This is a genomic window from Viridibacillus arvi, from assembly GCF_001274945.1.
Lineage (GTDB): Bacteria > Bacillota > Bacilli > Bacillales_A > Planococcaceae > Viridibacillus > Viridibacillus arvi.
In genome coordinates this window covers 533,654-583,951 of sequence record NZ_LILB01000005.1, presented here as the reverse complement: position 1 = coordinate 583,951, position 50,298 = coordinate 533,654, and the positions used below count along the sequence as shown (strand labels likewise).

At 33.4% G+C, this 50,298-nt stretch carries 52 protein-coding genes and 2 pseudogenes; 39 read left to right on the top strand and 15 right to left on the bottom strand.

The annotated features are described in order from the left end of the window. Nucleotides 1-164 precede the first annotated feature (164 nt). Nucleotides 165-581, bottom strand: a pseudogene (locus AMD00_RS12085) (tyrosine-type recombinase/integrase); the annotation flags it as partial. A gap of 394 nt (nt 582-975) precedes the next feature. Here AMD00_RS12085 and AMD00_RS12080 point away from each other — a divergent pair. The 3 genes from AMD00_RS12080 (at nt 976) to AMD00_RS12070 (ending at nt 2,769) form a co-directional block, all read left to right on the top strand. Beyond that, entirely contained in the window at nt 976-1,377 is a 402-nt protein-coding gene (locus AMD00_RS12080; RefSeq protein WP_053417314.1) for a DUF4309 domain-containing protein, read from the top strand. Between the two features lie 143 nt (nt 1,378-1,520). Continuing rightward, a complete protein-coding gene (locus AMD00_RS12075) occupies nt 1,521-2,051 on the top strand; it encodes an SH3 domain-containing protein (protein ID WP_053417313.1) in 531 nt (176 codons plus the stop codon). A 319-nt stretch (nt 2,052-2,370) separates the two neighbouring features. Beyond that, nucleotides 2,371-2,769 (top strand): DUF3139 domain-containing protein, encoded by a 399-nt coding sequence (locus tag AMD00_RS12070; protein WP_053417312.1) that lies wholly within the window; start codon nt 2,371-2,373, stop codon nt 2,767-2,769. Nucleotides 2,770-3,225: 456 nt separating this feature from the next. Here AMD00_RS12070 and AMD00_RS12065 read toward each other — a convergent pair whose 3' ends face one another. After that, on the bottom strand, nt 3,226-4,008 hold the full coding sequence (locus AMD00_RS12065) for a MerR family transcriptional regulator (protein ID WP_053417311.1): 783 nt from the start codon (nt 4,006-4,008) through the stop codon (nt 3,226-3,228). 142 nt (nt 4,009-4,150) lie between these two features. On the opposite strand from AMD00_RS12065, the gene AMD00_RS23570 reads away from it, so the two are divergent. The 3 genes from AMD00_RS23570 (at nt 4,151) to AMD00_RS12055 (ending at nt 5,922) form a co-directional block, all read left to right on the top strand. Further along, nucleotides 4,151-4,393, top strand: coding sequence for a P-loop NTPase family protein (locus AMD00_RS23570; protein WP_169786356.1), 243 nt, complete (start codon nt 4,151-4,153; stop codon nt 4,391-4,393). A gap of 189 nt (nt 4,394-4,582) precedes the next feature. Continuing rightward, nucleotides 4,583-5,236, top strand: a complete 654-nt coding sequence (locus AMD00_RS12060; protein WP_053417310.1) for a hypothetical protein — start codon at nt 4,583-4,585, stop codon at nt 5,234-5,236. Nucleotides 5,237-5,253: 17 nt separating this feature from the next. After that, nucleotides 5,254-5,922: a DUF4097 family beta strand repeat-containing protein gene (locus AMD00_RS12055; protein WP_053417309.1), complete on the top strand. Its 669-nt coding sequence runs from the start codon at nt 5,254-5,256 to the stop codon at nt 5,920-5,922. Nucleotides 5,923-6,519: 597 nt separating this feature from the next. Here the strand turns inward: AMD00_RS12055 and AMD00_RS12050 are convergent. From AMD00_RS12050 to AMD00_RS12035, 4 genes are all read right to left on the bottom strand, one after another. After that, a complete protein-coding gene (locus AMD00_RS12050) occupies nt 6,520-7,281 on the bottom strand; it encodes a YibE/F family protein (protein ID WP_053417308.1) in 762 nt (253 codons plus the stop codon). Continuing rightward, the gene (locus AMD00_RS12045) at nt 7,281-8,405 is read right to left on the bottom strand and encodes a YibE/F family protein (RefSeq protein ID WP_053417307.1); all 1,125 of its coding nucleotides are present in this window, start codon (nt 8,403-8,405) and stop codon (nt 7,281-7,283) included. The genes AMD00_RS12050 and AMD00_RS12045 overlap by 1 nt, the downstream gene beginning before the upstream one ends. A 536-nt stretch (nt 8,406-8,941) precedes the next feature. Then, the gene (locus AMD00_RS12040; RefSeq protein WP_053417306.1) at nt 8,942-9,970 is read right to left on the bottom strand and encodes a serine hydrolase domain-containing protein; all 1,029 of its coding nucleotides are present in this window, start codon (nt 9,968-9,970) and stop codon (nt 8,942-8,944) included. Between the two features lie 86 nt (nt 9,971-10,056). Further along, nucleotides 10,057-10,623 carry a MarR family winged helix-turn-helix transcriptional regulator gene (locus AMD00_RS12035; RefSeq protein ID WP_053417305.1) on the bottom strand — a complete coding sequence of 189 codons (567 nt, stop codon included), beginning with the start codon at nt 10,621-10,623 and terminating at the stop codon, nt 10,057-10,059. Between the two features lie 555 nt (nt 10,624-11,178). On the opposite strand from AMD00_RS12035, the gene AMD00_RS12030 reads away from it, so the two are divergent. Together AMD00_RS12030 and AMD00_RS12025 are read left to right on the top strand one after the other, a co-directional pair. Then, on the top strand, nt 11,179-11,496 hold the full coding sequence (locus AMD00_RS12030) for a hypothetical protein (protein ID WP_157059243.1): 318 nt from the start codon (nt 11,179-11,181) through the stop codon (nt 11,494-11,496). A gap of 152 nt (nt 11,497-11,648) precedes the next feature. Next, nucleotides 11,649-12,635 (top strand): DMT family transporter, encoded by a 987-nt coding sequence (locus AMD00_RS12025; RefSeq protein ID WP_053417303.1) that lies wholly within the window; start codon nt 11,649-11,651, stop codon nt 12,633-12,635. 323 nt (nt 12,636-12,958) lie between these two features. Here AMD00_RS12025 and AMD00_RS12020 read toward each other — a convergent pair whose 3' ends face one another. The 3 genes from AMD00_RS12020 to AMD00_RS12010 form a co-directional block, all read right to left on the bottom strand. Beyond that, a complete protein-coding gene (locus AMD00_RS12020; RefSeq protein ID WP_245639510.1) occupies nt 12,959-13,306 on the bottom strand; it encodes a DUF3139 domain-containing protein in 348 nt (115 codons plus the stop codon). Between the two features lie 123 nt (nt 13,307-13,429). Then, nucleotides 13,430-13,744 carry a hypothetical protein gene (locus tag AMD00_RS12015; protein WP_053417302.1) on the bottom strand — a complete coding sequence of 105 codons (315 nt, stop codon included), beginning with the start codon at nt 13,742-13,744 and terminating at the stop codon, nt 13,430-13,432. Nucleotides 13,745-13,995: 251 nt separating this feature from the next. After that, on the bottom strand, nt 13,996-14,700 hold the full coding sequence (locus tag AMD00_RS12010; RefSeq protein WP_053417301.1) for a class I SAM-dependent methyltransferase: 705 nt from the start codon (nt 14,698-14,700) through the stop codon (nt 13,996-13,998). Between the two features lie 501 nt (nt 14,701-15,201). Here AMD00_RS12010 and AMD00_RS12005 point away from each other — a divergent pair. Together AMD00_RS12005 and AMD00_RS12000 are read left to right on the top strand one after the other, a co-directional pair. Then, the gene (locus AMD00_RS12005; RefSeq protein ID WP_053417300.1) at nt 15,202-16,731 is read left to right on the top strand and encodes an AbgT family transporter; all 1,530 of its coding nucleotides are present in this window, start codon (nt 15,202-15,204) and stop codon (nt 16,729-16,731) included. A gap of 10 nt (nt 16,732-16,741) precedes the next feature. Next, nucleotides 16,742-17,926, top strand: coding sequence for an amidohydrolase (locus tag AMD00_RS12000; protein WP_053417299.1), 1,185 nt, complete (start codon nt 16,742-16,744; stop codon nt 17,924-17,926). Nucleotides 17,927-17,977: 51 nt separating this feature from the next. On the opposite strand, the gene AMD00_RS11995 is transcribed toward AMD00_RS12000, so the two are convergent. Continuing rightward, on the bottom strand, nt 17,978-19,702 hold the full coding sequence (locus AMD00_RS11995) for a helix-turn-helix domain-containing protein (protein ID WP_053417298.1): 1,725 nt from the start codon (nt 19,700-19,702) through the stop codon (nt 17,978-17,980). A gap of 520 nt (nt 19,703-20,222) precedes the next feature. Between AMD00_RS11995 and AMD00_RS11990 the strand changes: the two genes are divergently transcribed. The 6 genes from AMD00_RS11990 to AMD00_RS11965 all read left to right on the top strand — a co-directional run bounded on the left by AMD00_RS11990 (nt 20,223) and on the right by AMD00_RS11965 (nt 26,721). After that, nucleotides 20,223-21,248, top strand: coding sequence for an asparaginase (locus AMD00_RS11990; RefSeq protein WP_053417297.1), 1,026 nt, complete (start codon nt 20,223-20,225; stop codon nt 21,246-21,248). A 17-nt stretch (nt 21,249-21,265) separates the two neighbouring features. Next, nucleotides 21,266-22,843, top strand: a complete 1,578-nt coding sequence (locus AMD00_RS11985) for a glutathione ABC transporter substrate-binding protein (protein ID WP_053417296.1) — start codon at nt 21,266-21,268, stop codon at nt 22,841-22,843. Between the two features lie 76 nt (nt 22,844-22,919). Beyond that, nucleotides 22,920-23,840, top strand: coding sequence for a glutathione ABC transporter permease GsiC (gene gsiC, locus AMD00_RS11980; RefSeq protein ID WP_053417295.1), 921 nt, complete (start codon nt 22,920-22,922; stop codon nt 23,838-23,840). A 39-nt stretch (nt 23,841-23,879) separates the two neighbouring features. Continuing rightward, entirely contained in the window at nt 23,880-24,761 is an 882-nt protein-coding gene (locus tag AMD00_RS11975) for an ABC transporter permease subunit (RefSeq protein ID WP_157059289.1), read from the top strand. 15 nt (nt 24,762-24,776) lie between these two features. Continuing rightward, on the top strand, nt 24,777-25,760 hold the full coding sequence (locus AMD00_RS11970; RefSeq protein ID WP_053417293.1) for an ABC transporter ATP-binding protein: 984 nt from the start codon (nt 24,777-24,779) through the stop codon (nt 25,758-25,760). Continuing rightward, nucleotides 25,753-26,721: an ABC transporter ATP-binding protein gene (locus AMD00_RS11965; RefSeq protein WP_053417292.1), complete on the top strand. Its 969-nt coding sequence runs from the start codon at nt 25,753-25,755 to the stop codon at nt 26,719-26,721. The genes AMD00_RS11970 and AMD00_RS11965 overlap by 8 nt, the downstream gene beginning before the upstream one ends. A 213-nt stretch (nt 26,722-26,934) precedes the next feature. Here the strand turns inward: AMD00_RS11965 and AMD00_RS11960 are convergent, their stop codons facing one another. Together AMD00_RS11960 and AMD00_RS11955 are read right to left on the bottom strand one after the other, a co-directional pair. After that, on the bottom strand, nt 26,935-27,153 hold the full coding sequence (locus AMD00_RS11960) for a DUF3006 domain-containing protein (RefSeq protein WP_053417291.1): 219 nt from the start codon (nt 27,151-27,153) through the stop codon (nt 26,935-26,937). A gap of 52 nt (nt 27,154-27,205) precedes the next feature. Beyond that, a pseudogene (locus AMD00_RS11955) lies at nt 27,206-27,978 on the bottom strand (GNAT family N-acetyltransferase). Between the two features lie 238 nt (nt 27,979-28,216). Here AMD00_RS11955 and AMD00_RS23255 point away from each other — a divergent pair. From AMD00_RS23255 to AMD00_RS11910, 10 genes are all read left to right on the top strand, one after another. Continuing rightward, on the top strand, nt 28,217-28,378 hold the full coding sequence (locus AMD00_RS23255; RefSeq protein ID WP_157059241.1) for a hypothetical protein: 162 nt from the start codon (nt 28,217-28,219) through the stop codon (nt 28,376-28,378). A 13-nt stretch (nt 28,379-28,391) separates the two neighbouring features. Then, complete coding sequence (locus AMD00_RS11950) at nt 28,392-29,420, top strand: NAD(P)H-dependent flavin oxidoreductase (RefSeq protein WP_053417290.1); 1,029 nt, start codon at nt 28,392-28,394, stop codon at nt 29,418-29,420. Between the two features lie 156 nt (nt 29,421-29,576). Then, nucleotides 29,577-29,966 (top strand): MerR family transcriptional regulator, encoded by a 390-nt coding sequence (locus AMD00_RS11945; RefSeq protein WP_245639509.1) that lies wholly within the window; start codon nt 29,577-29,579, stop codon nt 29,964-29,966. Further along, nucleotides 29,959-31,464 (top strand): class I adenylate-forming enzyme family protein, encoded by a 1,506-nt coding sequence (locus AMD00_RS11940; RefSeq protein WP_053417288.1) that lies wholly within the window; start codon nt 29,959-29,961, stop codon nt 31,462-31,464. The genes AMD00_RS11945 and AMD00_RS11940 overlap by 8 nt, the downstream gene beginning before the upstream one ends. Next, nucleotides 31,461-33,131 carry an acyl-CoA dehydrogenase family protein gene (locus AMD00_RS11935; protein WP_053417287.1) on the top strand — a complete coding sequence of 557 codons (1,671 nt, stop codon included), beginning with the start codon at nt 31,461-31,463 and terminating at the stop codon, nt 33,129-33,131. Before AMD00_RS11940 ends, AMD00_RS11935 begins: the two co-directional genes overlap by 4 nt. Before the next feature lie 510 nt (nt 33,132-33,641). Further along, the gene (locus tag AMD00_RS11930) at nt 33,642-34,091 is read left to right on the top strand and encodes a DinB family protein (RefSeq protein ID WP_053417286.1); all 450 of its coding nucleotides are present in this window, start codon (nt 33,642-33,644) and stop codon (nt 34,089-34,091) included. A gap of 77 nt (nt 34,092-34,168) precedes the next feature. Continuing rightward, entirely contained in the window at nt 34,169-34,861 is a 693-nt protein-coding gene (locus AMD00_RS11925) for an AIM24 family protein (RefSeq protein ID WP_053417285.1), read from the top strand. A 430-nt stretch (nt 34,862-35,291) separates the two neighbouring features. Beyond that, nucleotides 35,292-36,077 carry a class I SAM-dependent methyltransferase gene (locus tag AMD00_RS11920; protein WP_053417284.1) on the top strand — a complete coding sequence of 262 codons (786 nt, stop codon included), beginning with the start codon at nt 35,292-35,294 and terminating at the stop codon, nt 36,075-36,077. Between the two features lie 48 nt (nt 36,078-36,125). Further along, nucleotides 36,126-36,404 (top strand): hypothetical protein, encoded by a 279-nt coding sequence (locus tag AMD00_RS11915; protein ID WP_053417283.1) that lies wholly within the window; start codon nt 36,126-36,128, stop codon nt 36,402-36,404. A 49-nt stretch (nt 36,405-36,453) separates the two neighbouring features. Further along, complete coding sequence (locus AMD00_RS11910) at nt 36,454-36,804, top strand: cupin domain-containing protein (protein ID WP_245639508.1); 351 nt, start codon at nt 36,454-36,456, stop codon at nt 36,802-36,804. A 189-nt stretch (nt 36,805-36,993) separates the two neighbouring features. Here the strand turns inward: AMD00_RS11910 and AMD00_RS11905 are convergent, their stop codons facing one another. Next, complete coding sequence (locus tag AMD00_RS11905) at nt 36,994-37,533, bottom strand: helix-turn-helix domain-containing protein (RefSeq protein ID WP_053417282.1); 540 nt, start codon at nt 37,531-37,533, stop codon at nt 36,994-36,996. Nucleotides 37,534-37,747: 214 nt separating this feature from the next. On the opposite strand from AMD00_RS11905, the gene AMD00_RS11900 reads away from it, so the two are divergent. The 6 genes from AMD00_RS11900 (at nt 37,748) to AMD00_RS11870 (ending at nt 42,294) form a co-directional block, all read left to right on the top strand. Beyond that, complete coding sequence (locus AMD00_RS11900; RefSeq protein WP_053417281.1) at nt 37,748-37,984, top strand: PLD nuclease N-terminal domain-containing protein; 237 nt, start codon at nt 37,748-37,750, stop codon at nt 37,982-37,984. Continuing rightward, nucleotides 37,984-38,892, top strand: coding sequence for an ABC transporter ATP-binding protein (locus AMD00_RS11895; RefSeq protein ID WP_053417280.1), 909 nt, complete (start codon nt 37,984-37,986; stop codon nt 38,890-38,892). The genes AMD00_RS11900 and AMD00_RS11895 overlap by 1 nt, the downstream gene beginning before the upstream one ends. Further along, nucleotides 38,889-39,677 carry an ABC transporter permease gene (locus tag AMD00_RS11890; RefSeq protein WP_053417279.1) on the top strand — a complete coding sequence of 263 codons (789 nt, stop codon included), beginning with the start codon at nt 38,889-38,891 and terminating at the stop codon, nt 39,675-39,677. Before AMD00_RS11895 ends, AMD00_RS11890 begins: the two co-directional genes overlap by 4 nt. A 74-nt stretch (nt 39,678-39,751) precedes the next feature. Continuing rightward, nucleotides 39,752-40,465 carry a Type 1 glutamine amidotransferase-like domain-containing protein gene (locus AMD00_RS11885; RefSeq protein WP_053417278.1) on the top strand — a complete coding sequence of 238 codons (714 nt, stop codon included), beginning with the start codon at nt 39,752-39,754 and terminating at the stop codon, nt 40,463-40,465. A 781-nt stretch (nt 40,466-41,246) separates the two neighbouring features. After that, a complete protein-coding gene (locus AMD00_RS11875) occupies nt 41,247-41,726 on the top strand; it encodes a tetratricopeptide repeat protein (RefSeq protein WP_053417276.1) in 480 nt (159 codons plus the stop codon). A gap of 19 nt (nt 41,727-41,745) precedes the next feature. Continuing rightward, nucleotides 41,746-42,294 carry an AAA family ATPase gene (locus AMD00_RS11870; protein ID WP_053417275.1) on the top strand — a complete coding sequence of 183 codons (549 nt, stop codon included), beginning with the start codon at nt 41,746-41,748 and terminating at the stop codon, nt 42,292-42,294. Nucleotides 42,295-42,578: 284 nt separating this feature from the next. Here AMD00_RS11870 and AMD00_RS11860 read toward each other — a convergent pair whose 3' ends face one another. Beyond that, a complete protein-coding gene (locus AMD00_RS11860; protein WP_053417273.1) occupies nt 42,579-43,361 on the bottom strand; it encodes an enoyl-ACP reductase FabI in 783 nt (260 codons plus the stop codon). Nucleotides 43,362-43,578: 217 nt separating this feature from the next. Here AMD00_RS11860 and AMD00_RS11855 point away from each other — a divergent pair, with 217 nt between their 5' ends. Both AMD00_RS11855 and AMD00_RS11850 read left to right on the top strand, forming a co-directional pair. Continuing rightward, nucleotides 43,579-43,905 (top strand): PadR family transcriptional regulator, encoded by a 327-nt coding sequence (locus AMD00_RS11855; protein ID WP_053418280.1) that lies wholly within the window; start codon nt 43,579-43,581, stop codon nt 43,903-43,905. Nucleotides 43,906-43,978: 73 nt separating this feature from the next. Next, a complete protein-coding gene (locus AMD00_RS11850; protein WP_053417272.1) occupies nt 43,979-44,644 on the top strand; it encodes a DUF1129 family protein in 666 nt (221 codons plus the stop codon). 149 nt (nt 44,645-44,793) lie between these two features. Here the strand turns inward: AMD00_RS11850 and AMD00_RS11845 are convergent, their stop codons facing one another. Continuing rightward, the gene (locus tag AMD00_RS11845) at nt 44,794-45,042 is read right to left on the bottom strand and encodes a ferredoxin (protein WP_038190800.1); all 249 of its coding nucleotides are present in this window, start codon (nt 45,040-45,042) and stop codon (nt 44,794-44,796) included. 105 nt (nt 45,043-45,147) lie between these two features. On the opposite strand from AMD00_RS11845, the gene AMD00_RS11840 reads away from it, so the two are divergent. The 5 genes from AMD00_RS11840 (at nt 45,148) to AMD00_RS11825 (ending at nt 50,206) form a co-directional block, all read left to right on the top strand. Further along, nucleotides 45,148-46,179, top strand: a complete 1,032-nt coding sequence (locus AMD00_RS11840) for a helix-turn-helix domain-containing protein (RefSeq protein WP_169786355.1) — start codon at nt 45,148-45,150, stop codon at nt 46,177-46,179. Between the two features lies 1 nt (nt 46,180). Beyond that, a complete protein-coding gene (locus AMD00_RS11835; RefSeq protein WP_053417270.1) occupies nt 46,181-47,626 on the top strand; it encodes a RecQ family ATP-dependent DNA helicase in 1,446 nt (481 codons plus the stop codon). Nucleotides 47,627-47,700: 74 nt separating this feature from the next. After that, entirely contained in the window at nt 47,701-48,378 is a 678-nt protein-coding gene (locus tag AMD00_RS11830) for a LysM peptidoglycan-binding domain-containing protein (protein ID WP_053417269.1), read from the top strand. A 429-nt stretch (nt 48,379-48,807) separates the two neighbouring features. Continuing rightward, entirely contained in the window at nt 48,808-48,954 is a 147-nt protein-coding gene (locus AMD00_RS23565; RefSeq protein WP_169786354.1) for a hypothetical protein, read from the top strand. Nucleotides 48,955-49,246: 292 nt separating this feature from the next. Further along, on the top strand, nt 49,247-50,206 hold the full coding sequence (locus AMD00_RS11825) for a YpdA family putative bacillithiol disulfide reductase (RefSeq protein ID WP_053417268.1): 960 nt from the start codon (nt 49,247-49,249) through the stop codon (nt 50,204-50,206). Nucleotides 50,207-50,298: the final 92 nt, after the last annotated feature.

Below are 50,298 nucleotides of genomic sequence, written 5' to 3'. Positions count from 1 at the left end.
CAAAGCACCTGGAGCTGACTTAGCCCAAGGTCAAATATTTTTAGCTAAAAGTAAGGAAAAAGGATGGTTTGTTTGGTATCGATACCATTAAACTGCTATTCCTTATTCAACTAACGGGTGCATTAGTAAAAGGGCAGCGTCATATAGAAGTTGTCCTTTATTAATTAAAAGTACTTTTGATAAAACTCTTTTCTAAGTCTCCCGCTAAATTGAGCATAAATCCGAGTGATTTCGCTTTTCTCATGCCCAATTAGACTTTGAATGACTTCAATAGGTGCACCATTGTTTAATAAATGAGTAGCGTAACTATGTCTGAGTTGATGTGGATGTATCTCTTTATTAATTCCTGCACGATTTGAGATTTGCTTGATAATATATCTCATTTGGGCGGCGCTCATTCTATGAGGATGTCTTTCAGTCACGAAGATGGCTGGATCAGTGTCATTTCGATTGTCTATATAGCGTTTACGCCATATTTCGCTCCTTATATTAAAATAAACTTCTCTCTCCTTGTCACCTTTTCCTCTTACTATCGCAGATCGATTGTACCAATTAATGTTGTCGTTCTTTTCCAAAGAAACACAAAAAAGTTAAGTCAGGCTGTAGTTCGACATAATTTTTCTACTTCATCTGGGTTAAGTAGTTGATTGCTCCATGAATTTTTTTGCGATTATACCAACTTTCAATGTAATGGAAATTAGCCAATTCCAGACTTAGTTCCAAAATTACAATTAAAGCTAAAAAAATTTATAAAACAAAAACTTTTTTTCTTTTTAAAACGTTTTATAAATACTAACTATTAAATTTATTATGAAAGTAGTTGATATTTTATAGTGTTATAGATATTTGTTGAATATAGGTAGGTATAGAATTACAATTGTATCCTATTTATAACTTTATTGTTTACAATATGAAACATCCGTAATATAAGTAAGAGGACTCTTTATTAAATTTTAAAATTAAGGTGGAATTTCAATGAATTATTTAAGTAAAACAAAAAATCTGTTAATCGCTACTACAGTTTCTGTAGCACTGTTAAATGGAGTAAGTGATGTAAGTTTTGCAGCAACTGTTGATAATAAAACTATTAATTCTAATCAAAAGACTAAAGTAACTAAACAAGCAAATAGTTTACAGCAAGTAATGAAACTAGCAAAAGAAGGCGAAAACAAAAACGATAAAGCTGTACATGCTATTCGTTTGAATACTGTAAAAGAGACTTTAGGAAAACCTGCAAAAGAAATTGAATATAAGGGATCGCATCTTGTTACATATAAAGCTGGAAACTATGAATTAACGTTTGAATTCCTTAGTATATACAATGATGCAAATGATAAAAATCCCAAAGTAGTTAGTTACAATGTTTATAAGTATTAATTTTTAATAAAGTGGAATTCTGTGTATTATAGTAGGGGTTATCGCATTTATTATGAAGTAGTAATAAACAAGAAATGTAGAGTAAATATTAATAATTTATACTTGAGATAGTATTATGCTATTTTGAAAAAGGAGATACTAACATGCACAAGTTATTAAAAGCGATTATTTTATCATTAGTAGTATTTTTATTTGTAAGTGTTATTCCCGGGAAGATATCTGCAGCAAGTAAGTATCAGACTGCACAAGTAAATGTGGATGGCTTGAATATTAGAACTGGGGCAAGTAATTCTGCTGAAATTGTTGCTCATTTCGCAAAAGGAGACGTTGTGAAATATACAAATTACGATAAATATTGGGCAAAAACAATTTTCAATAAGAAGACGGTATATGTGTCTCGTAAGTATTTGCAGACAATAGAAGTTCCGTCGAAATTGAAAAAGTTAAAGAACGTTACTGTATATAAATATGCAATTGGTCAAGACCCAACAGTTGCGGTAGATCGTAAGGCGAAAGTATATGCATTAGCAAGTAACTCATCTAAGGTGATTGGTACAGTACCACCTGGGGAATTTGTCAATGCACTTGCTTATGATGGTTATTTCTCAATAATTATTTACAAAAATCAAATTGGTTTTGTAAGTCGATGGGATTTACAGCCAGTTGATTTATAAACGTGTGCCATTCAGGCGCACGTTTTTTCTTTTTAAAAAAGTCAAATGGTTAATACGTTTATTTAATAATTTGAAGATTGAACTAAGCAGAGTAGGCATAAAATTGCTTGCTCTTTTTTAGTTGCGTTTTACAAAGTTTTTAGGTTTCCGGGTGTGTTTGTATTATTTAACGATTTAAAATTCGAAATGAATGGTCATAAGTTAATTTTGTTTATTATATTTTGAATATTTGAGTTCCTTATTGAACTAACGGGGCAGGTTAGTTGAAGAAGGAAATAATGAATGAAATGCAGAATGATATAAGACAAGAGGTGTTTTTATGTTTAAAGACGGTGCGATTTTGAATAAAAAAGTAAAAATCATTTTATTCATATTTCTTGTGATTATATGTGCAGTTTTCTTTGCAGCTTATTTAAAGATAGAAATCACTAAAACTGAATATGAAAAGAGAGTGACTAGTTATTTATTGGATGAAAAGGGATATGAAAAGAAAGATATAAAATCTGTTGATGGAATATATGGAGTAAAATTGCCGCCATTTTATGTAATAGTAGTTTTTGAAGATGAACCTTATGTTAAATATATCTATTTTGCACATGACGGGGTTAATCAAATTGAATATATTCTCACAGAAGAGGCGATAAAGAGTAATATTAATAAATCCGACTTGAAAAATTATGACCCTTTAAATGGAATCGATAAATATATAATCGAATAATTCCATATACCATTATTCTACTAACAGGGCATTAAGTTGAATAAGGTATTAATGAAAAATAAGGTGAGGTGTCTTCATTAATTTAAGGGGTGGAAGATAAAAATAGTATTAATTTTATTCACATCAATTATTTTAACAGCTTGTAACTCTAGTAATTCAACATTAAGCATTAGCGAATGAGAAGTTGTACCAGACGATGTACAAGCTGTAATTTTCTTTCAAAGTTACTTGCATTATAGAGATTTTTGTTGAACTACAGGCGTGTTAGTTCTAATAAGAAGAAAACAACTTTATTATCGCTATACATATAAAACAAAAAATCGGATGTATCACTAGTTGTAATCTTCCGATTTTTGTATAACTATTAAGATAAATAGCTACACCAAGCACCCATAAAAGAATACCTTATGATAATTGTTACATTTACTTATTTTGCACTTTGTACATGAATATGCCTCACTGTATGAGCAGTTGTATCTGATAATTCCATTGCAAAACCCCAACTATCACAATGCAGTGAAGAACGACATCTGGACACACACCAAATTCTGTCTTTGCCTTTTGAAGTGATTTCTGCAATACCATATCCTTATTCTCTTCGGTGCAATTGGCACATAAATAATTACCCTCTGGTAGTATTGTTAACCCCTCTATTGAAGGATATTTTAAGCAAATTGTAAACAACCGCGTTTTTTCTGGTGTTGTAAATATTCCTGCCATATCTTCGAACAAAAATTGTGGTTGCAACTCTTCTTCAATTTGCTTATAAAAATGATTGTGATAATTCCATAAATTTTTTATCGTAGGGTATTCCAATTTATCAGAAAGCATGATTACCCTTTCTGATAGATGTTTGACAAAGAATTCCCCATTTTGGTTATCTACGCTGTTTAACTTATTTTCATAATTTGTATAGGCACGTTTAATTTTTGATTTTGCGTATTGCAGGCGAGCGATTTTCTCATCTGCCTTTTTTTCTGCCTGTTTTAAAAGTGCAATAATTCTGGGGAGTTCATTCTGCTGCAAAATGTCTTTTATCTCCATCAAATTTAAATCCATTGTTTTGAGCAGTTCAATTGTTTGCAGTTGTACGAGCTCCTGATCAGAATAGTACCGATATCCAGTTTGTTCATCTTTATGACATGGCTTTACTAAACCTATTCGATCATAATGCCTCAAGGTTTCATTAGTCATGCTTACTTTTTCTGCTGCTTGTTTAATTGTGTATAAAATAGCCATAAACCCCCTCTTGACCTTTTTGTAACACAAAGGTTTATAGTGAAAATATATCATGTACTGAAAAAATCGCAATTTCATGAAAAAGTAAAATAAGAGAGGTAAGCTAGATGCCGGTAAAAAATTTAATACGCTTTCGTTAAGTATGAAAACAATGGTTTCCACCATCATCTGCCTTGCGAGTAACAAATCAGTTGTTCTTTTAGACGAGCCGGTGCTGGGATTTGATGCAATTATGCGTACGGAGTTTTACGATTTGCTAGTAGAGAGTTTTTCAAGGAATCCGCGTATTATTATTATTTCCACCCATATCGTTGATGAAATTGCAAAGGTACCCTGCGTTTTTATGATACCTTACAGGAAATTGAGACAAAGGCATATAGCGTAAGTGGATTAAAACAGGAAGTAGAGAAAGTCACAAAAGATCTGCATACAATTGGAGAGATACAAGCTGGAGGTTTATTAACACGCTTTATTTTTGATTTACCAATCAGTCAAAGAGATATCTCGAAATTGAAAAATTGTCCCTTCAAGATTTCTTCATTCGTATGGTAGAGAAGAAGGGCGGGAATTTAACATGAAACCAGTTCTAACTGTTATAAAACGAAACTTTGCAAGTAATTTAATTGCACTTATTATAACGATTTTAGTCGTTCTTTTGTCTACCACATCTTCGGATGCAAGCATCTCCATAAGCCGAGGAAACTACACTTATCTTTATATGCTCATGATTCCATTTTTCATTGTGTATTTTAACTTTAGTAAGCTAATTCATTTAAACGCAACGAAAAAAGATAACTTTTGGTGTAGTATCCTTACCTATATCATCGCCGCAGCGTCAATATCAATGGTTAATACTTTTATCCATCTAGTAATAGACCCAATGAATCAAACACAAATCGTGATTAATTTGTTGGAGCTAAGCGGTTGGTGGGAGAATGGTGTATTCGTAGCATTTTTTCAGCAGTTTGCTTTTTTATTGATGCTGGCGGTGTTCTTACATGTGCTGCTTTCTATGCAATCGTATTGGTACGGTTGGATGACGGACACTGTTCTAGTGGCGATCATCTGTGTGTTTCTTCCAATCCAGCCTTTGCGACAAATTTTGGTAGGCTTTTTCAAGCTCATTATGTTTAATGGAAACGCTTTGTTGCACATCAGTGTTTGTCTTTCCATCAGTATGGTATTGGCATTTGTAGGGTTAGCTGTATTAAAAAGAAGATCGATTTAACAAAGGAGAGTTTAAAAATGATAAATGCTACAAAAAAACTTGCAATGAGTGTACTAATTATATTGTCAGTAATACTAGCGGGCTGTTCCTCTGAACCTATAACATATGAGGAAAAAAATTATGCCACTTCAGCTGCAGAAGTTGATACTATTACAATTGACGTTAAAGATAGAAAAATAGAATTTTTTCAGTCTGAAGATGAAAAAATTCATATTTCTTATAATGAAAGTGAAAAAGAATTTTATAAAATTGATTTATCTGACGGAAAAGAATTATCCATGGTGTATGCAAGTCATAAAGATTGGGACGATTATATTGGTGGGAAAGCTGCTCAAGAAAACAGGACTATTCAGGTATGGATACCTGATGCGTCTATAGAAAATCTGATTTTAAAAACATCAAACGAAGAGATTGAATTGCCCCCACTTTCATTTGCTGGTGCGGTGAATATTAAGATAAACAACGGTAATATCCAACTGGACAAGTTGAACGCAGGTACTACAGTAACCTTAGAAACAAAAAATGGCGATATTAGTGGCTCAATTGTAGGTTCTTATGATGATTTCGCTATATTAAGCGAGGCAAAAAAAGGAAAGAGTAATTTGCCTCCAAATAAAAGTAGAGGCGATAAGACATTAAACGTCAGCACTAATAATGGTAATATAAACCTCGAATTTGTTGATTAATCTTTTCCGCTTGAATGGTTAATCTCTACTATACTTTTAGTTGATGAAATAATGCCAAGGCTTAAGCCAATAAATGATGGTTCATATCCAAAACATGTACTTGACTTAAAATCCCCCCCATATGTACGCGCATGGAACGGAAAGCATCCACCTAAGATTCAAGAAAAATTGATGCTTGTTTTCTTGAACCAACTAACGAGGCAGCATTCCTGAAATAACTGAAAGGATATCTAGAGTTTGTGAAAAAATGCACTTAAGCTAACGGGGTGCCTTACTTGAACAAGACTATCGAAAAAAGATGACCCAGTTATAACCTGGGTCATCTTTTTTAGTTTAACTTTTATTTACTTTAATCGTAAATTTTAACATCTAGTATTTGAGGTTCATTCTTTGATATTGCATCTGCATCCTTTAAAGATTTTCTGATTTCTTTTTCTATTTCTTTTCCTCGATTAATATTAGTTAAAGTGTTTTTTTGGATAGATGTGTTTATGTCTACAAGTAGTTTTTTATCTTTATCTTTATCTCTTATACGTATATTTTAGTCTTTAAAGATTGTTTGTTGTGACGCTTCATAAACGATTTTCTTAAATTTTCTTATTTTTCACGTGTTTTTACTAAATAATATGCATTCACCGAAGCAGTAATGGGGATAATGAGCGCTATCCCGATACCTGCGCAAAATATAGTAATAATCTCAGTGCTAAATACTTTGGAATTAACTATATCGCCGATCGAGTAAGATAAATCTTTAAACCATATAAGCAATCCTAAATATCCACCAAAGAAAGCGAAAAATAGCGTATTCGTATCTGTACCTAAAATATCCTTTCCAATGTTTAATCCTGATGTGAATAATTTTTTTCTGCTTATGATGGGGTTGTGATGATATATTTCATGCATGGAAGAAGCGATAGAAATGGCTACATCTAATATTGCACCAATTGTACTCATAATAATTACAGAGGCTCCAATTTGGGCGAAATTCACCCCTATATAAAGTGAAAACATGCTAATTTCTTCTGTTGATTCTTCTCCAAATCCCTGTATCTTAGATTTCTCTGTTACTATGACAATAAAAAGAAGTAAAATTACTATGGTAATCATCGTAGAAATGAAAGCGGTGATTGTTTTGCTGTTCTTTTCATTTATATAGAATAAGCTAATCCAGCTTATAAGTGTACAGGCAATGAATGTGATAATAATTGGACTATTTTCTGGGTTTGTCATAAAAAAGATAGCAACAAAGAGGACCCCAATGTTTAAAAATAATGAAAGAAAAGACCTTACCCCTTTTTTACCACCAATTAGTACCATCAATATAAATAAGATGGCTGCGAGCCACACTAATACATTCATCATTTCGCCCTCTTTCTATTAATGAAAAAAATAGAAGTATAAAGACTGATGGGAATTGTTAAGACGACGCCAATACCACCTGAGAGAGCTCGAGCTAATTCTAATGAAAGGTTTATGGAAAGTGTTTGTCCTAAAGCATAAGAATTTTTCAAATATAAAATAAGCATTGGAATTGAACCGCAAATATATACAAAAAACAAAATACTCGTTATAGTCCCCATAATATCTTTTCCAATATCTAGTCCCGAGGTTTTTAGTGCTTTGACAGAAATATTATTATCTTGTTCATATAAAGCAAATATTGAAGAAGACATTGTAATAGTTACATCCATTACAGCCCCTAATGACCCAATTAATAAACCAGCCATAAAAACCAATCGGTAAGGACGAGTTAGAAATTGCATTTCTTCATACCGGAGTCCATTTTCGGATGTTAACCACATCACAAAATAACTAATGAAAAGCGAAATAAAAGTTCCTATCAGTGTCGCAACAATTGCTGCATAAGTTTTTTCATTAAAACCATTAATAAGTAACAAAGAAATAACCGTAAATAAAAAAACACATACACCACATATGAATAATAAATTTATGTTTGAGTGCTTCACATATAAATCCAATGCGAAGGATAATAGAAGAGTATTAACAATCAAACTGATTAATGAAAACAACCCCTGCCTTTTGCCTACAATTACTAATGCAAATATAAAAATCCAGGCTATCATTAATACGAATTGATCGCGTTTCACATCTATAATCGTTCCGGATAAATCTGTATTTTTAACTGGGCTTGTATTAATTGAAATAAATAATTTGTCTCCAACATGGTATTCTTGGTCAATAGCTCCAGAAGATGAATACTCATTCGTTAAATGGATGAGTTGACCTTTTTCTTCGCCATTCTTTAATATGGCTGTAATGCGCTGAGTAAACAAATGATCACTATGATCATACATATCCGTTAAGGCAGTTTTATCTTCCAATACTGTCTTAACGACTTCAGCGATTGGACGATCATAAAATGATTCATTGTTATGAACGAAAAAAACAGAAAGAATGAAACAAAGTGCTATTAAAATATAAATTGAAACTTGTTTATATCTTTTTTTGAAAATGTCATACAATAATAAAAACCTCCAATTAGGGGAATTTGACTATATGTATTGCAAGTGTCCATTGTGCGGGAGACAAGTCGAACAATAACACATTGTCAAGCTGATCATTAGTAGCAGCGTATATAGTAACGCTCTAATAGGATTGAAGTTCCTTATTCAAATCGTCTTTTGTATAACAACTGGGGGAGTTAATGCTTATTATTGGTGAGTTTTTAGTATTGTTTTATGCCACAAAAGGAGCAGCGTTCCTTAAATTAATAAACTGAGTTCTATCAGTAAACTATTTAAGTTTGTGAATGAATGTACTTAAACTAACGGGTGCGTTAGTTAAACAAGACCATCATTTCGATGGTCTATTTTTACTTCCAAAAAATCAATTTGACATCGGAAATCTATTGTGAAAAGTTACACTTAAACTAACGGGGCAGGTTAGTTCAATAAGCATTTCTATGGTTTTGTGTTATTTAAAGTTTATGTTGCTTTAAAATAATGTTTGATCATTTCCTATTTATGTTGCTCCACAATCGCACTTTTTTATGGAATAATTAAGAAGTGACTGATTTCTGTAGACTTTCTAATAAGGAAATCCCTATATTTTCATCATCATTTCTACCTAATTGATAATTGGCCAAAACTACGGATGCAACTTTCTTTTCTTTATCAATCCCTAAAAATGAACTAAAGCAACCTGTTCCACCGCCATGCAAAATAACATTATTGTTTTTCTTTAAAAGAAACCATCCAAGACCCATATCATACTTCTTTGTTCCATTTCCATGTTTTTTATGACAAAGACACAAATATGGTTGATCTTCGTAAATATTTATTTTTGCATATTTAAGTAAATCTTCAGCAGTTGAACTTATTGCACCCGCAGGTGATATAAGATTCGCTTTATTCCATTTCCAGTTGCCGCAATCATTATTTTTTCTATCGTAACCATGTAAATTATTATTTGATGTACCTAAATAAGTATTACTTAGTCCAAGCTCATTATGTAGAAAGTCATTCATAGTGTCCCAATATCCCTTGCCTGATACAATCCCCAACCCATACCCAATAAGTGATATACCGAAATTTGAATATTTCCATGAATAAGCTTTTTCTTTTAATTTATTACTTTCAATTAGCATTTTCATTTTGTTAAAATCCATATTTAGCGGATTATTCTTTTTTAAATCATCACCGCCAATAATCAAACCCAAAATTAGGTTAGAATATTCTCGTTTATTTAATGGCAGTATTGCAGAATATCCAGAAGAATGAGTAGCAAGGCGGAGCAATGTAGGATAATAATCGTCTCCCTTAACGTCTTCTATATATTTTTGGATTGAATCGTGTATTGACAACTTTTTTTCAATTACATATTTTGATAGTAAGGATGCAGTGAAAGTCTTTGTAATAGACCCAATTTCATAATGATATTTTATTGATGAATCAAGTTCACCGCTTTCATTATAAATTTTTATTACAGAATTATTGTCTGTTAAATAGCCAACAGTTAGTTTTAAATTTTTTTTTCCTTTGCTGGCTCTTTTGATTAATCGTAATGTTTCATCACTGATTTCAAACATAATTGAATTCCTTCTCTCTCAATTTAATAAATATCCAAAAAAATCTTTATATTAATCAAAATTAAATCAGTCTATAGAATTTATTTTTACACTTTATTTCCCTTATTAATTGATTGAACTCTTTTTATCTCAAACTCCTTCATTACTCTTGATTGTAGTTCAATGTTAACTTCATCCATTTGTAAGTTACCATCTTCTTCAAATCCATCGTGTCCTTCACCGTCAAAACTATAAAGTTTCTTTAAAAGGTCCCACATTGTTTCTAATTCTTCAGTTGATAGGTTTTTAAAAAGTTCTTCCAAAAAAAAGATTCCTTTTTCTGCAACAACAAGCAATACGTCTTTTCCTTTATTAGTTATTTTTACGTTAATTGCACGTTTATCTTTACTACTAGGAACTACGTTAACATATCCCTTGTTTTCCATAATGGTGATTAACTGTTTTACACTTTGTTTTGTGGTGCCTAATTTTCGAGCAATGTTATTCAAAGTCGTTTCATCTTCAGGTAAATGCGCAATTGCCACCATTGCCATATACTGTCTGGATGTTAAAAGTTCAAGGAACTTGTCACCTTTTACCTGAATTTTATTTGCTAGAGAAAATAAGGTACCGTAAGTTTGCTGCATTAAAAAAAGTTCTCTGTAAATGTCCATATTCAACCTCCAATTTAGTTAATATACTGTCTAATTTGATGGTATCGTATTTCCTTATTTTAGTCAATATACTGTCTATTTTGTTTTTTTATAAAACAGTCCTTTAATTCAATAAGAAAATAACTACCGTTCGCAACCAGTTATTTTAAGTTGAAGATTAATAATTAAATTTTTTCTTATTGTTTTGCTGACAAGTTTGGGATAAAGATAATGTTATGAGTAGCCGAAACATACAATGCAACCTACCAGATACAAGAGCTGAAGGGGAATGTTAATAAGCAGCCTTGTTCAATATGCAGCTGTCGGGGCAGCATTCCTGTAATGAATAAGATCATTTATGTAAAATCAACAAAGTTTGTCAAGGAATATACTTAAACTAATGGGTGCTTTAGTAGAAGATCTATGAGCTGTTCAGACAGCTCTTTTTTCTTATTCAACTAACAGGACAGAAGGTCAGTTTAGTTGGGAAAGGAATTCCATTTTTATGACAAAATAAAGAGTTCAAAATGGTTGTTCTTAGGCGTATACGTCGAATTGAATGTGAGGCGATTTATCATGATAAAAACTGATTATTATCAGAATCTGTTAAAAAGGACATGTATGCGTAATAATATTTCCCCTAGAAGAGTTAGATTTGAGAATATCGAAGATCTAGTAGTTATTCACGTTAAAAACCAATTGAAAGAAGGAGTTGATTTAGAAAGCTTTAAAATTTTAAATTTTATTCTTCAAACAGTCGTACATTTTGATATAAAATTCAATGAGCAATTATATTATTATCCAGGAGGAAATAGATTAGATAGAGTTGCAGTAACCATTGAAAAAGATGATTATGTGCTATTAATTAAAAAAATAGAAGAAGGAGATGTATAGATTAGTCGAACTTCAAAATGATAGAAAAAAATTTGAAGGATACATGTTCAATTTTTTATTGAACTAACAGGGCAGGTTAGTTGAAGAAGCATTGGATATATATGTAAAATTAAAATAATTTATTTAATGCAAACGATGGAGGAGGGATAAAAGTGGGGCTTAAAGCGAATGTTTCTGAAAATCGAATTTATACGAAAGGTGTAATTGCATTATTGTTATCAGCTTTATTAACTGCAACAAGCCAAGTATTTTACGCAAGCCATGTACAAAATTTGCATCCATTTATATTTACAGGTATCAGTTTCTTTTTGACTGCTTGTTATTTTTCCTTTTTTGCTAGAAATCAAAAGGTAGAATATAAATGGAAATCAACTTGGAAATCGTTGCTTAAATTAAATTTATCATCTGTACTAGCATTTATGGGGTTTTACTTCGCATTGAAATTCATTGAACCAGCAATCGTTAGTTCGCTTGAGATGGGCTTAGGACCATTATTTGTGATTTTCCTTGCATTAACACAGAGACAGTTTATCGTTAAAGCACAGTGGGGAATTGCACTGGGTACTTTATTAGCTTGCTTCTTATTAATCATTTCTATCTTTAATGGTAATTCAGCTGTTCAAATGAACCAAAATACAAATACTATTTTAGGTGTAATAGCGAGTGCCTTTTGTGGTTTAGGAGCTGTACTTTGTACGAGCTATTCAAAGCAACTAAGTTCGGTAGGGTGGACAAGCTCGATGATTTTAACACACCGTTTTTATGGTATCGTACTTTTATCATTTATTTTTACTTATGACATTTTATTTGACTATTTTTTTGATAATGTACTGTGGATTTTACTGGTAACAATTGCTGGTGTTTTAATCCCAATGTATTTATTACAGAAAGGTATTCAATATTGTGAGACGTTTTTAGTGATGATGTCGCTCTGCTTCGTACCTGTGTTTACATTTTTCTTTCAACTATTTGACCCAAGATTATCTTGGTCAACAACGACTTTAATCGGCGTTATTTTATTATTTTTATTAGGTGTTTTTAGTATCTATGTAGAAAAAAATAAGTTAACAATTATAGATTCTTTTAAAACTGAATTTTCTCGGGCAAAGAGCGATTTAAAAAGTAAGAAAGATTATTAACCCTTTATTATTGTTCCGGAATCGGTTTGTTGAAAATCAAAGGTTACTTAGTTAACTCTGTTTCTTATTGAACTAACGCAAAGGTTTAAGTAGCAGTTCTATGTAGTGAAAGAAAAATAGTAAAGAAAAAGCGATCCTCTCAACTAAGTCGAGTGGATCGGTTTTTTTATTAAGAAGTTTTTGCTTTTACAGTTTTCTTTTTGAAGTAACTCACGGTTTAATCTTTAATCTATATACGCAAAGGTAAAATCCTATCCAGAAGTATAAAAGTCTGTAAGAAATCACTTTTAAAGTGGCTTTTTTCTTCTGTACAGCAATGGATGTTACTCATAAGGGACATAATACTTTAATTTAGATTCATCAATACCTCTCTTTTTCGCCTCTTCTGTAAGAGTATACTCGAATTGCTTTACTCTGCCTTTGTTGTGAGCAAAATAAGAATATTTAACAAAAGGCTCATCTTCAAAAATTACTATTGTATAGAATGGAGGCATTTTAAAATTATATTTTGTTTTAATAGATTTAATTTCTGTCTTTTCATAGCCCTGTTCATTCAAGAGATAACTACGCACTCTCTCTTCGTAAGTAGTTCTAATATTTTGGATTTTTAAAGCAGAAACAAGGATAAGTACAAGTAGAATTATCGCTATAATTTTTTTTATTTTACGCAAATATGTCACCTCCGAATAAAGTTAGGATTACGATGGTAAGTATTTATATGTTGCTGACTATCGAATCATAGACTTATAAATGATTTTAACGCTGATAAAAAACGGCTAATTGCATAAGGGCTTTTATTTGTTGAATTCACCAAACGAATCTTTATCACGAACCTTACAGTTCATTTCATACATCAAATAATCCTCAACAGCTACTCGTATCTTTTCTTCTGAATCACTCCAATGGACTCGTTTACCTTGATAATTACTTTCTTCCTCTAACCACTTGAAAAAGGGTGTAAACATTTCAAATAAGATGTTGCAACTCTTATTGATTCTTTCTAAACAATCATAGTAATAATCTGACAAGAGAAGGAACGGTTGGTTTGCTCTAAATACCGATAAATATTTGCTTTCAATATGTTTTGGACAATACTTATACCAATACAATTACTAACACCTCACAAAAGAAAATTCGCTTTATATTAACTTTTATTCCTGTAATTGTAAATTACTACACTTTAATGAATCCTAGTAGAAATGTTACCAAAATAAAAAATGTACACTACTAAAATTGAATTTAGTAGTGTACATTTTTATAATATATGCAACATTATAAACAAGTTATGATGTAGTAAATCATCATGTACAATTACTTGTCTTTAATGTTACAGGTTGGAGAGACTTTTTGTTATCTGCTTTCAGAACTTTTTCTGAAAGATAGCAGTAAGTAATCCATCAACACCAAAAACGGGTTCATTTGATTCAGCAACTCTCATATTTCGTACTTCAACACACTCAAAGTCCTGAAAAATCCTTCTTAGCTTTTCTTCTGTAAATCCTAAGCCGCCCCGTAAACTTTTTATGCTATACACTTCCCAATCTGAAATACTAGAACCTCCTATAGGTCCATCTTCGATAAAACAGTTAATAGCAAAGTAACAGTTTTGCTTAAGCGATTTTTTAATTAAATCTATGTAATCCATTCTCCTATGTGGTGCAATATGATGAAAACAACCTGAATCATAAACTAGATCATATTTTGATTCTTCTATATTTAAATCGAAAATATTTTGATTAATAAAATTGATTGTAATATTTTTTTCAATTGTTCTGTCCCTAGCCCATTTTAAAGATTCAATAGATAAGTCTACTGCATCTACTTTATACCCTTTTTCAGTTAGGTATATTGCATTTCTACCAGGTCCACATCCCAACTCTAATGCATTACCAGAGTTTAACAGTTGTTGGTTAAAATAACTGACTAGGTTTTCATCTGGTTTATTTTCAAAAAAAGGAATACTCTTTTCACGATCTGAATAAAACTCATCCCAAAATTGTTCGGGTTCTCGAAGTAAATTATCTAACATATTTTTTAAATCCTCATAATTATTGATGTTCGCCATGCTTTCTCCCCCTTTTGATTGATTTATGTTACTAATTTAGCTTATCAAATATTTGGTATTATATGGTTACAAACACATTAATTAAACATTAAAAGTAAAGGGGATTAACAGTCGATAGTCCATCTAAAAGCTGTTTAAACAAACATAGGATCTCTTATATGCTACTCAATTGAAAATATAGATGAATTGTACGATAAGTTTATATAACTAAAAGAGAATATTAATAAATGGTTCTTAGGGGGCTGCCTCTTATTTAGCAAGAGAATCCATTTTTACAATTATTACAATAATATTTCAGTAGAAGTGCTAAATTAAGCAGGTTTGAAGCAAATTTATAATCATAGTTACTTATTTTTGGTATTCGAAATGATACAAGAAGATACATACTTTTATCTTTTTAGAGAAATTTCCAAAAACAATAAGTAAATTTCATATTTTACACTATATCAATATCACTAATTATTCATTATCATTTAAATATTCAGAAAAAAGACGTTTCCGATGACGAAAACGATGAGCAAGAGGCCAAAAAAGAAGATAATTGAACGATTTTTAGATGGAGTAGAGAAAGCAGGTAATAAATTACCCGATCCTGTGACGCTTTTCGTCATAATGGCGTTTTTAATCTTGGGGTTGTCATGGATAATGGCAAAGTTGAATGTTTCGGCTGTGAAACCTGGGACAGATGAGAGAATTGCCGTTATCAATTTACTTAATCAAGAAGGTTTAATACGTATTTTAGGTGAAATGCAGTCCAATTTTACATCATTCCCACCTCTTGGAATGGTAATTGTTTCAATGCTTGGTATCGGTTTAGCAGAGCAAACAGGTTTGATCGCAGCATTGATGAAAAAATCTGTGATGAGTGCTCCACAGAAAATGATTATTCCCTTTTTAATATTAACAGGATTGGTAGGGAATGTAGCTGCAGATGCAGCATTCATAGTTTTACCACCAATAGCTGCTTTAATCTTTATGAGTATTGGACGAAATCCACTTGTTGGTTTAGTCGTTACATATGCCGCGATTGCGGGAGGTTTTAGTGCTAACTTGTTAATTAGTTCTCTTGATGTTCTATTACTTGGTATAACAGAATCTGCAGCACAGTTAGTAGATCCTGAATATACTGGTCGAGCAACAATGAACTATTATTTCCTTATTGCTTCAACATTTGTTTTAGTTGCTTTAGGAACATTTGTAGCACATAAATTCACGATTCCACGTTTTGGAGAATTTAAAGGTGAGTTAGAAAAACTTGAACCTATTACTCCTCTTGAAAATAAAGGTTTGAAATGGGCAGGTATTGTCACAGCAATATATGTTATTATTCTATTAATTGCAGTTGTACCATCTAATGGTATTTTGCGTGACCCTGAAACAGGTGGATTCTTATCTTCACCGTTTATGACGGGCATTGTACCAATCATGTTATTTTTCTTCCTGTTGCCTGCTTTAGCTTATGGAATTGTTACAAGAAATATTAAGAGTGACAAAGATGTCGCAGAGAAAATGTTTAAATCTGTTTCAGATATGGCTTCATTTATTGTATTAGCTTTTGTAGCAGCTCAAATGATTGCTTATTTTGGATGGAGTAATATAGGCCCGATTTTAGCGATTAAAGGTGCCGAACTATTACAAGCGATGGATTTTACAGGTTTACCAATGATAATTGGCTTTATCGTAATATGCGCAAGCATAAATATGTTAATTGCAAGTGCTTCTGCTAAATGGGCATTATTAGCACCAATTTTTGTTCCAATGTTCATGTATTTAGATTATAGTCCAGCATTAACACAAGCTGTTTATCGTGTAGGGGATTCGATAACGAATCCGATAACACCAATGCTTGCATATTTTGCAATTTTATTAGCATTTGCAAAAAGATATGACAAGAATATCGGTATGGGGACGTTGATCTCTGCTTTATTACCATACTCAGTTATATTTGCAATTGGCTGGATTATCTTATTTAGTATTTGGTTCTTATTAGGATTACCACTTGGACCTGGTGATTCAATCTACTTAAAGTGAGGGAATATAAATGGAAAAATTATTTGATTTATTGAAAGAGAACTATGGTGAAATGATAGAAATTAGACGATTCCTACATGAAAATCCGGAATTATCTTTCGAAGAAGTAAATACGCCAAAATATATTGCTGAATATCATCGAAACCTTGGGCATGAAGTAACTGAAGGTGTAGGCGGTCGAGGTGTAGTTGCAAAATTACATGGGGCAAAACCAGGTAAGACTGTCGCACTTCGAGCAGACTTTGATGCTTTAGCGATTCAAGAACTAAATGATCTCCCTTATAAATCTAAAGTAGATGGCGCTATGCATGCATGTGGACATGACGGACATACGGCAACACTTTTAGTATTAGCCAAAGTATTAAATAAGCTTCAAGCTGAGTTGGAAGGAACGATCGTATTTATCCACCAACACGCTGAAGAACTTGCTCCTGGTGGGGCAATTGCAATGATAGAAGATGGTTGTTTAGAAGGAGTAGACGTTATATTTGGTACGCATTTATGGGCTCCTGAACCATTAGGGAATATAATGATAAAAGATGGTCCTTTAATGGCAGCTGCTGATGGCATCTATATTACTGTGAAAGGAAAGGGCGGACATGGCTCTGATCCAAGTAATACAAAGGATTCAATTGTTATTGCTGCTCAATTTATCACAAATCTGCAGCAATTAGTAGCTCGCCGAGTAGACCCGATTAAACCAGCTGTAGTTTCAATAGGACATATTGAAGCACTAAATCCTTTTAATGTAATCGCAGATTCTGTTTATATGAAAGGTACGGTTCGTACATTTGATGAGGATACGCGCGATTTATTGGAAAAAGAGATTGAAGAAGTATTAAAAGCTTCATGTTATTTAACAAAAGCAGATTATGAATATAATTTTGTACGTGGGTATCCTGCTGTTGTGAATCATACGAAAGAAACGGAATTCATTATGGATTTAGCACCACAAGTTCCAGGTGTGGATGAACTACGTGTTTGTGAGCCGGTAATGGGTGGTGAAGACTTTGCCTATTATCTAAACCATGTCCCTGGTACCTTCTTCTTTACAGGTGCGAAAGATCCGAATTGGGAAGAGGTCTTCCCTCATCATCATCCTAGATTTAATATTGATGAGCGTTCTATGTTAATAGCTGCAAATACTTTAGGAGCTGCAACATTGAAATATTTGGTTGAAAACAAGAACAACTAATAAAATGTATAAAAATGAAAATCCACGAGAGTTATAGTCTCGTGGATTTTTTTATGGCTGCTGTTTAAATAAAAATAAAGCAGCTTGTATATTCATAGAATGTTGACTATCGTTTAAATCAAGTTGAAGTTTTTCTTCTATTTGTTGGATTCTATAGTAGACTGTGTTTTGATGCATATGCATTTGTTCTGCAGTTTGAGCAACATTTTTATGACAATGAAAATAATTAATAAGTGTCTCTAATAAGTCGTTCTTAGTAAGTTTGTTTTCTTGAGAGGGTAAGATAGGATTCAATATTTCTTCGATAAAATATTGTTTTTCCATGGAAGACATGGATAGTAGATAACGATATATTCCAATTTTTTTATATGAAATAATTGTTCCATCTAGTAAGTGTTGAGTATTCTGTAAAAGTTCTAGATCCTGATAAGATGCTAATATTTCCCCAATATTAGCGATAATTCGACCAATTAAAATTCGTTCATTATTTTGTAGAGTAATATATTTATTAAGAGAATTCTCGATGTTCTCATGCTGATCTCTTAAGGCAATTAAAATAATTAATGAATCTTTATGAGGAAAAAATACACAATTTCCAATTGGTTGGAATTTATTTTGATATTGAGTTTCTAGATTTAGTAGGTTTGCATAATTTGTGTCGTTAAAACCTTCCTGTTTATAAGAAAGTAAGCAGTATGCCTGAAAATATGTATCATCAAGAAACGTGTTTAATGTCTTAACTGATTGATCAATTAGTAATTGTCGAAAGAGTGCCATTCTTTCTTGGACTTTTGACTCTAAAACTTTTTGCTCCTTCATTTGTTCAATAGCCATTATTGCAGTGCCGTGGGATAAAGTTAATTTTGAATAGATATCAAGTGAATTTGTAGGGCAAATAACTAGAAGATAACCGGTTATACCATATAAAGAAGATATTTTGAAAATATATCCTGTTATATCGTTAGGTAAATAAACTTGAAAATACTGTTTTTTTGAAGGGAATTGATAAAGTGATGAGTCTATCCAATCTATTATCAATGATAGATTCATATTAGTACTTTTATGACTACTAAAAAAATAATGGCCATTTGCATCAAAATACAAGATTTCTTTGTCAATCATACTAGCTAATGATAAAATAATCTGTTTTGTATCACGTGCATTTAATATAATTTCATTTAAATTATGATGAGATGCTAAAGTTGCACTTAATGTTTGTGCACGTTTTTCTTTTTCCTCAAGATTTTGACCAAGTATTAAGACCATTGCAATTTGAGTAGCAATTGCTTCAACAAACCCTATTTCTTCTTCAGTGAAATCTTCATTTGAGAAGAAATTGTCTAAAGTTAAGACCCCGATTTTTGTATCTTTATACGTAATAGGTACTGAAAGGCAGCTTTTCGGTGGAATTTGCTGAACTGAAGATTTTAAGTAATATTGATAATTAGGTTCTTTCATGTTCCTCATAGCCTTTTTTACTTCGTTTTCACCATGGATAGCTAAAGTCTTTCCAGTTTTAAATACAGTGCCGGATATACCTTCTCCAGGAGCGAGCCTGCTATGAATATAATATTCTTCTTTAAAATTAACTGCTGCTTCAATAATGAGAGTTTCTTGCGTTGTATCCCATAAAAGTAAGAAACCACCATCTACTTTATCGATTGTATCGATAACTACTTCAATTATTTTCTGAACATCTGTAGTGTTTTCAATGTTTTTGGTAATTTCTATAAAGGCTTGCCATTGCTTTACTAATCCTGTTTCTCTAATTTGCATATAATGTACTCCGTTTATTTTAATTGGTTTAGATGTCTAGCTTGAAAATAAGTTAAATACATATGAGCTTTTACAATAATTCTATTGTTGTAGCTCCCATGGGCTCAATATTAATGTCAATACAGGTTATACCCAAGATTATAACCTGTATTTATTATTTTATCATAATTATTCCGATAATTTAGACAAATAATACTATGAATTGTCTCTACAACTATCTTTAAATTAGATTGACTCTTTAAAGATACCTTCCATGTCGTCTCCTTAATCCTCAATTTTATCTTCATTTATGATTTCAATAATTTATTTATGACCATCATTTTATAGTCTCCTATTATTTTCAATAACACTATTACTCATCAAAATAGTAAGAATATTCTGTGAAAAAGGTATGTTATTTTGGAATTTCAACAATGGTTTTGTCGAAAACATATACTTCTAGAGAAATTTGTTTTAATATACACAAAATGTATATTTACTCTTTGAATAATATACATTTTTTTATTAAGGGGGTAATTTTATGGGTGAAGAATTAGTTAATGTTATCCGAGGGGGGCTTATTGAGAGTGTACATAGTGGACATATTGCAATCGTAAATTCTCACGGTGAACTTCTTTATGAGATGGGGAATCCTTACAAAAAAGTATATGCCAGATCATCTATGAAACCTATTCAAGCTATACCGATTGTTGAACAAAAGGTAGATGAAACGTATTTATTTGAAGATGCAGATCTATCCCTTTGTTGTGCATCGCATATAGGGGAGCCAATGCATACAGAAAGAGTACAAAATTTACTTGAAACAGCTTTAATGGGCGTTTCCAACCTAAAGTGTGGTGCGCACCCTCCTAGAATAGAAGAAGAATATAAAAAGCTATTGCAGGAAGGTAAGCCAATTACTGCAATATATAATAATTGCTCTGGCAAACATACCGGAATGCTCCTAACAGCAAAAGTTATGGGGGAGGACCTGGAAAACTATTTCCTTCTCGAACACCCTGTTCAGCAAAGAATTCTCGATACAATTAGTGAAGTTTGTGAATATCCAAGGGAGCAAATTGAGATCGGTATAGATGGTTGTGGCGTTCCAGTACATGGCTTACCTCTTTATAACATAGCGTTAGGATATGCTAGAATGTCAAACCCTCAGAATCTCTCTCAAATTAAACAACATGCTAGTCAAAAAATTATTCAAGCGATGACTTCAGCTCCTGAGATGGTAGGTGGGACAGATACATTTTGTACGAGCCTAATGACCGTAACAAAAGGTAAATTGTTTGGAAAAGCGGGTGCTGAGGCAGTATATTGCATTGGTCATATTGATACAGGTATTGGTATAGCGATTAAGATTGATGATGGTAATAGTCGTGCAGTTTATCCTGTAGCTGTGGAAGTACTGAAACAATTAAATCTAATTACTAAAGAAGAAATAGAATCGTTGAAACCATTTCATGAAACACCATTAAAAAATGTAAGAAAACAGGTAGTGGGAACAGTGTTACCTAAATTTATGCTTCATCGTACAGATGATATAACATCAAAATGATAAGGGGAGTGGGTTTAATGTTTAAAAGAAGGTCATTTATTTTATTAAGTATGTTATTGGTTTTATCGCTAATTTTAGTAGCTTGTTCCGGAGAAAAATCATCTGAAGGATCTTCATCGAAAGGCAATTCAGGTGCAAAAAAAGATCTAGTTGTAGCTGTAAGCGCTAACTTTGTAACATTAGATCCGCATGATTCTAATAATACACTTGATAACTCTGTCCAAAAAACAATGATGGAAGGATTATTAGGTTTTGACAAGGATATGAAAGTAATTCCTAAGTTAGCAGAAAGCTATGAGGCAAATGATGATGCTACGGAATTCACATTTAAACTTAGAAAAGGTGTTAAATTTCAAGATGGTACAGATTTCAATGCAGATGCTGTAAAAGTGAATTTTGACCGTATATCTAATCCAGACAACGCTCTAAAAAGATACAGTCTGTTTTCTAATATTAAAGAAACTACTGTTATAGATGATTACACTGTTAAATTTACTTTGAAAGAATCTTTTGCTGCAATGATTAATAATTTTGCACATCCATCGGCAATGATTCATAGCCCGAAATCTCTAGAAGAAAAGAAAAAAGAAGTTAGTAAGGGACCTGTAGGAACGGGGCCATACGAATTTGTATCTTGGGACTCTAGCGATATTATTAAAGTGAAAAAATTCGATGGCTATTGGAATGCTGATGGTCCAAAGGCAGACTCTATAACATTTAAGCCAGTTCCTGAAAATGGTGCAAGAACAGCTATGATTCAAACAGGAGAGGCAGATTTTGTATATCCAGTACCAACGGAGCAAATAGACTCACTTAAGAATTCTGACGTGTCTGTTGAAAATAATCCTTCCATCGTTGTGAACTATTTATCTATGAATGTTAAGAAAAAACCATTTGATGATATTCGAGTTAGACAAGCATTAAACTATGCTATTGATAAAGAAGCGTTGATCCAAGTTGTATACAACGGTTATGCAAGTCAAGCTACGTCTGTAATCGGGAAACAAGTAAAGTTCTACTCAGAGCAAGAGCCATTTGCTTATGATGTAGAAAAAGCAAAGGCTTTACTAAAAGAGGCTGGATTAGAAAAAGGTTTTAAAACTAAAGTCTGGGCGACTAATTCATCAAATTATATTAAGGCAATGGAATTTATCCAACAATCTTTAGCAGAATTGAAAATTGATTTAGAGGTAGTACCTATGGAAAGTGGTACTCTAGACAGTTCACTTTGGTCAGTAGATAAACCTGAAGATTCTAAGGTGGAATTATACTTTGGCGGATGGTCACCATCAACAGGTGAAGCTGATTGGGGAATTCGACCATTGTTAGGGGGAGATTCATTCCCTCCGAATTCTTATAATATTTCTTACTATTCAAATGAGAAGGTTAATAAATTGCTAAAAGATGCTCTAGCAACATCAGATGAGGGAGCACGTACAAAAGCATATAACGAAATTCAAAGCACAATATGGAATGATGTACCTTGGGTAGCAGTATCTAATCCAGATACGATTTTCGCGAAGAAAAAGAACATTAACGGAATGGTATTACTACCAGATGGTTCATTATCTATCGATCAATTAACAATCGAATAATGAGTCAAATTAAGCGCTATATAAACTAAATATAGCGCTTAATTATTCAATTTGCTGTTAGAGGAGATGATCATTAATGCTTCAATATTTGCTTCGAAGGTTGTTAGGAATGATACCGATATTGTTTATTGTTACGATCATAGTTTTTTTATTTGTACATTTGATTCCAGGAGATGCAGCCCGATTAGTAGCAGGACCTGATGCAAATAAAGAAACAATTGAATTGGTTCGGAAGGATTTAGGTTTAGATAAGCCAATTCATGAACAATATTTTACATTTATAGGTAATTTATTGAAGGGTGATCTAGGAACTTCATTAAAGACACATAAACCCGTTTTTGACGAATTAGCAGGCAGGTTTATACCTACTTTTTGGTTAACTTTTTGGAGCATGTTATGGGCATGTATTGTTGGTATTTTGATAGGAATAGTATCTGCTGTTAAAAGAAACAAATGGCAAGATTATACTGGCATGTTGATAGCAGTTGTAGGAATTTCAATCCCTTCTTTCTGGCTAGGTTTACTTTTAATGCAATTATTTTCTGTTAAATTGGGTTGGTTACCAACAGGTGGTTTAGAGGATTGGCGAGGTTATATTCTTCCCTCTATTACGCTTGGAACAGGGGTTGCTGCAATCATTGCCCGATTCTCTAGATCTTCATTAATGGATGTACTAAAAGAAGACTATATTAGAACAGGGCGAGCTAAAGGATTTGCAGAAAATAGCCTTGTAAAAAGGCATGCAATAAAAAATGCGATGATACCTGTCATAACAATGACTGGATTACAATTTGGATTTTTACTGGGGGGCTCAGTTGTTACAGAAACCGTTTTTAGCTTCCCAGGTTTAGGTCGATTATTAATCGATGCAATTGCAACACGGGATTATCCTATTATCCAAGCTGAAATCTTATTATTTTCGGTAGAGTTTATACTTATTAACTTAGTTGTGGACTTAATGTATGGATTTTTAAACCCACAAATTCGTTACTCTTAAGGAGGCGAAAAAATGCAAAAAACAAAAGAATTAGAAATTATGGAAGAAGTATTACCGCAATCATATGAAAAGACAGTAGGGAAATCGCCTGCAAAAGAGTTTTGGAAAAAATTTAAAAAGCAAAAGTTAGCACTTATTGCAGGTGTATTTATTATTTTTTTAATAGTTATTTCGATTATTGGCCCTTTTATAGCGCCATTTGATTTTGCCAAAGCTGATTATAAGCAGACTTTGCAAGGACCATCTTGGGATCATTGGGCTGGAACTGATGCATTTGGACGAGATATATTTAGCAGAATTATTGTAGGTACAAAAATTTCATTACTAGTAGGATTTATTTCTGTATTCGCTGGAGCAGTAATAGGAACTATTTTAGGTCTTATTAGTGGTTTTTATGGGAAGTGGATAGATAGCATCATTATGAGATTTTGTGATGTACTCTTTGCATTTCCTGGAATCTTATTGGAGATTGGTATTATCGCTATATTAGGGCCAGGTTTAGAAAATGTTGTTGTTGCTGTAGCAATTTTCACAATACCAATGTTTGCTAGGATCGTTCGAAGTAATACTTTAATGCTTAAATCATCACTGTATGTTGAGGCTACCAAATCATTAGGGGCAAAAAACTTTAGAATCATTTGGCGTCACATCTTCCCAGGTGCTATTTCTAGCATTATTGTATATTTTACAATGCGTTTAGGTACCTCCATTTTAACAGCAGCAAGTTTAAGCTTTTTAGGACTGGGTGCACAACCACCTTCACCAGAATGGGGAGCTATGCTAAGTGCAGGGCGAGATTATTTAGGTTCCGCGCCACATATTACAATCTTTCCAGGGATGGCAATTATGTTAACTGTACTTGCCTTTAATCTATTTGGTGATGGTTTGCGTGATGCGTTAGATCCGAAAATCAAAGATTAGAAAGGAGTTACCTTGATGGTTAGTAAATTACTTGAGGTTACAGATTTAGAAACGCATTTTATCAGTGACGATGCAACTGTTAAAGCTGTAGATAATGTTTCATTTTATATTAATAATGCTGAAACACTAGGTATTGTAGGCGAATCTGGCTGTGGTAAAAGTGTGACTTCCTTATCCATTATGCGTTTACTAAAAAATACCCCGGGGAAGATTGTTGGGGGTGAAATTACATTTCTGGATCAAAATTTGTTGAATTTATCAGAGAAAGAAATGCGAGCGGTACGAGGAAATCAAATCGCAATGATATTCCAAGAACCTATGACCTCATTAAATCCAGTATACAAAATTGGTAGACAAATAGAAGAAGGTATTCGTCTACACTTGAAATTGGATAAGGCAGCTGCAAAAGCACGTGCTTTGGAAATGCTAGAGTTAGTAGGCATACCAAGGGCAAAAGATATTTTAAATGAATACCCTTATCAACTTTCAGGTGGTATGAGGCAAAGGGTTATGATTGCAATGGCAATGTCTTGTGTACCTAAGCTATTAATCGCAGATGAACCTACAACGGCTCTTGATGTGACAATTCAAGCTCAAATTTTAGATTTAATGAGAGATTTAAGAAAAAATAGTGATACCTCGATCTTGATGATTACACATGATTTAGGCGTTGTTGCTGAAATGTGCGATCGAGTCATTGTAATGTATGCTGGACAAATTGTAGAAGAGGCAAGTGTTTTAGAACTATTTGAGAATCCACAACACCCCTATACTAAGGGATTGATTAATTCCATACCAAAACTAGGAAACTATACTGAAAGGCTAGATTCTATTCCTGGGAATGTACCTACTCCTGAAAATATGCCAACAGGATGTAGATTTGCTCCCAGATGCAGTTTTGTAATGAAACAGTGTTTATCGGAGGCCCCAATGTTAAAAGGAGTTCAAGAAAATCATTCATGTCGCTGCTGGTTAAGTGAGGTGGAAAAGAATGACTGACATCTTATTAGAAGTAAAGAATCTTAAAAAGCACTTTGTGCAAAATAAAGGCTTTCTAAAAGGGAAAAAGAGTGTTGTTAAAGCGGTAGATGGTGTTGATTTCTTTATATATAAAGGTGAGACTTTAGGAATAGTAGGAGAGAGTGGTTGTGGGAAATCTACTACAGGTAAGATGATTATGCAATTATTGGAGCCTACGGAAGGTGAAGTATTCTTCGAAGGTGCAAATATTGTGGAAATGCCTCCAAATGACATTCGCCATTTACGAAAAGAATTTCAAATGATATTTCAAGATCCCTACGCCTCATTAAATCCTGGCATGAAAGTTAGAGAGATTTTACGTGAACCTTTCATTATTCATGGCTATAACAAAAAGGATATAGATACTAAAGTAACGGAGCTATTAAAAGTTGTTGGATTAAATATCTATCATGCTGACAGATATCCACATGAATTTAGTGGAGGGCAGAGGCAAAGGATTGGTATAGCTAGGGCACTTGCTCTCAATCCAAAGCTAATAGTCGCAGATGAGCCTGTGTCAGCTCTGGATGTATCGATTCAATCACAAATATTAAATTTAATGAAAGATTTACAAAAGAGTTTTAACCTGACGTATCTTTTTATTGCCCATGATTTAAGTGTTGTAGAACATATAAGTGACCGTATTGCGGTAATGTATTTAGGGAATATAGTTGAATTAGCAGATAAACAAAGCTTATATAAGGAACCGTTACACCCTTATACACAAGCCCTTTTATCAGCTATACCTGTTCCAAATCCAAAGGTGAAAAAAGAAAGAATTATATTAAAGGGTGATATACCTAGCCCAGCAGATCCACCTAAAGGTTGTGTGTTCCATACTAGATGTCCACTTGTAATGGAATCATGCAAAACTATAAAACCTCAACTTAAAGAAGTAGAAAGCAATCATTTTGTTGCCTGCCATTTGTATAACAAATAAATATTTTTGCTAAATAATAACCCCCTATTTTTTGAAATAGGGGGTTAAATGTAAAACTAAAAAACGTCCTTGAAATTAACTTTTTCACATTTTCTCCGACGAATTAAAATCGAAATCTACAAAAAGGTAACATGAAAACAAGAAGTAAGAGGAACTATGTTTTATGATGAAATTAAGTTCTAAATGCTATTTTTATTAGAATTGAAGTTTGGATTAATCATCCTCAAACAACTCATCCATCAAATCAGCTACTTCTTTATCCAATAGTTTTTTTCCTTCTGAATCGATTATAATCTCTCCATTTTCAAACAGTAATATATCTCCTATTTGAACACCTATAGGTAATTGAGTAAGAAAAAAATCTTTCATACTATTTGGAAATTCAACAACAGCAATGTCCCCTTCAAAATGATCAATGATCCCTCTCTTCATGCTGTGTCACTCCTTTAAAATAGAGTAAAAACATACAAAATAACTTTTAGGCTTATTTTTGATAATCAATAAAGTAAGTATCATAAGACTCTTTAAAAATGTATCCGAGCTTTTGTGCTAATTTAACAGATTCTATATTAGCACCATCCCAACTAGGATATATTCCTCTGCTAAGACAATCTAATATCAAGGCAGAAGCTGTTATTGTTGCTAAGCCTTTTCTTGTATGATCAGGGTGTGTAGCAACTTCAATTTCAATGCCATTATCATAAATACTAAATGATGTGGCCCCACATACAGCTTTCCCTTCATTTAAAATAGCAAAACCTACGCCTCTATCTATAAAGTCTTCTATAGAATTAAACTGACTTATAAAGTCTTCAGAAAGTTCATGAAGAGATGGTTCATTCACTATGGCCTCGTCTATTTTTTTAGTTCATAACCTTCAGGTAGTAGAGATAGTAAGTTCTTTATATATCTCATGTCTAGATGTTCAGGAACCTTTTCAAATCTATAACGTTGGAATTTTTCTATAGAGCCGTTATGTACTTTTTCAATTAGTATTTTCCACTCATCAGAATTAACAATTGCAAGTGTATACTCAGGCAGATTGAATAATAGTTCTTCAGCTTCCTTTGTATTAGGATTTCCAGCATAAAATACAAAAATCCCCACCGTTATTTGTGCTACTTTTGGATTTTCAAGGTCGTCTACCCAAGCAGTACCCATATGTCCTTGCAGACATGAAAGAATAATAGTACTATGCATATTTTCGAACATTGGTACTAACTTTTTTCTTACATTGATATCAGCTTCATAAATCATTCAATTCCTACTTTCTCTACAAAATATCGTAAAAAACCCTTTTTATCAATATTATCATTATTTTTCCATTTTAGAAAAATAAACATATATAGTATTGAACTTTCAACTCGAATTGTAGAGAAAATGAATAATAATATGTAACTTTAGCAGAGAATTGTATAGGATATATAAATGATAAAATATTGGCAGTTCGTTATAATAAATTTAATGGAATGCCATACAGAAAGAATGTGATAATATGAATCGCAAAATAGTAGGGTCCATTGTAGTGTTCCTTGGTATACTAACTATAGCAGGGAAATTTTTCTTTCGTAATATTGAGTATAGTGAAGCGTTATCTTGGGGGGGATTAGCGCTGACGATATTAGGCGCATTATTAATAAGTGAGAAAAAAACTTAAAGGGGAGTCAGTAATGGAATCTTTGTTTGTTCAAAATATTTTAGGGATTGATAAGCCAATCGTGCAAGCACCGATGGCTGGAGTGACTACGTCTGAATTTGTAGCAGCAAGTGCAAATGCAGGTATTTTAGGTTCGATTGGTGCTGGATATTTAACTGCAGAAGCGACTAGAAATTGTATTCGAGAAGTAAAATCTTTGACTGACAAATCTTTTTCAGTAAATTTGTTTGTACCAGAACAAGTTGATGCTACGGAAGAACAAATTGCACAAGCGTACGAGGCATTAAAGCCATTTCGACAAGAACTTGGGTTATCGGGAGAAAAGGTAGTGTTATCTTCAAGTGAGTTCGCGGAGCAGGTAAAAGTTGTCGTTGATGAAGGCGTGAAAATTTGCTCTTTTACTTTTGGAATACCAGATCAAGAAACAATCTCCTATTTACATAAACATGAGACTTATTGCATTGGTACTGCTACGACTGTAGAGGAAGCAATTGCGGTGGAACAAGCAGGATTAGATGCTGTTGTTTTACAAGGTGGCGAAGCAGGTGGTCATCGTGGGACGTTTTTAGAGCCCCTTACGTTAATTCCAACAATGGAGTTACTTAAAAATACAATCGGCAAAATAAAGATACCCATTATTACTGCTGGGGGTATTATGACAAAACAGCAGATGCTTGAATTCCTTAATGAAGGAGCAGCAGCTATTCAGATTGGGACGGCGTTATTAGCAACTGAGGAAAGTGGCGCACATCCACTACATAAAGAAGCGATTTTACAATCAGAAAAAGATGTTACAGCTTTAACTACCGCCTTTTCAGGGAAAGCTGCTAGAGGAATTGTAAATGATTTTATGACTTACATGGCAAATCAATCGATTGCTCCTTATCCAGTTCAAAATGATTTAACTAAGGAATTACGTAAAGTAGCAGGTGAGCAAGGTAAAGCGGAATATCTATCAATGTGGGCTGGTGAAAATCTGAATTTGGCCAAGCCCGGGACGGTAGCAGATATTGTGCATCATTTTATAAGTGAAGACTATTGATTTAGGTTAATTATTAGGCGTACTACATTTTTGTAGTGCGCCTTTCGTTTAATGAATTGTTGTATTTTCATAGAAAACTAGAGCAGCTAATGGTTGAAATTTACGTTAACGTCAATGATATACTGCTTCTAAGTTCTTGTTAGGATGGTGGCGCTATTGAGGACAATTACAGATATTGCAAAAGAATTCGATGTAACAACACGGACAATTCGCTATTATGAGGAACTCGGTTTATTGTCTCCTCAACGGACAGATGCAAAAAAAAGAATTTACACAAATTCTGATTATGCAAAGCTAAAGCTGATTTTCAGAGGTAAGAAATACGGGTTTTCACTCGATGAGATCAAAGAAATGGTTTTACTATTTGACAAGGATCGAACAGGTAAGAAACAACTTGAAAGAACAGTTGCATATGGAAAATTAAAAATGGCAGAAATTGATGAAAAAATGAGGGAGCTACAGGAAATTCGAGATGAATTGGAAACTATGCATCTTGATTTTACTGAAAAATTAAATAGTTTAAAAGGGGGCAGTTATATTGAATAGTTCACAATTATTAACGCGTAATGCAAGAAAGTATCCACATGCGGAAGCTGTTGTGAGTCAAGGCAAGAGAGTCAATTTCAAAGAGTTAAATCAACTAGTTAATCAATTTGCTAATGCTTTACAAGAAAAGCAAATTAAACAGGGAGATAAAGTTGTCTTATTTATGCCAAATGTTGTGGAATTTATGATTAGCTATTTTGCAGTACAGCGTTTAGGAGCTGTAATTGTACCAATCAATGCAAAGTTTTCCACAAAAGAAGTGGAATATATTGTCGAACATTCAGATGCAACCGCCTTCATTGCTCATGAGCTATTATTTCCTGTAGTCGAAAAGCTACAAAATCCAGGTTTACTAATTAAAACAGGTGCTGAAGAAGATGGATGGTTAAGCTTTGAGCAATTAGTAGCTACTAGTAAAGATAACGAAATAAATTGTTCTTTAAAAGAAGATGATGAATCAACTATACTCTATACTTCTGGTACGACTGGTAATCCAAAGGGTGTGCTATTCAGTTATCGAAATATATTAACAGTTGCCCAGATGATCTGTGTAGAAATGGAGATGAAACCAGAGAGCAGGTTACTCCTTATGATGCCACTTAGTCACTCTGCTCCCTTACACTTATTTTTAATGGCCGGAATGATTGTTGGAGCAACAGCGGTATTAACACCAACTTTCACACCAGATCTTTTCATCGATACGGTTGTTGAAGAGAAGACGACGCATTTCTTTGGAGCACCGGTTGCATATCTATTAACAGCACAAAATCAAAAATTAAGTGATGCTGACCTTTCTTCAATGAAATGGTGGGTATATGGTGGTGCACCCGTATCTAAAAAAGAAATAGAGTTCATACAACAGGCTTTTAAAACTGACAATTTGGTATGTGTTTATGGTTTAACAGAAGCAGGGCCAAGTGGTTCGATTTTAATGGCACATGAACATGAAAATAAGGCAGGGAGCATAGGACACCGTTCACCGCTACATACAGAACTACGTATAGTTAACGATATTGGTGAGGATGTAGCAGTAGGAGAAGTAGGTGAAATAGTTCTATTAGGTGAAGGTAATATGCTAGGTTACTATAAAAATGAAGAGGCAACTAAAGCAGCATTTATAGGTGACTGGTTGAAAACTGGTGACTTAGCTAAATTTGATGAAGACGGGTACATTTGGGTTGTTGACAGAAAAAAAGATTTAATTATTTCAGGTGGGGTTAATATTTATCCAAAAGAGATTGAAGAACAAATATTGCAGTATGCTGGTATTCATGAAGTTGCAGTAGTAGGAGTTCCTCATCCTGAATGGGGGGAAACTGTAAAAGTTGTATTTGCTTCAGCCGAACAAGTCGATGTAGAGGACTTGAAGTCTTATTTAACTGAGCATTTAGCTAAATTTAAAGTGCCGAGGCTATTTGAACAAGTCGAAGCACTACCAAGAAATGCATCAGGGAAGATATTGAAACAGCCTCTAAGAAATGTAGGTGTAGTTCAATGAAAGTATTACAAGATGTAACTGAACAAACATCACGAAACTTCTTTCATGATAATCAAACTTTACAACTTATATTAGAAAAAACATTAGATGCAGATTTTTTAGACTTTGCTAATCGAGAATTAACCGTTTTTGGTGAATTATGTGCTAACGAAATCGACTTACGTGCAAAACATACTGATCGTGAAGGCGAACCAAAATTGAAACGCTATGATAAATATGGTGAAGAGGTTTCTGAAGTGTGGGTTAATGATGGCTATAAAAAAACTATACAAGAAACTTATGATACGGGGATTGTAGGCTTTGTGCATAAGGAGATTCCAGCGCTTGGAGTGAAAGGGAAATACACATATAGCTTTGCACAAGGCTATTTATTATCCCATGCTGAGCCGGGTTTTTATTGTCCTGTTACTTTAACTATGGCTACAGCTTATTTATTAGACAATTATGCAGATGAAGAGTTAAAAGAGCGTTTTTTAACACCGGTTTGTTCTACAGGGGACGGTCCATTATTTGAAGGGGCTACGTTTTTAACAGAAAGACAAGGTGGTTCAGACGTTGGTGCAAATGTTGTAAAAGCAATAAAAGAAGGCAACAACTACCGATTATATGGTGAAAAATATTTCGCATCGAATGCTGGAATGTGCGGAGTTGCTATGGTGCTTGCACGTATTGAAGGGGCACCAGGAGGTTCGAAAGGGTTAACATTATTTGCAGTACCTTGGCGTAAGGACAACGGCGAAGTTAATCATTTACGTGTTCGCCGTCTGAAAGATAAACTAGGTGTTAGGGCAGTACCTTCAGGTGAAGTAGAATTTGATGGAGCTGAAGCTTTTGTTGTAGGAGATCCTACTAGAGGGTTTTACTATATGATGGAAGCTTTAAATCTCTCACGGATTTGTAATGCGGTTGCATCTATTGGCATTATGCGCAGAGCATTACTTGAGGCAAAAGAATATGCAACCCGTAGAAATGCATTTGGCAAGAGATTGGCCGATTTTCCAATGGTACGAGATACATTAAGTAAGCTCGCAGCAACACTTCATGTGGAAGTAGCAACCGTGTTTGATTTGATTGGACTGTATGAAAAAGTAACAGCGGGTGAAGCTACTGAACAAGAAGTGATATTGAATCGTTTGTATATCGCTATTATGAAAAAGGAAACAGCCGAGCAAGCAATTCATTTTGCGCACGAAGCAATTGAGATGCATGGTGGAAATGGCTATATTGAGGATTTTGTGACACCAAGATTATTACGTGATGCCCAAGTTCTTACGGTTTGGGAAGGTACTGCGAATATTCTAGGATTAGAATTAATCCGTCTAGTAAATAAATACTCTGCACATATTGTGTTCACGAATGTTATGCAAAAACGCCTACAGCAAATTTCAAACAATGAGCAAAAACAAATTGTCGTTAATCAGCTAAAAATATTAACAGAAGAACTTTCTAAATTCGCGAATTTAGATCCCGATATACAAAGTTTTGAGGCGAAAAAATTAGCTAAGAAAATGGCGCATGTTTATGAAAGTGTAGTTGCAATCGAATGGGCAGAAAAACATGGTGGAAGATATGAGAAACTTGCTGAAGTGTATTTAGATGAGGTGTGGTCTTTAAGGGAAATAGGAGACCCGATGAAAACGGTGCAATATTTTGAAGAGATTGTATAAAGGAAGTGGGTCTGTCTAATATGACCCTAAAAAAATCCCCAAAGAAAAACGTACTGTTTTTCTTTGGGGATTTTTCGTTTTTCACTATTTTCATTAAATTGTGGGCAATTGTTACAATGCCAAACTTAGTCATTTACTCCTTTTTAAGAGAAAGGAGATTTTTTTTATTTTAGTTTGAAGAGATAGGGCTACTCTCAAAATTAAGTGTGCTTTCTCTAACAATACAAATTAAACAGTTAATAATAGCATCTCAAAAATTAATAACTTACAAATGCATTCATATTCTCTTTAGAGGGACTATATATTGATTTGTTCAAAGTGAATTTTTGTAGGAGGAAAAGAAATAAGTGTTGAATGGTTTGAAATAGCTCTTGTTTAAAGGTAAGTATACAGTGATTTTTCTATATGTGGTATAAATGTAATTATATGATAATATCAAATTGGAGTGAAATACATTTTTAAAAGAGGAAATCCAATTGAAAAATTTAATTATTGGTGGCGTGATTCTCATTGAAAACTATTCAAAAGATGTATGAGCATTTAAATTGGGCTAATCAGCGTATTCTTGAAACATTACAAAGTATTGGAGATGAAAATCAAGATGTATTCCGTTTATTTTCTCATATTCTATTAGCAGAAAAAGTTTGGATAACTAGATTACAAGGATTGGACAGTTCACGACTGCCTATCTGGTCAGATGTCGATATAGAAGTCTGTACAGAACTTGTTATTCAAAATGAAGAGAGCTTAACTACGTTTCTTACTAATTTAGCAAATACTGACCTAGATAAATTAATATCCTACACGAACAGTAAAGGAAAAGAGTTTAAGAATTCAGTAAGGGATGTTTTAACTCATATAGCATTGCATGGTCAGTATCATCGAGGACAGATTAACTCACGACTTCGAGCAGAGGGTATAGAACCAGTTAATATTGATTTTATTACATTTGTGAGATAGGGATTTCAAATTAGTCTTTTTCAAGATCTAGTTTATATATGCAGCATGTGTATTTTAAATATGAAAGGGTGTATAGCATGAATAAATATTCGATAACTGAGTTTATTAAAAATACTGAGCAAGAAGATAAAGGAGAAGGATTTTTTGAATTAGAGACACCTCGTTTGCTAGAAGTGAATCTTGATGGACTCGTTTGGGCTAAGGCAGGTTCTATGGTCGCTTATCATGGAAGAATTAAATTTGAGCGAGAGGGTATTTTAGAACATGGCATTGGGGCTATGTTTAAAAAGGCTTTGACTGGTGAAGGTGCTACGCTCATGAAAGCAAATGGTCAAGGAAAGTTGTATCTTGCTGACAGTGGGAAAAAAATCATTATTCTATATTTACAGAACGAAGCAATTTATGTAAATGGAAATGACCTACTTGCATTTGAACCATCTATTAATCACAATATCAAGCTTATGAGAAAAGTAGCAGGTATGATGGCAGGTGGTTTGTTTAATGTTCGGTGCGAAGGAACGGGTATGATTGCCATTACAACCCATTATGAACCGCTAACATTACGAGTAACACCAGGAAAACCAGTTATTACAGATCCAAATGCAACTGTAGCGTGGTCGGGAAACCTTCAACCTGAATTTCAAACGGATATTTCACTAAAAACCTTTATTGGAAGAGGTAGTGGAGAATCAATCCAAATGAGGTTTGAAGGAGACGGTTTTGTAATTATTCAGCCGTATGAAGAAGTTTATATGCAAACACAGAGTTAAAGGTTTTGAAGCGTATAAAAAAACTCTTGAGCTGCCCGAAGAGGTGCTAATGGAAAAAGTCTCTATCAGGCCTTGTATTTATAGGGCTAGGTACTAAACTCATGACAACAAAATAATAATAGCTTTATTGAAAAAACGGAGTCTATGGAACTCCGTTTTTTTGTGCTTATGATATATGAAAGCCTAGGATGGGGCATTGTCTCTAAGAGTAATAAACGGGTCTATAAAAACAGTTCAATTTTTTTTAGAGATTATATAAATGAAAACTGTGAGGGTTACTCTCACGGTTTTTTTATTCATGTGTATACTTACATCAATCATAATGGAACAAAGTGCATCAAATAGAAAAATAGCAGTAGTATTTTCTGAATTATTAATGTAATAATTTTGAAAATATGGGACAATCAAAATAATAGGGGGGGATTTACATATGTCAATAAAACACAATACAGAAGAATATGATAATCCAATATTATACGATAAGGAAAATAACGATTACACAGAGGATATTCCTTTTCTACAAAAATGGGCGTTAAAGGCTGAAGGGACAATTCTTGATATTGCATGTGGAACTGGTAGGGTAACGATTCCTTTAGCAAAAAGTGGTCACAAGATAGTAGGGATAGATTCACATGAAGGTATGCTAAATGAAGCGAAGAAGAAAGCCGGTAAACTGAACTTACCAATAGAATGGATTCAACAAGACTGTACGAAGTTAGAATTAAATTTTAAAACCGATTTTGCTTTTTCTGTTGGGAATTCTTTTCAACATTTTCTAAAGAACGAAGACCAAGATGGTTTATTATCATCGGTTAATAGACATCTTTTTCAAAATGGCATTTTCATCTTTAATACGAGATTTCCGAGTGTTGAAGAATTACTACAGCCAGAAACAGAAGAATTTTGGTATTCGTATATTGATGATGAAACGCAATATAAAGTAGATGTATCTACAATTGCAAAATATGATGCGCTCAATCAATTGCAATATTATACAACAATTCGAAAATATAAGGATGAAACAAATCATATAGTAAATGAAGTGAGTACTAATATTACATTAAGATATGTTTACCCAAAGGAGATGGAACGAGTACTTGCTAATCATGGGTTTGAAGTTATTCAAATATATGAAGATTGGCAAGAAAACCTAATTACAAATGATAGCTATTCAATGAATTTTGTATGTAAGAAAGTTAGTGAAACATGTAAGTGAAACGTTTATAGTTTATCAGTAATAAATAAATCACAGAGGAGAGAATATGTGTCAGTTATCCCTTACTATCATTATTTCGCTCTATTAATCGTGTTCATTTCAAGTTTTATTGGAGTTTTTAAACATAAAAGTATCTTTTATTCATCTGTCGTTACAATTATTTTATTAGTAGTCCCTAATATTTTGCCGATTTTCGAAGTTAATGAAAAGAAAGAGGCTATTATATATGCTATTTTTTATACTATTAATGCGGTAGTTCTTTCATTAGTTGTATTACAATTAAAAAGAGGTTTTTTGAGTAGCCATGAAAAGAATTTGGAATTGTGAAGTTCGATTGAAATAATAGATAGCTTTAAACATTTAGGGGTGAGAGTAATTGCAAATATTTAATATATCTAAAAGACAGATGAATGTGTTTGATTCGGATTTTCAGCTATCGCATATTTGCCAAACTTCAACTGCAACGAATATTAGTCTAATGACTTTAGAAGAGAATGGTGTGATAGGTAACCATCAAACAGTAACGAATCAATTGCTTATCGTATTAAACGGAACAGGCAATGTTGTTGGTAAAGAAGGCGGAAAAACAGTAGGTCCCGGTGATGTTGTGTTTTGGGACAAGGGTGAATGGCATGAAACTACTAGTGAATGCGGTATGCAAGTGATGGTAATAGAGAGTGATGAATTGAGAGCGTCTGACATGCTTTCATTAAAGATGGATTTCTAGATGAAATGAAAATTAATAATAAAAGGACTAGCCTAGATAATCAGCTAGTCCTTTTTATATGCCTATTTTGTATTTATTTAAATTAATTTTCCAATATTCAAAAAATGGCAAGAAGGTATCAAATGCGAGCAACTTTACCTTCTCATTATTTTCACTTAATTATGGTGTAGTCTTAATCATATTTTAAGGCTAAGATTTTGGAATAATTGTTACTGCAACTGTACGTGTAGGTATATTCTGGTTGTTAATTTTTTTATTATAATACTTGAGCATTAAACTATTTAATTCTTGCTGGAAATTATCAAAATGTTCATCGTCAATTTTTAATTCTAACAGCGAAAAGGTTGCCTTGTCTTCTTTAGAACCGTCTAGTTCTAACCCTGATAAATAACTTTCATATTGAGTCATTAATGATAATTGATAATAAGATAAATAACTAATTTTTTCTTCTTTAGATAATTTTTGCCATTCTTCTGAGTCAAGTCGAGCAGCTTCCTCGTTTAGTGAATAGTATTTCTCAAATACAGATCTGACTTTTTTCTCTTTAATTATTTGAATAATACCAGCATCTAAAAGCACTTGAATATGTCTATATAGAGTGGCCTGTGGCACATCTTCTATAATCTTCACCATTTCAAGTGGAGTGAGACCAGTTTCTTTATTTCTCATAAGAGCTTGAGATATTTTCATTCTTACAGGGTGAATTAAAACTTCAGCTTTATTTTTCATTGTTTCTCCTTTGAAAAAATTATTCATTATCCATATTGATAATATTATCAACATGAATTATTAAAATTACAAGTACAACAGTTATATTATTTTTAATTTATAATAATTAGTTGAATTAATATAATTTGAGAAAAGTCTATACAAATGTAATACACTTATATTATCATTATCAATAATGATAATAAAATGTTAGATTCAAGAGAGGGGATTTAAAATGCAATTACATTATAGTCTGGAAGATTTAAAGGATATAGATTGGATGGGAGTTTTACCAATCATATTACCTTTTATGGCAGTAGGATTTATTTTAATTTTGATTGCTTTATTAGATTTATATCGTAATCGTAAGACGAGGGAAAATGTATTTATTTGGACACTTGTTATTTTATTTTGCAATACGATAGGTCCGATTTTATATTTCGTAATAGGAAGAAAGGACAGTAGAGCATAATGAAACTAGAAATTAAAAATGTATCCAAAAAATTTAGGGAAAAGAAAGCAGTTAGTCAATTTTCAATGGAATTAGAAACGGGTCAATGCGTAGGATTAATAGGACCAAATGGAGCCGGAAAATCTACATTAATTAAGATAATTGCCGATATCCTTCAAACAGATGAAGGTGAAGTACTGTTAGAGGGTAAAAACATCTCAAAAATGAAGCGTGAAATAGGGTACCTTCCCCAGTATCCAAATTTTTATGAATGGATGACTGCGAAAGAAACACTCTTTTTTATGGGGCAACTGTCGGGCATTTCAAAAAAAGAATTGATTAGAGATGTACCGATAATATTAGCTAAAGTAGGACTTTCAGATGAAGAGGATGCCAAAATTCGAACTTTCTCAGGCGGTATGAAGCAAAGACTTGGTATAGCACAGGCGTTGTTACATAAACCTGCTTTTATCGTAATGGATGAACCGGTCTCAGCCTTAGACCCGATAGGTAGAAGAGAGGTTCTAAATTTGATTCAAGAAATTAAGCAAGAAACGACAATATTATTATCAACCCATATATTAAGTGATGCAGAGGAGATTTGTGAAAGATTCGTTGTCATTAAAAATGGAATGAAAATTGAAGATACAACAATGCTTGACTTGATAAGTCGTAATAGTAAACCTGTTGTATATTTAGAAATCACACATAATGATAAATCTTGGGTAGATACTGTGAAAATGCTCCCGTATGTAAAAGATGCAGAAATGACTGGCCATAAAGTAAAAATTACATTAGATGATGTTGTAAAATATAAAAATTCTCTTATCCAGAATGCACTAGAAAATAATGTTGATATCATACGTTTTGAAATTGATAAACACGAAACCCTTGAAGAAATATTTTTGAAATTGGTGGTGGGAACATGAATTCTTTAGCTGTACTAATGAAAAAAGAATATAGTCAAGTATTGAATGATTTCAAAGTAATCTGGTTGCCCCTTGTATTTATCTTTTTAGGTACGACGCAGCCAATTATGACATATTACTTACCCGCAATTTTAAAAACACTTGGTGGTGCACAAGGGATTTCAATTGATCCATCTATGACTGAACAGACAGGAGGACAGGTTCTTGCAGCAACGTTGGGTTCACAATTCGATCAACTTGGCATAATGATAATTGTCATTGCTATGATGGGGTTAATTCAATCAGATAAATCAAGTGGAATGTTAGCATTTATTTTAACAAGGCCAGTTACTGTTAGTTCTTATATTGGTGGAAAGCTCCTTTCTAATTATTTATTAGTCTCAATAAGTGTGGGGATTGGTTACGTCGCTTCTTTGTTATACATTCATTTCCTGTTTACCGGTATAGAGTTAACATTAATGATTACTGCACTTTTTTGTTATTTATTGTGGATCCTTTTTTGCTTATCGTTCACTACAATGCTAAGCGCAGTGTTAAATAGCCAAGCGTTAATTGCATTAATAGGTATTATTACGTTACTAATTTGTAGAATGTTAGTTGGACTTCATCCTGTCTTAGATGTGATAAATCCAGCTGGAATGAGCAAACATGCGATGAATTTGCTTATAACAGGCTCAGTGGGAGCAAACTTTTCTATTAATTTTTTTGCAACAATTCTTTGGGTAATTCTAACAGTCATGTTTACGTATCATTGGATCGTGAAAAAAAAATTCCAACCTAAGTAGATTCAGATAGTATTAGAAGTTTCAAAATATAAAAACAATAAATCAATGAATTTTAACTGGAGAGGTATCATACCATGACCCCTATAGATGACAGTAAGATGTTGCAATTTATTGCACTCGGAAGCGGAGAATTTTCGACAAATATAGATAATCCATTACTAGAACAATATATATTACAGCAAGCAATAAATATAAAGCCTAGCATTTGTTTTATAGCAACAGCGAGTGAAGATAGTGAAAGGTATATTAAAGATTTTTATAAAGTTTTTTCTATTAAGAATTGTAAGCCTACACATATTACGATTTCAGACATGAATGAAAAATGTGTTGATTCCATAATAGAGAAACAAGACATTCTTTATATTGGTGATGGTAACTTGAATTTTATGATCAATACATGGAGAAAGTTTAGGATGGAAGAGAAACTTAAAGAAGCCTATCATAAAGGGCAAATCATAGTTGGATCAGGTACTAGCGCAATATACTTGTTTGAAGAAGGGATATGGAAGGATGAATCCTTAGTATACAAAATTTCCGCAGGCTTAGGTTTAATAAAAGGAGTTTTATGCCCTTACTACAATAATGTAGAGAGTAAACAAGCGCTATTTAAGCTTATAAGTAATGGAAGAATTTCATCTGGACTAGCAGTAGATGATGGCGCTGCTGTCCACTTTAAAAATGGTGAATCAGCAAAATGTGTTATTTCAAAAAAAAATTCATCAGCATATTCACTGTCAACAGATATTAAATTTACTGAAGAACATATGGAAGTTATAATGCTGGGTTAGCTATTTAAGATTAGGAAATGTAAGTATTTAAAGCCAACAACATTTCTCTTAATTAATACCTTTATTGTTTTAAAAAAATATGTTGAACATGTTACTATGATGTTTTTATAAATTAGATGATTTTGATATAAGGAAAAAGACTAGCTGAAATTAGTTAGTCTTTTTTATATTTAGATGTAATTATTTTGAATTTATAGGATAATGAGATATATGCATTGGAGAGTTGAAGCGAGGTGTATCCATATGAATAAAAAACTGAGAAGGATTCTGTGGGTAATTCCCAATATATGCTTTTATTTAATTATAATCTTTTTAAGTATTTGGTTAGCAATTAATATAGATCGCCTAGAACCAATAAATAGATTAGATCTATTCGTATTCATGATTATCCTAATACTTGGTGTTTCGCTATTGGGAACATATCGAATAATTTATTGGATTAGAACTGGTCAGTTATATGAAGAGATGATGATCTCTGGTCGCATATTAAATTGAAAGTTAGGCGGAGGAATCAAAAAAAATTATATGGAGAGGGGCAATAAACGATGGTTATTTACTATGAAGTAATCTGTGGTTTGTGTAAAGAACCTTATAAATTGATAGAAGGCACGAAGCATTACAAGCTATATAAAGAGAGAAAAGCAAAAAACTTTCATTGTGTAAGCTGTACAAAGAAATTAGAGCATGCGGCAAAACGGAAGAGGTACTAATATATGTAATCTTTGTAGAGTAAGATTAAATGGGTTATTAGCCCATTGTATATTAGGGAGTGAGCTGATATATGCAAAGACTTGAGAAGGTTTTGAAACTACGAGCCAATAATTTATTAAAAGACTCCAACCAATTAATGATGAATATACAACATGACTTTCCAGAAGATGCATTTGTTAATTATCAAACTGCATGGAGTTTTGATGTTCTAGGTCTTGAAAATGAAGCCATACCTTATTATGAAAAAGCTATCAAACTTGGTTTAGATAATCAAGATGAGCCTAACGCTTATCTTGGCTTAGGAAGTACTTTTCGAACAATTGGGGAATATCAGAAGTCGGAAAAAGTATTTCAAGAAGGTATTACAAAATATCCGGAATTCAAAGCGCTTCAAGTATTTTACGCAATGACCTTATTCAATTTGAAAAAGCACGAAGATTCAATTGGGCAACTACTTGATGTGATTACAACGTCTACAAAAGATGCAAGTATTAAAGATTACGAGCGTGCTATCCATTTTTATAAAGATAAACTTCACCTAGTTTGGTAGAGTAGGGGGGTGTAGAACAGTGTTTTTTATTCAAATGTCTGGATTTCCTGGTTCAGGTAAATCCACGCTTGCGCAAGCTATTGCAAAGCGTACAGGAGCGATTATCGTTGATCATGACATCATTAAATCAGCCTTATTAACAAGTAGCACTGAAGCTTTAGATAGAAAAACATCGGGCTCTATTTCTTATGAAATCGATTGGCAGTTAATCGATTATTATCTTGGACTAGGTAATAATGTGATTCTTGATAGTCCATGCTTGTATGATGAATTAATTGAAAGAGGACTTTCACTACAGAAGAAGCATAATGTAACTTATAAATATGTGGAGTGCTTACTAAATGACTTTGAAGAAATTAATCATCGGTTAGCTTCAAGAAATAGAAAGTTGAGTCAGATCGCGTCTATAAATTCAAAAGAGGATTTTTTATATTCGGTTCAAAATAGTAAAAAACCAGAAGAGCTGAAATGTTTAAAGATAGATACTTTACAGCCTTTAGAATCATACATTGATGAGGTAATCGATTATATCCAGAATGATCATTATAAAATCCTAGGAAAGAACTAAATGTTTTTAAATGGGAGATATGGTGTACTGTCGGTTGTTTTTTGCATTGTAGGGATTCTGTTGTTCTATTTGAGCACATTAAGTATGAACGGCATTATAAATCTATATTTTTTCCTATGGATTGCTTCTTGGATCGCAAGTTTTTGCTTTGGAATTAAAGGAGTAAAATCCAAAGAAAATGGACCCGTAAAGTATTTTGGTATGGTTACAATTTCTGAGAAATTGTAAATTAATAGACAAGTAAGACATACAAAAAAACGCACTCTTATGAGTGCGTTTTAAAATTAAATTCCCATAATATTATAGCCACCATCAATATAAATCGTTTCTCCAGTGACGCCACGAGATAAATGACTCAGCATAACGATAGTCATATCAGCTACTTCAGCTTGTGTAACATTACGTTTTAATGGTGCGCTTTCTTCAATTCGGTTTAAAATTTTGTTGAATGAAGGTACGCCTTTTGCTGCTAATGTTTTAATTGCCCCAGCTGAAATCGCATTAACACGAATATTATCAGCACCGATATCCGCCGCTAAATATCTTACAGATGCTTCAAGAGCTGCTTTAGCAACACCCATAACATTGTATCCTTCTAAGACACGTTCAGCGCCAAGATAACTCATCGTTACAATTGAACCGCCTTCAGTCATATAAGGATGTGCAGCTTTTGTAGCTGCAATTAGTGAATAGGCACTTGTGTCTTGTGCAAAAGCATAACCATCACGTGAAGTCTCAAGGAAACGGTTTTTTAAATCCTCTGCGTTTGCAAATGCCACTGAATGTACGATACCATGAATTGTACCAACTTTAGCACCAATTGTATCGAAAGCAGCCTTAATACTTTCATCGCTATTCACATCACATTGGATGAAAGTAGCCTCTTGGTCTTCATAACCTGCCATTAACTTTTCCAATTTCATTAAAGAGCGTTCTTTTCGATATGTAAAGATGACGTTAGCGCCGACTTCGAAAAGAGATTTTGCGATTCCCCATGCAATGCTACGATCATTTGCCACGCCCATTACGACGATATTTTTATCTTTTAATTGTAGTAAGTTCTCCATAATAGCCTCCTGTGTATAGTTACTATTAGTACCTGATACTAAAATCTTACCCTAAATTGACTCTTAATGCAACTAGTGATTTAACTACTTTGTATAACCATGTAGTTGACAACCAAACCATTTCAATATATAGTCAATGTAGCTACTTTGTTATACAAAGTAGTATTTTATTTACTTAGTACCTTGTCTTGCAATGTACTGAGAGGAGTTGAATATGGTGACAATTAGAAGTCAATTGCTAAAGGGCATATTAGATGGCTGTATATTGGCAGTGATTGAAAATGAATTTGTCTATGGCTACGAGCTTTCAAAAAAGCTACAAATGGTAGGCCTATCTGATGTCAGTGAAGGGACAATTTATCCGGTACTACTACGACTTCAAAAGAATGATTTAATTACAGGTGAAATGAGACCTTCAGATTCAGGTCCGAATCGTAAATATTATAAACTTACAACAGCAGGCAAAGAAGCATTAGATGATATTCGCTCTGAATGGCTCGGTATTTCTGATGCTGTAGGAAAGTTAATGAAAGAGAAGGGATAATAAGTAATGATTAATTCTACATATTATAAAATTCTAAGTGTTGTGAACGACTATCGAAAGGGGATTAGTGGAAATGGTTATAGTGAAGAAGTTAATATCAGAAACTAATGAAAAACGTAAGCTATTAACGAAAGAAAATGAAATCTATTTTGATAAATTACTCATCTATATTAGATCGCATTTATTACTTTCTGAACGTCAATCAGAGGAAGTATTAACAGAGATTCTCGACCATTTATTATCAGCTCAGGCGGAAGGGAAAACAGCAAGTGATGTGTTTGGTTCTAATCCAAAAGTGTATGCTGAAGAAATAGTGGAGGCATTGCCGAAAGAAAAGAAGGGAAATCTTATTACTTTCGGTGTCGAAATATTATGTGACATAATTGGTTGGTTCATTATTATTGGAGCGATAGGACGCTATTTCACAAAATCAGATCAGATTTATTTATATTCCTCTATTATAAATGTCGTTGCTGTTGTTGCAATAGGTTCGGGCTTACTATATGTAATATTGAAGCAGTTAAAACAAGGTGCCTTTGAAGAAAAAATGTCGAAAAGAACTGTGGTTAAATCAGGTGTTTTGGGAGTAGTAACATTCGGCTTGTTTATAGCTATTCTTTACCTTACTGATGAGCTAGGTCCTCTTGTTAATATTACTTGGTTTACTCAGCTAGGTGCAGGATCTGCATTATTACTGATTAGTTATTTAATGAAACGTGATCGGACGAAAAGTTATTAAAAAAACTGCAGAAGCAATTCTGCAGTTTTTTCTCTATTCGAAACGGAATATATAACTTTTACTCAACATACGGACATCTAGTGCAGTATATGACTACAATAAAAAAGACTATTTCCACTAAAAGTGAAAATAGCCACCGAACGGTAATACTATTCGTATTTCAATGCATCGCCTTCAAAAGACTCGTCAGCTACTTTAATTGAATCAGTAGGACATCCTTCGAAAGCATCTTGCATATCTTCCATTAGATCATCTGGAACTTCTTCAGTTCCCATGTTATCATCTAGAATAACGAAGGCAATACCCTCATCATCATAATCATAAATATCTGGTGCAGCAGCGCCGCAAGCACCACATGCAATACATGTATCTTTATCAACAATGGTAAATTTCGCCATGCTTCTCTCTCCTTTTTACAATCGCTCCTAATTAGCTTCCTTTTCATTCTAAAGTGCTTTTCAACACATTTCAACCAAAATTACTTATTCATGGGGGAAATCGCATTGTACATACAACAAATTTTGTTACAGATTTTTCATAAATTTGGGGGTGAACGTTCCGTTTCAGCAGGTTTTCATTTGCTAAAAGGAAAACGTTCAGGACAAACAATTCAAGATGTAGGAAATTTTAACCTCCATTCATTTTTCGGCTTAACACCCAAACTCACAAAAGAAAAATATATGGAGCATGCAGACCAACTAATTGAGTTAGGCTATGCTACATATAGAGATGAACAGTATTTTATACTAACAAATACCGGTTTAGAGGTACTTGAAAAAAGTAAATCTATGCATTTTAATGGTTGGTATTATCGCGGAAATGAGCATATCTTTTTCAAAAGATTATCATTAGTCGTACAATCATTGTCATATTCTGTACAGGAAACAAAATCGTTTGCTCCTATCCAGAAAGATGAAGATATTCAATTATGGGTAAAAAATTTTTTAGTAAAAAATAATTATAAATCAGACACATTTTATCAGGCAATAAGAGTTGAAATCTCAGATTCTCTGAATAGATTGGATATTGAAGATTCCTCATTAAATCTTCTACTCTATCGTTTAAGTGGATTTAATACACCTGGATGGACTTGGCAACAGCTTGCTAGAGAACAAAATAGTTCTTTGTTAGATGTTCAACTAGCTTATATAGAAGCACTGCATATGTGGTTAGATGCTTTATATGAAGAGCCCAAGCGTTATTTGTCACAACTTGCTGAAGGAGTACGTATTGAACAACTATTAACAGAGTCTTCCCAAAAAACTGCAAACTTGTTTCAACAAGGTTTTACGTTAGAACAAATTGCTACGATGCGCCGTTTGAAAGAAAGTACAATTGAAGATCATTTCGTAGAGATGGCGATGACTATGCCTCAGTTTCCACTTGGACAATTTGTGGCATCTCAAGATGTTGAGGTAATTGTACATGCTGTAAAACAAGAAAATAGTAAAAAATTAAAAGTATTGCGTGAGGCCGTTCCTGAACTTTCTTATTTCCAAATTAGGCTCATTCTTGCTGCGAAAGGAGAAATGTAAAATGACGAATTTGGAGCAGCTGTTACAACAACATTTTGGTTATTCAACATTTCGCTCTGGTCAAAAGGAAGTAATAGAAGCAATTATTGAAAATCATGATGTGATTGCTCTTTTACCTACGGGAATGGGAAAGTCACTTTGTTATCAATTACCTGGTTATATATTAAATAAACCGATATTAATCATTTCCCCACTGTTATCGTTAATGCAAGATCAAGTAGAACAATTAAAACGATTTGGCGAAAAGCGTGTTGTAGCATTAAATTCATTTTTGCAAATGTCAGAGAAACGAAATGTATTACAGCATTTACAGCAATATCGATTCATTTTTACATCACCGGAAATGTTGATGAATCCACAAGTACAAGGAGCACTTCGTGAAATGCAGTTAGGGCTAATTGTTGTAGATGAAGCGCATTGTATTTCTCAATGGGGGTTTGATTTTAGACCAGATTATTTAAAAATTACTGACTGGCTAGATAATACAAAACGTCCACCAATTTTAGCATTAAGTGCTACTGCAACAGAGCAAGTTGTAAAAGATATGAAGAATTATTTGCATATGAACGAACCTTTTGAATATATTCATTCTGTGGACCGTTTAAATTTACATTATGATGTAGTGCAACTTGAAAATGCAGCTGAAAAAGCCCCATGGATAGTGGATCATGTCTTAACAACTTGTGGTCCAGGGATCATATATACACAGTCCCGTAAAAAAACGGGTATCTATGCAGAGCAACTTTTAGCTAATGGTATTCGAGCAGCAGCATATCATGCTGGGATGGAGGCAGAAGATAGACAATTTATCCAACAGCAATTTTTGGCTGGGCAACTCGAATGGATTTGTGCAACTAACGCTTTTGGTATGGGGGTTCACAAAGATAATGTTCGTCAAATCATTCACGATCATATACCATCTACTGTAGCCAACTATATGCAAGAGGTAGGACGTGCAGGACGTGATGGACAGGACGCACTGTCCATATTGCTCTATGTTCCAAATGATGAGGATATGACGAAATTTATCGTCACAGAAGATTTACCTCAGCAACGCCATGTGGAACAGTATGCAGCCTACATGCAACAAGGCGAAAACCCAGCAATTATGCTAGATCAACATCAAATAAGTGAAACTGGATTTCGTGTACTTTCATATTGGATGCAAAGTTTGACACCAGAAGAAGTGCAACAAAAGCTTACTGCAATTCGTTTTAGTAAAGTGCATCAAGTAGATGAAATGAAGGAACTTGTAACAGCAGAGAAATGTATACGTGAGCAGCTACTACATTACTTTGGGCAGTCATTAGGAGAAAAACCTGCTCATTGCTGCCATTATTGTGGTATAGAATTTGGTGCAATTTTGAAGTGGAGAAAGAATTTAGAAGTGCAGGAAAATATAGCTTCATGGGAAGATAGATTGACTGCTTTATTGCCGAATCTTTAACAGAACGTACATTTACTTTTATGTTTTATTTCGTCATAATATAGAATAGTACTAGTGAAAAAGGAGGGGTTAAGATGGCTCAAAAGGATTATCGCGAAAAAATAGAAGAGCATCGTCAAACCATTAAGTTAAAGCTCGATTCCGAGAATAACGAAAACCCTTCGAGAATGACCCGTAGTCAGCTTCATGGTAATAATAAAAAGAAAAAGAAACGACGTATTAATCCATTACCAACGATTTTAGCCGTTATCTTTATATCGATTCCAATATCCATCCTTATTTATGTAGGTTTTTTCTATGACAAAGGTGGTAATGAAGAAACGGAATTAGAAAAAGACCATGTGAAATTTGAAACCAATACAAAAGCAAATACACAAGCAAAAGCTGAAGAAAAAGCGGAAAACAAGAAGGAAAAAGAAAAAGTTAAAGAAGAAAAGAAAGCAAATAAAGAAAAAGTGGATGCACCTACAAAGAAGGATGACAATACAGTGGTAGAACCTCCAAAGGAACCTATTACAACACCTCCAAATAATAACGGACAGACTACTGAAACTAATACAACCTCTCCTTCAGAAGCCTATCAACAGGCGCAGTCGAGTGGTCGTTTACATACTGTTCAAACAGGGGATACACTTTATAACATAGCCATGAAGTATTACGGAAGTATAGATGGCATAGCGAAGATTAAACAAGCAAATGGCTTGACTGGTGATAATGTTGTAGTTGGAACGAGCTTGGCGATCCCTCAATAGCTATTGTTATAAAATTGAATAGATATCTGATAATGATTGGTAACGTGAAATTATTCTAAAGAATACCTAGTACTCTTTTCTTCCTAACATTGTGGTTGTTTCATTATTCACCAACATTCAGGAGGAAGTTCTATTGCAGACAGTGACATTGTAGTCATTGTCTGCTTTTTTTGTCTTAGTGTGTATTTTTTAAAATATTGTTTTAATAAAATCTAGTTAGTAGTACTCTCTATATCTATCCTATTAAAGATAGGAGCAAATTCATCATTAGAGAATGAACATCATGCTGAATAGCGAATTGGGAAATATCCCAAATTTAATTAAAGCAGGTATATTGGGGAGCATGTCGAATCAATTTATTAAACTATTGTTTCCTCTTATCGATTTACTTTATCTTCATCTAGACAGTTTTTAATTAGGAGGCTAGAGATGTTACGGCTTATTGATGACTTAGCTGGTGCTATTTATGATTTTATTAAATTTATTTTCACAAGTATTTCTTACCTTTTTGCGGGGATGTTAATTATTGGAGTTCCGCTTTATTTGATTGCACTAGCATTTGAATGGTTTCATTAACTGGTTGCCTGTCTTCAAATGGATACGGTTTTTCTAACTTCAAATAATGGTGGCTATTGTTATCTCTTCGCTTTCGAAATACCAACAGTAAAACAGAGCTGATTCTACATATTTGTAGAGCCAGCTTAATCTTTGTAGAAAAAAGCAGTTAAATTTAACATAAGCTTGTCGAAAATAGTGCAAGAACCAAGAAATATTTAATGGATGCGCGTATAATAGAGATGATAAAAGAGTATACAGTGTCACATCTCCTTGTTTATAGGAGATGTTTATTTATGAGGAGTGAAGGTTCATGCGTCAAATAGATGCAATTATCGTAGGTGGCGGCCCATGTGGTTTAGCGGCAGCGATTTCATTACAAGAAATTGGGTTACAACCAATAGTGATTGAAAAAGGAAATATTGTAAATGCCATTTACAATTACCCAACACATCAAACATTCTTTAGTTCAAGTGAAAAGTTAGCCATTGGAGATGTACCATTTATCATTGAACAGCCTAAACCGAAACGAAATCAGGCTTTAGTATACTACCGTGAAGTAGTAAAACGTAAAGACATTCAAATTAATCGCTTTGAAACGGTTCTTAATGTAACACCAAAGAACGGTACATTCGAAGTTAAAACAGATAAAGATCAATATATAACTCCATATGTCGTAATCTCAACGGGTTATTATGATCATCCAAATTACATGGGGATTGAAGGGGAAGAACTACCTAAAGTCCATCACTATTTTAAAGAAGCTCACCCTTATTTTGATACAGATGTATTAGTAGTTGGTGGGAAAAACTCTTCAATTGATGCAGCATTAGCTCTTCATAAAGCAGGTGCTCGTGTAACAGTTGTTTACAGAGGTGCAGAATACTCACCAAGTATAAAACCATGGGTACTGCCAGACTTCGACGCCCTAGTGCGCAATGGTGAAGTAGAAATGATGTTTGAGACAAATGTTATTGCATTCAAGGAAGATGAAGTTATCTTATCAAAAGATGGCAAAGAATTTGCAGTGAAAAATGATTTTGTCTTTGCTATGACAGGCTACCATCCAGATCATGATTTCATCCGTGCAATGGGTGTGACAGTAGACAGTGAAACAGGACGCCCAACTTATAATCCTGAAACAATGGAAACGAATGTTCCAGGCTTATTTATCGCGGGTGTGATCGCAGCTGGAAATAATGCTAATGAAATTTTCATTGAAAATGGTCGTTTCCATGGTAATCTCATTGCCAACTTCATTCAAGAGAAATAATAAAAGCTGTCACACTAGGGACTGACCCCTGTATTTAAGACAGGGATCAAAAAAGCATTTATCCAACCAGTTGTCGGTATTGTACCGGCGAC

Bases quoted from the DNA above. Each gene is read 5' to 3' on its own strand.
- AMD00_RS12080 (WP_053417314.1), top strand. From the start codon at position 976: ATGAATTATTTAAGTAAAACAAAAAATCTGTTAATCGCTACTACAGTT.
- AMD00_RS12075 (WP_053417313.1), top strand. From the start codon at position 1,521: ATGCACAAGTTATTAAAAGCGATTATTTTATCATTAGTAGTATTTTTA.
- AMD00_RS12070 (WP_053417312.1), top strand. From the start codon at position 2,371: ATGTTTAAAGACGGTGCGATTTTGAATAAAAAAGTAAAAATCATTTTA.
- AMD00_RS12065 (WP_053417311.1), bottom strand. From the start codon at position 4,008: ATGGCTATTTTATACACAATTAAACAAGCAGCAGAAAAAGTAAGCATG.
- AMD00_RS23570 (WP_169786356.1), top strand. From the start codon at position 4,151: ATGAAAACAATGGTTTCCACCATCATCTGCCTTGCGAGTAACAAATCA.
- AMD00_RS12060 (WP_053417310.1), top strand. From the start codon at position 4,583: ATGAAACCAGTTCTAACTGTTATAAAACGAAACTTTGCAAGTAATTTA.
- AMD00_RS12055 (WP_053417309.1), top strand. From the start codon at position 5,254: ATGATAAATGCTACAAAAAAACTTGCAATGAGTGTACTAATTATATTG.
- AMD00_RS12050 (WP_053417308.1), bottom strand. From the start codon at position 7,281: ATGAATGTATTAGTGTGGCTCGCAGCCATCTTATTTATATTGATGGTA.
- AMD00_RS12040 (WP_053417306.1), bottom strand. From the start codon at position 9,970: ATGTTTGAAATCAGTGATGAAACATTACGATTAATCAAAAGAGCCAGC.
- AMD00_RS12035 (WP_053417305.1), bottom strand. From the start codon at position 10,623: ATGGACATTTACAGAGAACTTTTTTTAATGCAGCAAACTTACGGTACC.
- AMD00_RS12030 (WP_157059243.1), top strand. From the start codon at position 11,179: ATGATAAAAACTGATTATTATCAGAATCTGTTAAAAAGGACATGTATG.
- AMD00_RS12010 (WP_053417301.1), bottom strand. From the start codon at position 14,700: ATGGCGAACATCAATAATTATGAGGATTTAAAAAATATGTTAGATAAT.
- AMD00_RS12005 (WP_053417300.1), top strand. From the start codon at position 15,202: ATGACGAAAACGATGAGCAAGAGGCCAAAAAAGAAGATAATTGAACGA.
- AMD00_RS12000 (WP_053417299.1), top strand. From the start codon at position 16,742: ATGGAAAAATTATTTGATTTATTGAAAGAGAACTATGGTGAAATGATA.
- AMD00_RS11995 (WP_053417298.1), bottom strand. From the start codon at position 19,702: ATGCAAATTAGAGAAACAGGATTAGTAAAGCAATGGCAAGCCTTTATA.
- AMD00_RS11990 (WP_053417297.1), top strand. From the start codon at position 20,223: ATGGGTGAAGAATTAGTTAATGTTATCCGAGGGGGGCTTATTGAGAGT.
- AMD00_RS11985 (WP_053417296.1), top strand. From the start codon at position 21,266: ATGTTTAAAAGAAGGTCATTTATTTTATTAAGTATGTTATTGGTTTTA.
- gsiC (WP_053417295.1), top strand. From the start codon at position 22,920: ATGCTTCAATATTTGCTTCGAAGGTTGTTAGGAATGATACCGATATTG.
- AMD00_RS11975 (WP_157059289.1), top strand. From the start codon at position 23,880: ATGGAAGAAGTATTACCGCAATCATATGAAAAGACAGTAGGGAAATCG.
- AMD00_RS11970 (WP_053417293.1), top strand. From the start codon at position 24,777: ATGGTTAGTAAATTACTTGAGGTTACAGATTTAGAAACGCATTTTATC.
- AMD00_RS11965 (WP_053417292.1), top strand. From the start codon at position 25,753: ATGACTGACATCTTATTAGAAGTAAAGAATCTTAAAAAGCACTTTGTG.
- AMD00_RS11960 (WP_053417291.1), bottom strand. From the start codon at position 27,153: ATGAAGAGAGGGATCATTGATCATTTTGAAGGGGACATTGCTGTTGTT.
- AMD00_RS23255 (WP_157059241.1), top strand. From the start codon at position 28,217: ATGAATCGCAAAATAGTAGGGTCCATTGTAGTGTTCCTTGGTATACTA.
- AMD00_RS11950 (WP_053417290.1), top strand. From the start codon at position 28,392: ATGGAATCTTTGTTTGTTCAAAATATTTTAGGGATTGATAAGCCAATC.
- AMD00_RS11935 (WP_053417287.1), top strand. From the start codon at position 31,461: ATGAAAGTATTACAAGATGTAACTGAACAAACATCACGAAACTTCTTT.
- AMD00_RS11925 (WP_053417285.1), top strand. From the start codon at position 34,169: ATGAATAAATATTCGATAACTGAGTTTATTAAAAATACTGAGCAAGAA.
- AMD00_RS11920 (WP_053417284.1), top strand. From the start codon at position 35,292: ATGTCAATAAAACACAATACAGAAGAATATGATAATCCAATATTATAC.
- AMD00_RS11905 (WP_053417282.1), bottom strand. From the start codon at position 37,533: ATGAAAAATAAAGCTGAAGTTTTAATTCACCCTGTAAGAATGAAAATA.
- AMD00_RS11900 (WP_053417281.1), top strand. From the start codon at position 37,748: ATGCAATTACATTATAGTCTGGAAGATTTAAAGGATATAGATTGGATG.
- AMD00_RS11895 (WP_053417280.1), top strand. From the start codon at position 37,984: ATGAAACTAGAAATTAAAAATGTATCCAAAAAATTTAGGGAAAAGAAA.
- AMD00_RS11890 (WP_053417279.1), top strand. From the start codon at position 38,889: ATGAATTCTTTAGCTGTACTAATGAAAAAAGAATATAGTCAAGTATTG.
- AMD00_RS11885 (WP_053417278.1), top strand. From the start codon at position 39,752: ATGACCCCTATAGATGACAGTAAGATGTTGCAATTTATTGCACTCGGA.
- AMD00_RS11875 (WP_053417276.1), top strand. From the start codon at position 41,247: ATGCAAAGACTTGAGAAGGTTTTGAAACTACGAGCCAATAATTTATTA.
- AMD00_RS11860 (WP_053417273.1), bottom strand. From the start codon at position 43,361: ATGGAGAACTTACTACAATTAAAAGATAAAAATATCGTCGTAATGGGC.
- AMD00_RS11850 (WP_053417272.1), top strand. From the start codon at position 43,979: ATGGTTATAGTGAAGAAGTTAATATCAGAAACTAATGAAAAACGTAAG.
- AMD00_RS11845 (WP_038190800.1), bottom strand. From the start codon at position 45,042: ATGGCGAAATTTACCATTGTTGATAAAGATACATGTATTGCATGTGGT.
- AMD00_RS11835 (WP_053417270.1), top strand. From the start codon at position 46,181: ATGACGAATTTGGAGCAGCTGTTACAACAACATTTTGGTTATTCAACA.
- AMD00_RS11830 (WP_053417269.1), top strand. From the start codon at position 47,701: ATGGCTCAAAAGGATTATCGCGAAAAAATAGAAGAGCATCGTCAAACC.
- AMD00_RS23565 (WP_169786354.1), top strand. From the start codon at position 48,808: ATGTTACGGCTTATTGATGACTTAGCTGGTGCTATTTATGATTTTATT.
- AMD00_RS11825 (WP_053417268.1), top strand. From the start codon at position 49,247: ATGCGTCAAATAGATGCAATTATCGTAGGTGGCGGCCCATGTGGTTTA.